The organism is Dongia sp., assembly GCF_041905885.1.
GTDB lineage: Bacteria > Pseudomonadota > Alphaproteobacteria > Dongiales > Dongiaceae > Dongia.
In genome coordinates, this window is sequence record NZ_JAYRKD010000030.1 from 1 (window position 1) to 55,874 (window position 55,874).

At 66.7% G+C, this 55,874-nt stretch carries 48 protein-coding genes, 1 tRNA gene and 1 pseudogene (1 of these 50 running past the window's edge); 25 read left to right on the forward strand and 25 right to left on the reverse strand.

The window, feature by feature from the left end:
- The 3 genes and pseudogenes from ACH2CY_RS23215 to acs all read right to left on the reverse strand — a co-directional run.
- Window positions 1-102, reverse strand: a pseudogene (locus ACH2CY_RS23215) (IS110 family transposase); the annotation flags it as partial.
- Between the two features lie 150 nt (window positions 103-252).
- On the reverse strand, window positions 253-1,383 hold the full coding sequence (locus ACH2CY_RS23220) for a cyclic nucleotide-gated ion channel (RefSeq protein ID WP_395022076.1): 1,131 nt from the start codon (window positions 1,381-1,383) through the stop codon (window positions 253-255).
- Window positions 1,384-1,411: 28 nt separating this feature from the next.
- Window positions 1,412-3,352 (reverse strand): acetate--CoA ligase, encoded by a 1,941-nt coding sequence (gene acs / locus ACH2CY_RS23225; RefSeq protein WP_395022077.1) that lies wholly within the window; start codon window positions 3,350-3,352, stop codon window positions 1,412-1,414.
- A 203-nt stretch (window positions 3,353-3,555) separates the two neighbouring features.
- Between acs and ACH2CY_RS23230 the strand changes: the two genes are divergently transcribed.
- Window positions 3,556-5,658 carry a methyl-accepting chemotaxis protein gene (locus tag ACH2CY_RS23230; RefSeq protein WP_395022079.1) on the forward strand — a complete coding sequence of 701 codons (2,103 nt, stop codon included), beginning with the start codon at window positions 3,556-3,558 and terminating at the stop codon, window positions 5,656-5,658.
- Between the two features lie 16 nt (window positions 5,659-5,674).
- Here the strand turns inward: ACH2CY_RS23230 and creD are convergent, their stop codons facing one another.
- Window positions 5,675-7,072: a cell envelope integrity protein CreD gene (creD, locus tag ACH2CY_RS23235; protein ID WP_395022080.1), complete on the reverse strand. Its 1,398-nt coding sequence runs from the start codon at window positions 7,070-7,072 to the stop codon at window positions 5,675-5,677.
- Window positions 7,073-7,197: 125 nt separating this feature from the next.
- Here creD and ACH2CY_RS23240 point away from each other — a divergent pair, with 125 nt between their 5' ends.
- Complete coding sequence (locus tag ACH2CY_RS23240) at window positions 7,198-8,010, forward strand: isocitrate lyase/phosphoenolpyruvate mutase family protein (RefSeq protein WP_395022081.1); 813 nt, start codon at window positions 7,198-7,200, stop codon at window positions 8,008-8,010.
- 75 nt (window positions 8,011-8,085) lie between these two features.
- Here ACH2CY_RS23240 and ACH2CY_RS23245 read toward each other — a convergent pair whose 3' ends face one another.
- From ACH2CY_RS23245 to tsaD, 3 genes are read right to left on the reverse strand one after another with little or no spacing between them, the layout of a single operon-like run.
- Complete coding sequence (locus ACH2CY_RS23245) at window positions 8,086-8,496, reverse strand: EVE domain-containing protein (RefSeq protein WP_395022083.1); 411 nt, start codon at window positions 8,494-8,496, stop codon at window positions 8,086-8,088.
- 11 nt (window positions 8,497-8,507) lie between these two features.
- Entirely contained in the window at window positions 8,508-8,783 is a 276-nt protein-coding gene (locus tag ACH2CY_RS23250; protein WP_395022084.1) for a YciI family protein, read from the reverse strand.
- Between the two features lie 17 nt (window positions 8,784-8,800).
- Window positions 8,801-9,841, reverse strand: a complete 1,041-nt coding sequence (tsaD, locus tag ACH2CY_RS23255; protein ID WP_395022085.1) for a tRNA (adenosine(37)-N6)-threonylcarbamoyltransferase complex transferase subunit TsaD — start codon at window positions 9,839-9,841, stop codon at window positions 8,801-8,803.
- 100 nt (window positions 9,842-9,941) lie between these two features.
- On the opposite strand from tsaD, the gene hemC reads away from it, so the two are divergent.
- The 4 genes from hemC (at window position 9,942) to ACH2CY_RS23275 (ending at window position 14,625) form a co-directional block, all read left to right on the forward strand.
- Window positions 9,942-10,877, forward strand: a complete 936-nt coding sequence (gene hemC / locus ACH2CY_RS23260) for a hydroxymethylbilane synthase (protein ID WP_395022086.1) — start codon at window positions 9,942-9,944, stop codon at window positions 10,875-10,877.
- A gap of 46 nt (window positions 10,878-10,923) precedes the next feature.
- The gene (locus ACH2CY_RS23265; protein WP_395022087.1) at window positions 10,924-12,930 is read left to right on the forward strand and encodes a uroporphyrinogen-III synthase; all 2,007 of its coding nucleotides are present in this window, start codon (window positions 10,924-10,926) and stop codon (window positions 12,928-12,930) included.
- A gap of 13 nt (window positions 12,931-12,943) precedes the next feature.
- Window positions 12,944-14,503 carry a heme biosynthesis protein HemY gene (locus tag ACH2CY_RS23270; protein WP_395022088.1) on the forward strand — a complete coding sequence of 520 codons (1,560 nt, stop codon included), beginning with the start codon at window positions 12,944-12,946 and terminating at the stop codon, window positions 14,501-14,503.
- 47 nt (window positions 14,504-14,550) lie between these two features.
- Window positions 14,551-14,625 (forward strand) — tRNA-Thr (locus ACH2CY_RS23275).
- 15 nt (window positions 14,626-14,640) lie between these two features.
- Here ACH2CY_RS23275 and ACH2CY_RS23280 read toward each other — a convergent pair.
- Complete coding sequence (locus ACH2CY_RS23280; protein WP_395022090.1) at window positions 14,641-15,441, reverse strand: hypothetical protein; 801 nt, start codon at window positions 15,439-15,441, stop codon at window positions 14,641-14,643.
- 82 nt (window positions 15,442-15,523) lie between these two features.
- Between ACH2CY_RS23280 and ACH2CY_RS23285 the strand changes: the two genes are divergently transcribed.
- The gene (locus tag ACH2CY_RS23285; protein WP_395022091.1) at window positions 15,524-16,096 is read left to right on the forward strand and encodes a hypothetical protein; all 573 of its coding nucleotides are present in this window, start codon (window positions 15,524-15,526) and stop codon (window positions 16,094-16,096) included.
- Here ACH2CY_RS23285 and ACH2CY_RS23290 read toward each other — a convergent pair.
- Window positions 16,044-17,315: a DUF763 domain-containing protein gene (locus tag ACH2CY_RS23290; RefSeq protein ID WP_395022092.1), complete on the reverse strand. Its 1,272-nt coding sequence runs from the start codon at window positions 17,313-17,315 to the stop codon at window positions 16,044-16,046. The two genes, ACH2CY_RS23285 and ACH2CY_RS23290, sit on opposite strands and share 53 nt — an antisense overlap.
- A 108-nt stretch (window positions 17,316-17,423) precedes the next feature.
- Between ACH2CY_RS23290 and ACH2CY_RS23295 the strand changes: the two genes are divergently transcribed.
- Window positions 17,424-18,443 (forward strand): aldose epimerase family protein, encoded by a 1,020-nt coding sequence (locus tag ACH2CY_RS23295; protein WP_395022094.1) that lies wholly within the window; start codon window positions 17,424-17,426, stop codon window positions 18,441-18,443.
- 10 nt (window positions 18,444-18,453) lie between these two features.
- Entirely contained in the window at window positions 18,454-19,743 is a 1,290-nt protein-coding gene (locus ACH2CY_RS23300; protein ID WP_395022095.1) for a sugar-transfer associated ATP-grasp domain-containing protein, read from the forward strand.
- On the opposite strand, the gene ACH2CY_RS23305 is transcribed toward ACH2CY_RS23300, so the two are convergent.
- Window positions 19,740-20,741, reverse strand: coding sequence for an FkbM family methyltransferase (locus ACH2CY_RS23305; RefSeq protein WP_395022096.1), 1,002 nt, complete (start codon window positions 20,739-20,741; stop codon window positions 19,740-19,742). The genes ACH2CY_RS23300 and ACH2CY_RS23305 overlap by 4 nt on opposite strands.
- A gap of 180 nt (window positions 20,742-20,921) precedes the next feature.
- Here ACH2CY_RS23305 and hisF point away from each other — a divergent pair, with 180 nt between their 5' ends.
- The 3 genes from hisF to ACH2CY_RS23320 are packed head-to-tail and all read left to right on the forward strand — an operon-like array spanning window position 20,922 to window position 23,679.
- Window positions 20,922-21,791, forward strand: a complete 870-nt coding sequence (gene hisF / locus ACH2CY_RS23310) for an imidazole glycerol phosphate synthase subunit HisF (RefSeq protein ID WP_395022097.1) — start codon at window positions 20,922-20,924, stop codon at window positions 21,789-21,791.
- Window positions 21,791-22,462, forward strand: a complete 672-nt coding sequence (hisH, locus tag ACH2CY_RS23315; protein ID WP_395022098.1) for an imidazole glycerol phosphate synthase subunit HisH — start codon at window positions 21,791-21,793, stop codon at window positions 22,460-22,462. The genes hisF and hisH overlap by 1 nt, the downstream gene beginning before the upstream one ends.
- Window positions 22,459-23,679 (forward strand): N-acetyl sugar amidotransferase, encoded by a 1,221-nt coding sequence (locus ACH2CY_RS23320; protein ID WP_395022099.1) that lies wholly within the window; start codon window positions 22,459-22,461, stop codon window positions 23,677-23,679. Before hisH ends, ACH2CY_RS23320 begins: the two co-directional genes overlap by 4 nt.
- 6 nt (window positions 23,680-23,685) lie before the next feature.
- Here the strand turns inward: ACH2CY_RS23320 and ACH2CY_RS23325 are convergent, their stop codons facing one another.
- Genes ACH2CY_RS23325 through neuB form a run of 4 tightly spaced genes read right to left on the reverse strand, consistent with a single transcriptional unit; the run spans window position 23,686 to window position 27,766 of the window.
- The gene (locus tag ACH2CY_RS23325) at window positions 23,686-25,020 is read right to left on the reverse strand and encodes a hypothetical protein (RefSeq protein WP_395022101.1); all 1,335 of its coding nucleotides are present in this window, start codon (window positions 25,018-25,020) and stop codon (window positions 23,686-23,688) included.
- Complete coding sequence (locus tag ACH2CY_RS23330; protein WP_395022102.1) at window positions 25,010-26,056, reverse strand: nucleotidyltransferase family protein; 1,047 nt, start codon at window positions 26,054-26,056, stop codon at window positions 25,010-25,012. The genes ACH2CY_RS23325 and ACH2CY_RS23330 overlap by 11 nt, the downstream gene beginning before the upstream one ends.
- A gap of 7 nt (window positions 26,057-26,063) precedes the next feature.
- Complete coding sequence (locus ACH2CY_RS23335) at window positions 26,064-26,690, reverse strand: acetyltransferase (RefSeq protein WP_395022105.1); 627 nt, start codon at window positions 26,688-26,690, stop codon at window positions 26,064-26,066.
- Window positions 26,687-27,766: an N-acetylneuraminate synthase gene (gene neuB, locus ACH2CY_RS23340; RefSeq protein WP_395022107.1), complete on the reverse strand. Its 1,080-nt coding sequence runs from the start codon at window positions 27,764-27,766 to the stop codon at window positions 26,687-26,689. Before neuB ends, ACH2CY_RS23335 begins: the two co-directional genes overlap by 4 nt.
- 124 nt (window positions 27,767-27,890) lie before the next feature.
- Between neuB and ACH2CY_RS23345 the strand changes: the two genes are divergently transcribed.
- The 3 genes from ACH2CY_RS23345 to neuC are packed head-to-tail and all read left to right on the forward strand — an operon-like array spanning window position 27,891 to window position 31,223.
- Window positions 27,891-28,895 (forward strand): NAD-dependent 4,6-dehydratase LegB, encoded by a 1,005-nt coding sequence (locus tag ACH2CY_RS23345; RefSeq protein WP_395022108.1) that lies wholly within the window; start codon window positions 27,891-27,893, stop codon window positions 28,893-28,895.
- Window positions 28,870-30,066, forward strand: a complete 1,197-nt coding sequence (locus tag ACH2CY_RS23350; protein WP_395022110.1) for a LegC family aminotransferase — start codon at window positions 28,870-28,872, stop codon at window positions 30,064-30,066. The genes ACH2CY_RS23345 and ACH2CY_RS23350 overlap by 26 nt, the downstream gene beginning before the upstream one ends.
- Complete coding sequence (neuC, locus tag ACH2CY_RS23355; protein WP_395022112.1) at window positions 30,063-31,223, forward strand: UDP-N-acetylglucosamine 2-epimerase; 1,161 nt, start codon at window positions 30,063-30,065, stop codon at window positions 31,221-31,223. Before ACH2CY_RS23350 ends, neuC begins: the two co-directional genes overlap by 4 nt.
- On the opposite strand, the gene ACH2CY_RS23360 is transcribed toward neuC, so the two are convergent.
- Window positions 31,220-33,145 carry a hypothetical protein gene (locus ACH2CY_RS23360; RefSeq protein WP_395022114.1) on the reverse strand — a complete coding sequence of 642 codons (1,926 nt, stop codon included), beginning with the start codon at window positions 33,143-33,145 and terminating at the stop codon, window positions 31,220-31,222. The genes neuC and ACH2CY_RS23360 overlap by 4 nt on opposite strands.
- A gap of 155 nt (window positions 33,146-33,300) precedes the next feature.
- Window positions 33,301-33,900 carry an LPS assembly lipoprotein LptE gene (lptE, locus tag ACH2CY_RS23365; protein ID WP_395022115.1) on the reverse strand — a complete coding sequence of 200 codons (600 nt, stop codon included), beginning with the start codon at window positions 33,898-33,900 and terminating at the stop codon, window positions 33,301-33,303.
- Window positions 33,901-34,004: 104 nt separating this feature from the next.
- Here lptE and ACH2CY_RS23370 point away from each other — a divergent pair, with 104 nt between their 5' ends.
- Complete coding sequence (locus ACH2CY_RS23370; RefSeq protein ID WP_395022117.1) at window positions 34,005-34,592, forward strand: hypothetical protein; 588 nt, start codon at window positions 34,005-34,007, stop codon at window positions 34,590-34,592.
- Here ACH2CY_RS23370 and ACH2CY_RS23375 read toward each other — a convergent pair.
- From ACH2CY_RS23375 to ACH2CY_RS23385, 3 genes are all read right to left on the reverse strand, one after another.
- Window positions 34,582-35,061 (reverse strand): PAS domain-containing protein, encoded by a 480-nt coding sequence (locus tag ACH2CY_RS23375; RefSeq protein WP_395022118.1) that lies wholly within the window; start codon window positions 35,059-35,061, stop codon window positions 34,582-34,584. The genes ACH2CY_RS23370 and ACH2CY_RS23375 overlap by 11 nt on opposite strands.
- Before the next feature lie 83 nt (window positions 35,062-35,144).
- Entirely contained in the window at window positions 35,145-36,608 is a 1,464-nt protein-coding gene (locus ACH2CY_RS23380) for a sensor histidine kinase (protein WP_395022120.1), read from the reverse strand.
- Between the two features lie 9 nt (window positions 36,609-36,617).
- Window positions 36,618-37,292 (reverse strand): response regulator, encoded by a 675-nt coding sequence (locus tag ACH2CY_RS23385; RefSeq protein WP_395022121.1) that lies wholly within the window; start codon window positions 37,290-37,292, stop codon window positions 36,618-36,620.
- A gap of 212 nt (window positions 37,293-37,504) precedes the next feature.
- On the opposite strand from ACH2CY_RS23385, the gene hrpB reads away from it, so the two are divergent.
- Window positions 37,505-40,000 (forward strand): ATP-dependent helicase HrpB, encoded by a 2,496-nt coding sequence (gene hrpB, locus ACH2CY_RS23390; protein WP_395022122.1) that lies wholly within the window; start codon window positions 37,505-37,507, stop codon window positions 39,998-40,000.
- 245 nt (window positions 40,001-40,245) lie between these two features.
- Here the strand turns inward: hrpB and ACH2CY_RS23395 are convergent, their stop codons facing one another.
- Together ACH2CY_RS23395 and ACH2CY_RS23400 are read right to left on the reverse strand one after the other, a co-directional pair.
- Entirely contained in the window at window positions 40,246-40,806 is a 561-nt protein-coding gene (locus ACH2CY_RS23395; RefSeq protein WP_395022123.1) for an NUDIX domain-containing protein, read from the reverse strand.
- Window positions 40,803-41,999, reverse strand: a complete 1,197-nt coding sequence (locus tag ACH2CY_RS23400; protein WP_395022125.1) for a phosphoglycerate kinase — start codon at window positions 41,997-41,999, stop codon at window positions 40,803-40,805. Before ACH2CY_RS23400 ends, ACH2CY_RS23395 begins: the two co-directional genes overlap by 4 nt.
- A 148-nt stretch (window positions 42,000-42,147) precedes the next feature.
- On the opposite strand from ACH2CY_RS23400, the gene ACH2CY_RS23405 reads away from it, so the two are divergent.
- The gene (locus ACH2CY_RS23405) at window positions 42,148-42,945 is read left to right on the forward strand and encodes an SDR family NAD(P)-dependent oxidoreductase (RefSeq protein WP_395022126.1); all 798 of its coding nucleotides are present in this window, start codon (window positions 42,148-42,150) and stop codon (window positions 42,943-42,945) included.
- Window positions 42,946-42,951: 6 nt separating this feature from the next.
- Here the strand turns inward: ACH2CY_RS23405 and ACH2CY_RS23410 are convergent, their stop codons facing one another.
- Genes ACH2CY_RS23410 through ACH2CY_RS23420 form a run of 3 tightly spaced genes read right to left on the reverse strand, consistent with a single transcriptional unit; the run spans window position 42,952 to window position 45,217 of the window.
- Entirely contained in the window at window positions 42,952-44,082 is a 1,131-nt protein-coding gene (locus tag ACH2CY_RS23410; RefSeq protein ID WP_395022127.1) for a rhomboid family intramembrane serine protease, read from the reverse strand.
- 59 nt (window positions 44,083-44,141) lie between these two features.
- Window positions 44,142-44,678, reverse strand: a complete 537-nt coding sequence (locus ACH2CY_RS23415; protein WP_395022128.1) for a PAS domain-containing protein — start codon at window positions 44,676-44,678, stop codon at window positions 44,142-44,144.
- Window positions 44,675-45,217, reverse strand: coding sequence for a PAS domain-containing protein (locus tag ACH2CY_RS23420; protein ID WP_395022129.1), 543 nt, complete (start codon window positions 45,215-45,217; stop codon window positions 44,675-44,677). The genes ACH2CY_RS23415 and ACH2CY_RS23420 overlap by 4 nt, the downstream gene beginning before the upstream one ends.
- A gap of 107 nt (window positions 45,218-45,324) precedes the next feature.
- Here ACH2CY_RS23420 and ACH2CY_RS23425 point away from each other — a divergent pair, with 107 nt between their 5' ends.
- From ACH2CY_RS23425 to ACH2CY_RS23455, 7 genes are all read left to right on the forward strand, one after another.
- Complete coding sequence (locus ACH2CY_RS23425) at window positions 45,325-45,822, forward strand: winged helix-turn-helix transcriptional regulator (protein WP_395022131.1); 498 nt, start codon at window positions 45,325-45,327, stop codon at window positions 45,820-45,822.
- On the forward strand, window positions 45,819-47,039 hold the full coding sequence (locus ACH2CY_RS23430; RefSeq protein ID WP_395022132.1) for an MFS transporter: 1,221 nt from the start codon (window positions 45,819-45,821) through the stop codon (window positions 47,037-47,039). The genes ACH2CY_RS23425 and ACH2CY_RS23430 overlap by 4 nt, the downstream gene beginning before the upstream one ends.
- Window positions 47,032-47,394 (forward strand): hypothetical protein, encoded by a 363-nt coding sequence (locus ACH2CY_RS23435; RefSeq protein WP_395022133.1) that lies wholly within the window; start codon window positions 47,032-47,034, stop codon window positions 47,392-47,394. Before ACH2CY_RS23430 ends, ACH2CY_RS23435 begins: the two co-directional genes overlap by 8 nt.
- Window positions 47,395-47,486: 92 nt before the next feature.
- Window positions 47,487-49,190 (forward strand): long-chain fatty acid--CoA ligase, encoded by a 1,704-nt coding sequence (locus ACH2CY_RS23440; RefSeq protein ID WP_395022134.1) that lies wholly within the window; start codon window positions 47,487-47,489, stop codon window positions 49,188-49,190.
- Window positions 49,187-50,323: a thiolase family protein gene (locus ACH2CY_RS23445; RefSeq protein WP_395022135.1), complete on the forward strand. Its 1,137-nt coding sequence runs from the start codon at window positions 49,187-49,189 to the stop codon at window positions 50,321-50,323. Before ACH2CY_RS23440 ends, ACH2CY_RS23445 begins: the two co-directional genes overlap by 4 nt.
- On the forward strand, window positions 50,323-52,647 hold the full coding sequence (locus ACH2CY_RS23450) for a 3-hydroxyacyl-CoA dehydrogenase NAD-binding domain-containing protein (RefSeq protein ID WP_395022137.1): 2,325 nt from the start codon (window positions 50,323-50,325) through the stop codon (window positions 52,645-52,647). Before ACH2CY_RS23445 ends, ACH2CY_RS23450 begins: the two co-directional genes overlap by 1 nt.
- A 163-nt stretch (window positions 52,648-52,810) precedes the next feature.
- Window positions 52,811-54,598, forward strand: coding sequence for an acyl-CoA dehydrogenase C-terminal domain-containing protein (locus ACH2CY_RS23455; protein ID WP_395022140.1), 1,788 nt, complete (start codon window positions 52,811-52,813; stop codon window positions 54,596-54,598).
- A gap of 96 nt (window positions 54,599-54,694) precedes the next feature.
- Here ACH2CY_RS23455 and ACH2CY_RS23460 read toward each other — a convergent pair whose 3' ends face one another.
- On the reverse strand, window positions 54,695-55,874 hold the 3' portion of the coding sequence (locus tag ACH2CY_RS23460; protein ID WP_395022141.1) for a class I SAM-dependent methyltransferase. 68 nt of this gene lie beyond the right edge of the window; only the last 1,180 of its 1,248 coding nucleotides appear in the window; its start codon lies off the right edge, out of view; its stop codon occupies window positions 54,695-54,697.

Sequence of the window (55,874 nt, forward strand, 5' to 3'; positions counted from 1 at the left end):
GCGCAGCCTCTTCTTCAGCACCGCCTGCTCACCGGCGTTAACCCCATGCAACTGAAAAACACGCTTGGACGTATCCATGCCAACACGGATAAGCTTTTCCACGGACGGCTCCCTTGTTTGAGATCGCACAACGACCTCATTCTGGCACATCGATGCCGTCGGGGGCCGTCCACCCCATCACGAGTTTGCTGCCGTCGCACTGAAGAGAACTCGTGGATGGTCCGCCTTCGCGGACCATGACGAGCTTGAGAGTTACCGCTTCCGTTCCGCCGCGATCGCTTCGATCCGGGCCTTGAGGTCCGGGTGCTGATGCATCAGGCGCTGGAAGTCGGCGCGGTCGAGGACCAGCAGGCGGGTTTCGGTGAGCGCGGCGACGGTCGCATTGCGGGTGGTGTCGAGCAGCAGGCCGACCTCGCCGAAGAACTGACCCTTGGCGAGCTTCACCGGCGGCTCGATTTCGACCTCGACCTCGCCTTCCATGATGAAGAACATCGCGTCGGCCGGCTCGCCGCGGCGCACCACGACCTGGCGCTCCGGCACGATCTGCGGCTTCAGGAGCCGGGCGATGGCGGCGATGCGCGTCGCGTCCAGACCGGTGAACAGGGGCACGCGCGCCACTGCGTTCCAGGTGACGACGAAATCGCGGCGCCGGATCTCGGTCGCGAAGCCGGTGGCCAGGATGCCGGCCGGCACCGCGAACATCGCGATGCCGAGCAACATCACCATGCCGCCGAACAGCCGGCCGAACGGCGTCACCGGCGTCATGTCGCCATAGCCCACCGTCGCCATGGTGACGATGCCCCACCAGAGCGAACGCGGGATCGAGCTGAAGACGGTCGGCTGGGCGCCGCGCTCCAGCAGGTACATGACACCCGAGGCGATCACCAGCAGCACCAGCATCACCAGCAGGGCGGCGGCCAGCGCCCGCCATTCGCTCTTCAGCACGGTCGCGACCAGCGACAAGGCCGGGGTCAGCCGCGAGAGCTTGAACAGCGAGAGCAGCTGGCCGAGCAGCAGGGTATCGGCAAGCTCCGGCATGACCAGGCCGAGCAAGGGCGCCGCCGAGAGCAGATCGACCAGGCCGATGAAGGAGAGCAGGTAGCGCCGCCGGGCATGCGGCAGGTCGGGATCGAGCAAGGGTGCCCGCCAGATCCGCCAGAGATACTCGGCGAGAAACATCACGCCGGCGACCGCCGTGGCGACCTGGCAATCGAACCGCTCGAATGCGGGAAGGTCGGGGAGCGTGACGATCGCGGCGCTGCCGACCGAAAGCAGGATGGCGATGACGAGGCCGACGCGGGCCGGCCAGTTGACCTGGCCGTCCCGCGCGCTGATGTCGAGCAGATGCAGCAGCCTGCCGCGTCCGTCTCCACCCATGGGCATTCTTGCATCCATGGGCCGTCGCTTCCGGCTAACCGCGATTGACGCGGTTGTCGATCAGATCCTTCACCACGTTCGGATCAGCGAGCGTGGAGATGTCGCCGAGGTTGCCATATTCGTTCTCGGCGATCTTGCGCAAGATGCGGCGCATGATCTTGCCGGAGCGGGTCTTTGGCAGGCCCGGCGCCCATTGGACGAGATCCGGCGAGGCGATCGGGCCGATCTCCTTGCGGACCCACTGCACCAGCTCCTTGCGCAGGGCCTCGGTCGGCTCCTCGCCGACCTTCAGGGTGACATAGGCGTAGATGCCCTGGCCCTTGATGTCGTGCGGATAGCCGACCACGGCGGCTTCGGCGACCTTCGGATGCGCGACCAGCGCGCTTTCGACTTCGGCGGTGCCCATGCGATGGCCGGAGACGTTGATCACGTCATCGACGCGGCCGGTGATCCAGTAGAAGCCGTCGGCATCGCGCCGGCAGCCGTCTCCGGTGAAATAGCGGCCCTTATAGGTGCTGAAATAGGTCTCGGCGAAACGCTTGTGGTCGCCATAGACCGTGCGCATCTGCCCCGGCCAGGAATCCGCGATGCAGAGATTGCCCTCGGTGGCGCCTTCCAGCACCTTGCCTTCGGCATCGACGATCAGCGGCTGGATGCCGAACAGCGGCCGCGTCGCCGAGCCGGGCTTCAGCTTGGTGGCGCCGGGCAGCGGCGAGATCAGGATGCCGCCGGTCTCGGTCTGCCACCAGGTATCGACGATCGGGCAGTGATGCCGGCCGACCACGCGGTGATACCAGAGCCAGGCTTCCGGGTTGATCGGCTCGCCGACCGAGCCCAGCAGGCGCAGGCTCTTCAGGCTGCATTTCTGCACCGGCGCCTCGCCCTCGCGCATCAGCGCGCGGATCGCGGTGGGTGCTGTATAGAAGATGTTGACCTGGTGCTTGTCGCAGACCTGCCAGAAGCGCGAGGCGTCGGGATAATTCGGCACGCCCTCGAACATCAGGGTGGTGGCGCCGTTCGCCAGCGGCCCGTAGACGATGTAGCTGTGGCCGGTGACCCAGCCCACATCCGCCGTGCACCAGTAGATATCGCCGTCGTGATAGTCGAAGACCAGCTGGTGGGTGAGCGCGGCATAGACCAGGTAGCCGCCGGTGGTGTGCAGCACGCCCTTGGGCTTGCCGGTGGAGCCCGAGGTATAGAGGATGAACAGCGGATCCTCGGCGTTCATCGGCTCCGGCGCACAGTCGTTGGAGACCTTCGCCGTCTCCTCGTGGTACCAGAAATCGCGGCCGCCCTGCATGGCGACATTGCCGCCGGTGCGCTTCACCACGATCGTGGCCTTGACCGTCGGGCAGGTTTGCAGCGCCTGGTCGACATTGGCTTTGAGCGGCACCTTCTTGCCGCCGCGCAGGCCTTCATCCGCGGTGATGACGAAGTTGGATTCGCAATCCTGGATGCGGCCGGCCAGGCTGTCGGGCGAGAAGCCGCCGAACACCACCGAATGGATCGCGCCGATCCGCGCGCAGGCCAGCAGCGCATAGGCGGCCTCGGGGATCATCGGCAGGTAGACGGTGACGCGATCGCCCTTCTTCACGCCGTGCGCCTTCATCGCATTGGCGAGGCGGCAGACCTGCTCGTGCAGTTCCGCGTAGGTGATCTTCTTGTCGTCCTTGGGATCGTCGCCTTCCCAGATGATCGCGGTCTGGTTGGCGCGCTTGGCCAGGTGCCGGTCGATGCAGTTCGCCGAGACGTTCAGGACACCGTCGTAATACCAGCGGATGCGGATCTCGCCGGTGTAGTCCACGTCCTTCACCTTGGTATAGGGCTTGATCCAGTCGAGGCGCTTGCCCTGCTCGGCCCAGAAGGCTTCCGGGTCGCTGACCGAGAGCTTGTAGGCGTCCTCGTATTGCCGGGCGTTCACCCAGGCCCGCTTCGCCCAATCCTCCGGCACCGGAAATTCAGTCTGGTCGCTCATGCCAATTGCTCCCCATCTCAGGCGCATGAAAGTTCGGCCTTTTGCGGCCGGTTTGATCGATTATCGACGGAATAACCCTGGAAATACAAGCGGTGGGTGCCCCTGGCCTTAACGATTGCTCAACCACAAGCGTGCAGCATGGCTGCGGGAATATACGTAGCGACAATCCGTCGCCGCGGAGACGAGAGACTCAAAGGTCCGACATGAAGGTTCTTTCTATGGGTATCCGCGGCAAGATCGTGCTTGCCGGGATCATCGTCACGTTGCTCGGCATCGGCGGCGCCGGCGGGCTGGCGCTCTGGGGCGCGTTCGACGCGTCGCGCAACGAGGCAAACCGCAGCCTCCTGGCGATCTCCGAAGGCACCGCGCGCCAGGTCGGCGGCTTCATCCAGCCGGCGATCGACATCGCGCAGACCGTCGCCCGGACCGTCGAAGGCGGTCGCGCCAACGGCCTGCCCCGCACCGCAATCCGCGGCCTGGTCACCTCGGTGATCGGCGCCAACAAGCGCTTCGTCGGCGTGACCGTCGCCTTCGAGCCCGACGGCTATGACGGCAAGGATGCTGAGTTCAAAGGCGTGGCGCCGGAGCAGGACGAGACCGGGCGCTATGTCCCCTACTTCTTCAACATGAAGGACGGAACGGTCGGGGTCGAGAAGCTGATCATGACCGTCGAGGCCGGCATCGAAGGCTGGTATCTGACGCCGCTGAAGAATGCCCGCCCGACCCTGACGCCGCCTTACATCTATCCGGTCGAAGGCGTCGATGTGCTGATGGCCACCATCAGCGTGCCGATGCAGGCGGATGGCAAGGGCTTCGGCATCGCCACCGTCGACCTGCCGCTGACCAAGATGTCGGAGACCATCGCCGCCCTGAAGCCGTTCGGCACCGGGCAGGTGATGCTGATCGCCGACAACGGCACCTGGGCCATCAACCCAGATGCGGCGCGGATCGGCAAGACGGTCGGCAAAGACGGCGACGCCGACTTTGCCGGCGATGCCGCGGTCGCCAAGGCCTATAAGAGCTTCATGGACGCCAAGGCGGACCAGCCCACCGTGACGCTAGACGAGACTTCGGGCACATACTTCGTGCTGAGCCCCGTCAGCTTCGACGGACCGGCCGAGAAATGGACCATTGTCGTCTCGGTGCCCGAAGCCACCGTCCTGGCCGACGCCCGTGAGCTCGCCTGGACCATTTTGGCGGTGCTGGTCGCCGCGGCGGTGATCGCGGCGCTGGTCTTCGTGGTGATCGGCTCCCGGATCGCCAAGCCCATCGTCTCGCTCTCCAAGAACACGGCCGCGGTCGCCGCCGGCGACCTGCAGACCGTCGTCACCGGCGCCGACCGCCGCGACGAGATCGGCACCATGGCGCGCACGCTGGAGACCTTCAAGCAGAGCCTTGCCGAGAACCAGCGGCTGCAGAGCGAGCAGCAGGAGATGCTGAAGCGCGGCTCCGAGGAACGGAAGAAGGCGCGCGACGACCTCGCCGCCAGCTTCGAGGCGGAAGTCTCGAAGTCGATCGGCGAGATGGCGACGACCACCCAGCAGATGGCCAAGTCGGCGGAGGCGATGTCCGGCACGGCGCAGGACAACGTCCAGCGCAGCGGCGCCGTCGAGCACACCGCCGGCCAGGTCTCCGACAACGTGCAGTCGGTGGCGGCGGCGGTCGAGGAGCTTGCGGCCTCGATCCGCGAGATCAGCCAGCAGGTCAACAGCTCGAGCTCGGTGGCGAATTCCGCCGCCGACCGGGCGCGCGGCGCGGTCGAGCGGGTCAACGCCCTGGTCTCGACGGCCGAGCAGATCGGCTCGGTGATCACCCTCATCAACGACATTGCCAGCCAGACCAACTTGCTCGCCTTGAATGCGACCATCGAGGCGGCGCGGGCCGGTGAAGCCGGCAAGGGCTTCGCGGTGGTGGCCAGCGAAGTGAAGAACCTCGCCATGCAGACCGCCAAGGCGACCGACGAGATCTCGACCCAGGTGCAGGCGATCCAAGCCTCGACCGGCACCGCGGCGGCGGAGATCTCCGAGATCGCCAAGACCATCGAGCAGATCAACCAGATCGGCGGCACGGTGGCCGCCGCGGTGACCGAGCAGGAAGCCGCGACCGGCGAGATCAGCCGCGCGGTCACCCAGGCCGCGACCGGCACCTCCGAGCTCCGCGGCAACATCCAGAGCGTCGCCGAGACCGCGCGACGCAGCGGCCAGACCGCTTCCGACATGCAGAATGCCGTGTCGCTGGTTGGCCAGCGCTGCGACGAGCTGCAGCTGCGGGTGGATGAATTCCTGAAGCGGGTGCGCGCCGGGTAAGAAGAGTGCGGGCGGCTTAAGCCGCCCGCTCCTTCCCGATCCGATACCAGTCGATGTTGCGGGTCACGATCATCGCCGCCAGTAGGGCGACGAAGAGCGCGACGGTGCCGGCGAGCAAGGCGTAGTCGTCCATCTGCAGCAGGTCATAGATATAGGCCTGCACCGCGGTGAGGATCACCGCGACCGCGTAGCCCAGTTTCCGACTCATGGTGCGCCAGGCGTACCAGGCGATCATCCCGATATCCGCCGCGCTGGCGATGACATAGGCGTGGAGGAAGGCGATATGCTCCGAGAGCGAGAGCAGCAGCAGATAGAAGAGGCAGAGCGCCGCCCCCACCATGAGATACTGGATCGGGTGCACCTTCTTTCCTCCAAACAGGCCGCTGATGAAGATGGTCGCAAAGGTGAGCGCGATCACCAGCACGCCGTATTTCAGGATCCGGTCGGTCTGCTGATGCACGTCGCCGGGCTCGACGAAGGTGACGCCGACGGTGGTGTTCCAGAGCGTCTCCGGATTGGCCTCGCCCAGGCGCCAGGTCGCGGGGAAGCCGCGGGTGAGCGCGCCCAGCGACCAGGTCGCGTCGAAGCCTTGCGCGCCGATGTTCCGCTCATCCGGCAGGCTGCGGCCGGAAAAGTCCGGGTGCGGCCAGTCCGACTTCAGACTGACGCGCGTCACGTCGGCGATCGGCGCGAAGCGCAAAGCCGAGCTGCCGCGGAAGTCGATCGCGATCGAAAAGCCGACCGGCTTGGCCAGGTCGAGGGTGCTGAGTGACGCCGCCAAGGCGAGGCTGCTCGAAAGCCCGGCATCGCGCTGCAAGGCATCTTCCGCGACCGGCGCCTGGTCGGCGACGGCGATGGTCATGCTGCGGATGGCGGACGGATCGGCGATGCCGATCAGGAGCCTGGCGGCGCTCCAGTCGATCATCTCCGGCGCCACGTCGGCGCGCGGCTTCGAAAGACCGGCGAAGTCGCCGGTGAGGTGCGCGGTGCCGCCATAGACCAGCACCTCGTAGATGCTTTTCGCGCGGCGCTCCGCCTTCACGTCGGTCGCGATCTCCAGATGCTTCGGCAGGAAATAGAGCTGGCTGGTGCCGAGACGCGGCGTGCCCGACGCGGCATCACCGGCCTCGCTGACATAGCGGTAGGGCACGACCAGGATCGGCCCCAGGATGGTCTGCGGCCCGCCCCATTGGCTGGTGATCTCGGAATCGACCTCGAGCTTGCGGTTATCGCGCTCATAGACCAGGCCCTCGATCATGTTCAGCGGGATGAGCAGCACCAGCATCAGCAGGCCGAGGAAGACGGCGCGCTTGGTTGCTTCGAATCCGGCGGTGCCGAGGCCGAAGCTGCGGTGCCACGGTTGGCGCGGCTTTGCATTCTCCTGACGCGGAATGTCAGGGTGTTGGTCGCTCATCGTCTTTCCCCTCTTGCTCGGGTCTGTCCCCAGGAGGCAGGTTGCGGGTCCAAGTCGTTCCGCGCGCGGCGGAACTAAGGCGAAACCGGGGAAAACCGGGTGCCGCATCATGACGGAGATCTGAAATGGCCAGCCAAGCCGAGAAAGCCGAGACCTTCCGCAAGCTGCATGCGAGCGGCACTTTCGTCATTCCCAATCCCTGGGACATCGGCTCGGCGAAGCTGCTGGAAGCCTGGGGCGCCAAGGCACTGGCTACCTCCAGCGCGGCCTTCGCCTTCACCCTTGGCAAGGCCGACGGCGACAACGTCGTCAGCCGCGAAGCGACCCTGGCGAATTACGGCGCCATCGCCGCGGCGACCGACCTGCCGGTCAGCGCCGACCTGCAGGGCTGCTTCGGCCGCGATCCCAAGGTGGTTGCCGAGACCATCCGCCTCGCCGGTGAGGCGGGCCTCTGCGGCGGCTCGGTCGAGGATGCGGTCGGCGAGATCCTCGATCTCGGGCTGGCGCGGGAGCGCGTCGCGGCGGCAGTCGAAGCCGCGCGGGCGATGAAGTTCCCCTTCACCTTGACCGCGCGGGCGGAGAATTTCCTCTGGGGCAAGAAGGATCTCGCCGACACGATTCTGCGGCTGCAGGCCTTCCAGGAAGCGGGCGCCGACGTGCTCTACGCACCGGGCCTCGCCACCGAGGCCGAGATCACGAGCGTGCTGAAGTCGGTCGATCGCCCGATCAATGTGCTGGTCGGGATGGGCGCCCAGCCGCTGACCGTCGCCGACTTCACCCGTCTCGGCGCGCGACGCCTGAGCGTCGGGAGCAGCCTCTACACCGCCGCCATGGGCGCGTTCCAGCACGCTGCCAGAACGCTGCTGGAGAAAGGCATCGTCGATTACGGCAAACCGATGCCGTTCGGCGATCTGCAGAAGGCGTTCGCGGCGAAGTGACGACCTGCTCTTAACTCCCGCCCCCAAGATGGGGGCGGGGAATCTTGTGAAGTGGACTGCGGCTGCAGACGGCCCTTACTTCACCCCGCCCATCTTGCAGACCTGCTTCCACTCGGCGGCGGTCACCGGCTGCACCGAGAGGCGGGAGTTCTTCACCAGCACCATGTCCTTCAGGGCCGGCGTCGCCTTGATTTCCTTCATCGAGACCGGGGTCGGCACCGCGGCCACGGGCTTCACCTCGACCATCCCGAACTTCTCGGTCTTGTCGGTCGGGTCGAGGTGGTACTCCTTGGCGATCTCCATGATGCCGACGATCTCGAGGCCCTCGTTGGAGTGATAGAAGAAGGCGCGGTCGCCCTTCTTCATCTTCTTCATGTTGGCCGAGGCCTGGAAGTTGCGCACGCCGGTCCAGCCGGTCTTGCCGTCCTTGTTGAGCTGTTGCCAGGAATAGGCGGTAGGCTCGGACTTCATCAGCCAGTATTGCATCGCGGCTTCTCCTACTTCGGGAAGGCTTTCTTGACGCCATGGACGGAGACCGACTGGAACAGGCCGGCCTTGGCGTAGGGGTCGTTGGCCAGGAACTTGTCCATCTCGGCGCGGTCGGCGACCTCGAGCACCAGCAGGCTGCCGATCATCGCTTCGCCGTCTAGCAGCGGACCGGCGAAGAGCAGCTTGTCGTTATACGAGGTCAGATACTCGACATGCTTCGGCCGGTTGGCCATGCGCACGTCGATGGCGCCGGGCTTGTCGAGGCAGTAGGCCATGAATTGCATCTGGGTGATCTCCTTCGTTAAGCCTTCACGCCCGCGCCGCGCAGCGCAGGGGCGTCGTTGTCCAGGGGCCAGCGCGGGCGCGGGGCGAAATCCAGCGCGCTCGTCTCGCCGCGCTTCAGATGCTCGATTCCGGTCCAGGCGATCATCGCGGCGTTGTCGGTGCAGAGCGCGATCGGCGGCGCGACCAGCGGGAGATTTCCTTTCGCCGCGGTTTCGGCGAGACGCTTGCGCAGGCGCGCATTCGCCGCGACGCCGCCCGCCACCACCAGCGCGGTCATGCCCGGCGCGGCCGCGATGGCGCGCTTCACCCGGTCGGCGACCGATTCCGTCACCGCGATCTCGAAGCCGGCGGCGAGATTGGCGACGGTCTCGGGCGAAAGCGGCCGCAGCGCCTCGACGCGCTGGCGCAGAGCGGTCTTCAGGCCACTGAAGGAGAAATTGCAGTCGGGCCGGCCCAGCATCGGCCGCGGCAAATCAAGCACCGGATCTTTGGCAGCTTCGGCGGCGCGCTGGATCGCCGGGCCGCCGGGATAGCCGAGACCGAGCAGCTTCGCCGCCTTGTCGAATGCCTCGCCGGCGGCGTCGTCGATGGTGGCGCCGAGCCGGCGATAGCTTCCGATGTCTTCCACCACCAGCAGCTGGCAATGGCCGCCGGAGACCAACAGGAGCAGATAGGGGAAGGCGACGTCGTCGGACAGTCGCGCGCTCAAGGCATGGCCTTCGAGATGGTTGACCGCATAGAACGGCTTCTTGTGCACGGCCGCGATCGCCTTGGCCATTGTGACGCCGACGATGACCCCGCCGATCAGGCCCGGCCCGGCGGTCGCGGCGATGCCGTCCAGATCGGCGAAGCCCAGCCCGGCCTTCTTCATGGTGGCTTCGATCAGGGGACCGAGATGCTCCAGATGGGCGCGGGCGGCAACTTCGGGCACCACGCCGCCATAGGGCTTATGTTCGTCGAGCTGGGAGAAGAGTTCCTCGGCCAAAATGCGACGCCGGTCGTCCACCAAAGCGGCGGCCGTTTCATCGCAGCTCGATTCAATGCCCAGAACGATCATAAAGGCTTGATTCCAGAGGTTCCGACGGAGGTTGCAATACGGCATCCCGCCCGGCTAGAAAGGCGCCATTCTTCGCGATGAAGCGGGCGCGGCGCAAGTTATGGCGGTTTCCGGATTGGTGATCAACATCGGCACCCGCGGCAGCCCGCTGGCTTTGGCCCAGGCGGAGCTGACCAAGGCCGGCCTGCTGGCGGCTCATGCCGAACTCCGGCCCGAAAACGTCACCATCGTCCCGATCAAGACTACCGGCGACCAGGTCCAGGACCGGACCTTGAGCGAGATCGGCGGCAAGGGCCTGTTCACCAAGGAGATCGAGGAGGCCCTCATCGACGGCCGGATCGATCTCGCGGTCCATTCCATGAAGGACATGCCGACCTTCCTGCCGGCCGGCCTCGTGATTGCCGCGATGCTGGAGCGCGAGGACCCGCGCGACGTGCTGATCTCGCCGGTCGCCGACAGCATCGCGAACCTGCCGCAAGGCGCCGTCGTCGGCACCGCCTCCCTGCGGCGGCAGGCCCAGTTGCTGGCGCTGCGGCCTGATCTCAAGGTGCAGCCCCTGCGCGGCAATGTCGGCACCCGGCTCGACAAGCTCGCCCGCGGCGAGGCGGCAGCTACCTTGCTGGCGCTGGCCGGCCTGAAGCGACTCGGGCGGGCCGATGCGGCGACCGCGATTCTGTCCACCGACGATTTCCTGCCCGCCGTCGCCCAGGGCGCGATCGGTCTCGAGATCCGCGCGAACGATCCGCGCGTCGCCGCCCTGGTGGCGCCGCTCGATCACCCGCTGACCACGATCGCCGTCACCGCCGAGCGCGCCATGCTGGCGGTGCTGGACGGTTCCTGCCGCACGCCGATCGCGGCGCATGCGGAGGTCTTCGGAACCCAGCTCCGACTCCGGGGCTTGGTGGCACTTCCGGACGGCACCGAGTCGCATTTCGCCGAAGACAGCGGCAATGCCACGCTGGAAGGCGCTGCGGCGCTTGGCCGCGCGCTGGGCGAAAAGCTCAAGGCGCTGGCGGGGCCGAACTTCCTGGCTTAGGCTTCCGGCTGAAATACTCCGACCCGTCGGGGACAGAGGGATTACCATGCATGCATTGATCACCCGGCCGTTGGAAGATGCGAAGCCGCTGGCGGAGCTTCTGGCCGGCCGTGGCGTCGAATGCACGGTGGAGCCGCTGCTGGAGATCGCGCCGCTCGCCGATGCGGCGATCGATCTCGACGGCGTGCAGGCCCTGCTCTTCACCAGCGCCAATGGGGTGCGCGCCTTCGCCGCCAAGAGCTCGCGCCGCGACCTGAAGGTGCTGACCGTCGGTGACGGTTCCGCGACAACCGCCCGCGAGGTCGGTTTCAGCGATGTGACCGCGGCCGGCGGCGATGTCGAAGCCTTGGCCGCCCTGGTCATCGCCAAGCTCGATCCCAAGGCCGGGCCGCTGTTCCATGGCGCCGCCTCGGTGCTGGCCGGCGACCTCCAGGGCAAGCTCGAGGCCGCCGGATTCACCTTGCGCCGGGTCGTGCTCTATGAGGCCAAGACCGCGACCACGCTGACGCATGAAACGCGGATGAACCTGGCGCTGGGCGGCGTCGATATGCTGCTGCTGTTCTCGCCGCGCACCGCCCGCACCTTCGCCGAACTCTGGCGCAAGGCCGATGCGCCAAGCCTCGGCAAGACCACCGCATTGTGCCTCAGCGCCGCGGTCGCCCGCGAGATCGCCGATCTCGGCTGGCTGCGGATCGAGACCGCGGCGAGTCCGGACCAGTCGGCGATGCTGGCGCTGGTCGAGGCCGAGATCGAGCGCCGCAGCCCGGCGGTCGAAGTGCTGCCGCCGAAAGCCGAAGCCGCGAAGGAAGCGCCGCGCGTCGAGGAAAGCATGCAACAGAATTTCACGCCGCCGCCGCTCTACAACCCGCCGCCGCCGAAGGAAAAGTCCGGCGGGGTCTTCGCCGGCATCGTGGCCGGGTTGATAGCCGGCGCGGCGGCGGCCGTTGCAGCCGTCTATACGCAGCCCTACTGGCATCCACAGGAACAGGCGGCGCCCGCGCCAGATCAAAGCGCGGAACTCGCCGCGCTGCAGTCGAAGATCGATGCCTTGGCGCAGAGCAGCGCCGGTGGCGGTGTCAGCGCCGAGGCGGTCAATGCCGCGGTGAATGACGTCAAGGCGGCAATCGCGCTGGAGATCGCCGCCGCCACCGACCGGATCGGCAAGCTGGAGCAGAGCGTCAACACCCTGGCGCAGGCGCCGGCGACCGCGGCGCCGACGATCGATCTGCAGCCGCTGCAGGACCGGATCGCGCAATTGGAATCCAAGATCGCCGACGCGCAGCAGGCGCAGGCGGCGCCGAGCGCGCCGGCCGGTTCGGATCTATCCGGCGATGTCGCAGCGCTGAAGTCGGCCAATGACGCGCTGACCCAGCAATTGAACGCCGCGCGCGACGAGATCAAGGCGCTGCAGGCACAGCAGAGCGAACTCTCCGGCACTCTCGGCAAGATCGCGGCGCAGCCGGCCGGCGTCACGCCCGCCGAGCAGCGGCGTACGGCGGCGGTGGTCGCCCTGAGCGCGCTGCGCGGCGCCCTGCCGCTCGACAAGCCCTATGACGTGAGCCTGAAGGCGATCGACGATCTGGCGGCGGCCGACGCCGATCTCAAAGGCAAGCTCGCGCCGGCGCTCGATCCATTGCGGCCGCTGGCGGCCGACGGCGCGCCGACCCTGGCGCAATTGCAGGCCAGCCTGCCGACCAAGGCCATCGCGGATGCCGCCAATGCCGAGACGACCGCCGACGCGGTCGGCGCCGAGCCGGGCTGGTCGGAGCGGTTGATCAATCGTCTGTCGGAAGCGGTGACGGTGCGGCCGGTCGGCGAGAATGCCGAGGGTGACGGGCCGCTGGCGCATCTCGCGCGGGGCGAGGCCAAGCTCAAGGCCGGCGATCTCGCCGCTGCCGCTGCCGAGATCGGCGCGCTGCAGGGCAAGGCGGCGGATGCCGCCGCCGCCTGGCTGAACGGCGCCAAGGCCCGGCTGGCGCAGGATCAGGCGAGCAACGCGCTCGACCAGACCGCGACGGCTTTGCTGGCACCTGCATCCGGACCGGAACAGTGAGCGCGCCCTCAGCATGACCCTCGGCCGCACTGTCTGGTTCTTCGTCAAGATCGCCATCGTCGTGGCCGCCGCCGTCTGGCTGGCGGACCGGCCGGGCCATGTCTCGATCGAATGGCTCGGCTACAACATCGACCTCGCGGTCGGCACCGCGCTGGCGCTGCTGGTCGTCTTCATCCTGGTTCTTTATCTGCTCTGGCGGCTCTGGCATATCGTCACCCATGCGCCGACCGGCTTCGCGCTGTTCCGCCGCAACCGGCGCCAGGCCAAGGGCTTCAAGGCGCTGACCCGCGGCCTGGTCGCGGTCGCGGCCGGCGACGCCGCGGAGGCGAAGCGGCTGTCGCGGACCGCGCATGGCCTACTGGATCATTCGCCGCTGACCCTGCTTCTGGCAGCGCAGGCCGCACAGATGGAAGGCGACGAGCATGCCGCCGCGCGCTATTTCGAGGCGCTGTCGAAGAATCCCGAGGCGGCGCTGCTGGGCCTGCGCGGGCTGACCACGGCGGCCTTGAAGCGCGGTGACGAGACCGCGGCGCTGACCCATGCGGAAGCCGCGCTGCAATCGCATCCCCATGCCGACTGGGCGGCGGAGACGGCGCATCGCCTGCAGGTCAAGCACGGCAAACCGGCGGAAGAGAGCCTGAAGGCGCTGGTGCGCGCCGGCGTCATGACCGCGAAGGAAGGCCAGCATCGCCGCGCCGTGCTGCTGGCCGAGCGCGCACGGCTGCATCTACTGCCGGAGACGACCGATGCCGATCACGACGCCGGGCTGCGCTCGGCCCGGGAAGCGCTCAAGCTCGACAGCGCGCTGGTTCCGGCGCGGCTGATCCTGGCCAACCTGCTGCTGCGCATGAGCAAGAAGCGCGAGGCGCTGAAGCTGATCGAGCAGGACTGGGATTCCAACCCGCATCCGCTGCTGGCCCGCGCCTATATCGAGGCCGAGCCCGGCGAGCGTCCCGCCGAGCGCATGAAGCGGCTGGAACGACTGCAGCGACAGAACCCGAATCATGTCGAGACCCATCGCGCGCTCGGCATGGCGGCGCTGGCCGCCGGGCTCTGGGGCGATGCGCGGCGGCACCTGGAGAAGCTGGTGGCGGCCGAGCGTGCCGGCGATGGACTGAGCTACGGCACCTGCCGTGCCATGGCGGCGCTGGAAGAAGGCGAGCGGCCGGATCCCCGCAACACCCAGGCGGCGGTCCGGCAATGGCTGGATGCGGCGGCCGAGGCGCAGCCGGACCCCGCCTGGATCTGCTCGGTCTGCGGGCATCCCGGCGAGGCCGGTCCCGCTTCCGGCCATTGGCAGGCGGTCTGCCCGCATTGCTCCGGCATCGACAGCTTCCGCTGGCAGCGCCCGGTCCTGCCCAGCGCCAATATCCTGCTGGTCCCGGCCCCGGCTGCGGCGCCGGCCGAGCCCGCCCCGGAACCGACGCTGCCCGAAGTCGCGGCGCCGCTGCCGGCCCCGGAAGCCTCGATTCCGGCACAGAAATCCGCACCGGAAACCGCCCCGGCCGGGCTCGAAAAACGGCTGGAAACCCAACTGGCTCCGTCGGTTGACGCCGCCCGGTTGATCAACTAGCTTCCGGCCGCGCCGCCGGGAATTGCCCGGGTGGCCGCTCCTGGAGTGCCGTAGTAGCTCAGTGGTAGAGCATCCGCTTCGTAAGCGGGCGGTCGGGGGTTCAAATCCCTCCTACGGCACCACTTCCCATCCGCCGGCTAATACATCGCCTTGATGGCGGCGAGCTCGGTTTCGAGCTGCCGGACGTCATCCCGTTGCAGGGCGCGCTCGAGCGCCGGCAGGTTCGCGGCAATCAGGGCGCCGGTGATTGCAAAGAATCGATCCGCGTCGGTCTCGGGCGTCGGCTTGCCCGTGGCCCCGAGCAGCGCCGCGGCGCAGGCGATGGCGAGGATGGCGACATTCGGATCCCTGGTGGCGCTCAACACGGATTTCGGGTCGATCGCACCGGCTTCGGCAATCGGCGCGGCGCGGACCAGGGCGATCAGCGCGCCGGTCATCAAAGCGGCGTCCGCTTGCTCCGCGGCGCCGAGCATACGGCGCGCGGCATCGATCCGGTTTTCCAGCACCAGGAAGGGCGGCTTGCTGTAACGCTGCAGCAGCTGAAGCGCCGCCCGGCGGAAATAGGCATTGAACACCGCATTGGCGGTGAAGCTGTGGCCCGAAGTCGCGGCGGCGAGATCGCGCATCAGGCTGCGGTCGAAGGGCGACGGGTGGATGTCCCGCGGCAGGAGCACCGTCGCCGCGTCGCGCGACGTGGCCATCACCTTCTCGGCGAGCCGCGCGTTCTGGGCGATGAAGCCGGTGATCAGCGCGGTCGGCGCGTCGGTCGGCAACAGCCAGGCGGCGCGCTTGGCGACTTCGCCGGGCGCGGCGGGATCGTCGGCGGAAGCGAGCTCCTGCACCAGATAATGCGCTGTCCTCAAACCGTCACGCGCGCTGGCCGCGACACTGACCGCATGGGCGCCGAGGGAGAGGGGAATCCGTGGCAAAAAGGTCATGGCCCCGATTCATCCCGGGCCGGCGCGCATTGTCAAGACGCGGCAGGCCGCTAAGATGGCGGAAGAACACGTGGGAGGAACCATGCTGACTCCAGTGCAGCCGGAGATGGGCAAAGCGGCCGGTCTCGCCGAACGCGCCCTGCGCTTCCGCACCATCGCCGCCGCCTTCCACCGCAATGCCGCGCTGCTCTTCGGCGGCAGTGCGTTCCGCTTCGAGATCGACGACGAGGCCCTGGCGCGGGCGTTCAGCGCATGGCGGCGCAGCTTCGACGCGGTCAAGGACCAGGTCGAGACCGACCGGCGCGATCTGCTGATCTTCTCCGGCGGGCTGCTGCTGAAGGAGCTGTTCCGGCATTCTCCGATCGCGATCCGGCATCGCGGCGTCGCGGTCCTGAAGAGTTTCCCGCAAGCGATGACCGCCTGGCCGGAGGGCTATGTCTATGCAAGCACCTGCCTCGCGATGACCGCGGCGGTGATCGAGCAGGAAGGGCTGGCACCACTCGCGCCCGACACCGAAGAGGATCGGTTCTGGACCTCCTTCCGCGAGAACGTGAAGGAAGATGCGACCACGGCGATCGGCTTCTTCGATCTGCTGTGCGGCGTCACGCCGAACTGGGAGCTGCCTTTGCAGCGGCGCGTTCCGGTTCCAGGCTGACCAGATCCCTCTCCCAGCCGAACACGCTGCGGCCGCCGAGCATCGGCGACCGCGCGCGCTCGTTCGCGATGAAGGAATCGACGCTCGGGCCTGAGACCAATCCCTCAAGTTTGCGCGCTTGATCGTCGAGCCGCTGCAGGGCGCCGAGTTCTTCGTCGCGGCCGAGCTTGGCCCGCTGCACCGCGTTCTTCAGGATCCGCAGAGTCTCGTCATAGACCTTGAGCGGCACCGGATAGGGATGTCGGTCCTTGCCGCCATGGGCGAGGCTGAAACGCGCCGGATCGGCGAAACGGCAGGGCGCGCCATGCACCACTTCGGCGACCATGGCCAATGCCTGCACCGTCCGTGCGCCGACGCCGGGCGTGAGCAGCAATTGCGGGAAATCCGTCGGGCCGCGATCCGCCGCGGCAGCCAAGGTCGCGTGCAGGCGGCGGCCGATGATGTCTTCGGCGCGCACGTCGTGATGCGCGGGCATGACCAGGTAGGGCAGCTGGCCCTGCGCCGGCGTCCGGCCTTCGAGCTTGGCGATCTCGAGGGCGATCTTGTCGGGGCCGAGATCGGCCAGCATGTCGACCTGAGCCGTGCGCGAAGCGGCGGCGCGGTGGTCGGCAAGGTTCACGATAGCGCCCTGGCTGCGGCCCTCGATCGCCGCATGCGGGTCATCGACGAAGCTGGTCAGCCCCTCCGAGAGCCAGTGGTAGCGCCGCGCGAGGTGCGTGCCGCCGTTCATGCCCTGCTGCACCACGGTCCATTGTCCGTCGGCCGCCAGCACGAAGCCGTGCAGATAGAGGTCGAAGCCGTCCTGAAGCGCCGCGCTGTCGATCTTGGCGACCAGACGGCTGGTGCGGGCGAGCGCGGCACCATCGACGCCGATCCGCATGCCGATCGCGGTCAGCTCCTGGGGCGTGCTGCGGGAATGGCTGCCGCGGCCGCCGCAGACATAGAGGCCAAGCTCGTTCTGCCGCGGAGCGAGGCCGCGTTTCAGCGCGCCGATGACGCTGGTGGTAATGCCGGAGGAATGCCAGTCCATCCCCATGACTGTGCCGAAGGACTGGAACCAGAAGGGATTGGCCAGCCGCCGCAGGAACTCGGTCCGGCCGTAATGCAGGATGATCGCCTCGGCGATGACGGTGCCGAGCTTGGCCATCCGCGCCGCCAGCCAGGGCGGAACGCGGCCATTGTGCAACGGGAGATCGGCGATGCCGGCGCGTCGGGCCATGGTCCGATCCTAGGCCAGGAACATAAATAGAACAAGCAAAAGCCTTCCGGCCTTGCCGAGGATTGAGCGACACTCGCGCCCGATCAGCGATTCGGTGGGAGAAGAAGCGTGAGCATTGCACCCTTCGGCGAGGCCGACGGCAAACAAGTCCAGGAAATCCGGTTGAAGTCCGCCGCCGGTGCGGAAGCTTCGATCATCAGCTTCGGCGCGAGTTTGCGCGACTTCGTGGTGCCGCTGGCCAATGGGCAGAAGCGGCGCGTGGTGCTGGGCTACGAGACGCTGGACGGTTACCGGACCGGCCATGCCTCGATCGGCGCGACCTGCGGCCGGGTCGGCAACCGCATCGCCAACGGGCACTTCACCCTGGCCGGCAAGTCTCACCAGCTCGCCAAGAACGAGAACGGCAAGACGCATCTCCATGGCGGCAATGTCGGCTATGCGAAGAGGGTCTGGGACGTCGCCGATCACAACGAGAGCAGCGTCACCTTCCGCCTGCATTCGCCGGCGGGCGAGGAGAACTATCCCGGCAACCTGGAGGTCTTCTGCATCTATCGCCTGCTGGAGCCGGCAACCATCCGGGTCGAGATGACCGCGACCACCGACGCGCCGACCCTGGTCAACATGGTGAACCACTCCTACTTCACCCTGGCGGAGAATGCGGAGATCTGGGACCACAAGATGCAGGTCGCCTCGGGGTTCATCACCGCGCTCGACCCCGATCTCATCCCGACCGGGGAGATCGTGAGCGTCACCGATACGCCCTACGACTTCCGCAAGCTGCGGCCGATCCGGCATGGGCAGGGCAAGCCCTTCGATTACGATATCAACTTCGTGCTCGACACCTTGCCGCCGGTCGGTGAGAGCGGCGATGTCGCGGTCAAGGTGGTGTCGCCGACCGGCGACCTGACCCTGGAATGCGCGACCAACGAGCCGGGTATGCAGCTCTATACCGGGGCGGTGGTGCGGCATACCGCGCCGGGCGTTGCCGGGCAGAAGCATTTCCCGCATGCCGGCTTCTGCCTGGAGGCGCAGCGCTTCCCCGACGCGATCCACAACCGGCATTTCGCGCAGGCCACCTTGCTGCCCGGCGAGGTCTATCGCCAGGTGACGGAATACCGCTTCAGGTAGCTCGCCTTCGATGCTGATCACCTGGTATCCACCGCCGCTGCCGGGCCTCGGTCGCGACGCGCCCGGCAGCGCCAATGGCTATCTCCGGCGGCAATGGCTCCGCGGCGCCTGGCGGCGCGGCACTTGGGTAGACCGGCTGAGCTTCGTCGCCGCGATCATTCTCTGGTGGCCGAGCACGATCCTGCATGCGGCCTATCTGGCGCTCCGATTGGGAACCAGCCGTGCCAAGACCAGCGGCAAGTCACCGTTCCGGCAGTTCCTGGAGCAGATCGCGGTGGCGGCGCAATGGATGGTGCCGCCGCTCTGGTACTACACCTTCGAGTTCCACGACGATGAACGCCGGGCCCATGCCGGGGATTACTTGCAGCGGGTCCAGGTGAAGCCCTTCATCTATCGCTGGCTGGTCGACCGCAAGCAGCGCCGGGACAAGAACGTGCCCTTCGCCAGCAAGGTCCATTTCTCCAAGCTCTGCCGCGAGCGCGGCTTGCGCGCCGGCACTGTGATCGCGATCGTGGGGCCGAAACATATCGACTTCACCGACCCGGCGATGACCGCTTTTCCGCCGCGCGATCTCTTCGTGAAGATCAAGCTCGGCCGCGGCGGCCGCGGCGCGGAAAGATGGAACTATGCCGCCGGCACCTACCGCGACGGCGAAGGCCGCAGCCTCAGCGCCGCCGAGCTTGGCGAGCATCTGAAGCGGCGCGCCAAGCTGGAAAAGCGGGTGGTCGAATATTGCCTCACCAATCACAGCGACCTCGCCGATCTGACGACCGGAGCGCTGGCGACCGCGCGGATCCTGACGCTGCGTAACGAGAACGGCGGCATCGAGGCGACCCATGCGGTCTTCCGCATGCCGCAGCGACCGGGCGCGCTGGTGGACAATATCCACGCCGGCGGCATCGCCGCGGCGGTCGAGCTCGCGACGGGAAAGCTCGGCCGCGCCACCGATCTCGGAGTCAGCACCGATTCCGCCTGGCACGCGCGGCATCCGGCCACGGGTGCGGCGATCGAGGGCCGCGTCCTGCCGCACTGGCCCGAGGCGCTGGACCTGGTGAAACGGGCCCATGATCTGATCGGCGACCGGGTGGTGGTCGGCTGGGACGTCGCGATCCTGGAGGACGGGCCCTGCCTGATCGAGGGCAACGGCAAGCCGGATGTAGACCTGATGCAGCGCCCGCACCGTGCCGGGCTCGGCAATTCACGCTTCGGCGCGCTGCTCCGCCATCACCTTGAGAAGGCGCTGGCCGGCGACGCCAGCAACGGGCGCCGGCCCGATCAGTTCGGGACCTTCAATCGTTAGAAGTCCCAGCTGCGGTCGAGCCAGTAGTCGATCTTCCGCCCGCGGCCGATGTTGAATATCTTCGCGAGCTTGCGGGTCAACCGGCCGAGCCAGTCGTTGCGCTGCATCAGGGTCGGCGTCGGCTTCTTGCTGACGACCAGGGCGATCAGCTCATCGCGCTCGGCGGTGTTCAGCAAGTTCCGCTCCTGCATGGTCTCGATGAACCAGAGCGCCTCGTCGAGGCAGCGGTGCAGGATCAGGATCAGCAGGTATTTAAGGCACCAGGCGCGGTCGCCGCGGGCCAGCACCTCTTCCGCCGGGCGGAAGTAGAGCGCGTCGCCGGCAACCAGGCGGCAGGAGATGTCGCGGCGGTTGCGCGAGATGTTGAGATACTTCCGCAGATACCCATTCTCGAGCTCGTCCCGGATCCGGTAGCGCCGGTCGGGCAGCAGGTCGAACAGCTCGAAGCCGCGACCCTTCATGAAGGCGTCGATCTCGCCGAACAGCGGCTGGCCGATATAGTATTCGATGAACTCGACCTCAACCTGCAGCGCCAGCAGGTCCGACCAATGCTTCTCGGACATCGACTTCAGCACGTCGAGCTCGGCGCCCTGGATGTCGAGCTTGATCAGGTTCGGGTTTGGCCGCTGGTGCTGGTCGAGGCATTCGCTGATCGCCATGACCTCGATATCGACCGTCTTCACCAGCTTGCCGTATTGGTGCTGCGCGTAGCGCGCCATGATCTCGGGATTGGGGGGATAGAGCGAAGAGCTGGACGGCTTCTTCAGCACGTAGAGCTTGGCCGGGCCGGTCTTGGCGCCCAGCCCGACCGCATACCAATGCTCGCCCGGGCGGTTGGCGGCCTTTTCCTTCTCACAGGCCACCGGATCGGGCTCGAAACACTCGGTCTCCATCAGGGACTTGTAGACCAGCCAGCCCCGCTGCACGCCGCCGCGGGCCCCGACGTCGATGCATTTCAGCGTATCCGCCGCGAGGGTGCGAGAGAGGAGATCGGTCATATCCAGGCTTTCCCGTGGAAAGCCCAGGGAGTTAATTGAGTGGGGCCGGTTCGTCAATAAGCCGGTCTTGAATGAGACATACTGGCGCAAATGGGCGGTTTCCTTGACAATTCCGCCCCTCGGCCCTATCCAGGCCGGCATTCCGGCCTTGCCCGGCAGCGACTGGATTTTTCAGCCTTCATGCCTTTCCGACTGATCGCTCGCCTCGACATCAAGGGTCCCAATCTCGTCAAGGGCATCCATCTCGAAGGACTGCGCGTCCTCGGCCGTCCGGCCGCCTTCGCGCGCAAGTATTACGAGGACGGGGTCGACGAGCTCTTCTACCAGGATGCGGTCGCCAGCCTTTATGGCCGCAACAGCCTGCTGGAGATCGTCAAGGAGACGGCGCGGGAGATCTTCATCCCGCTCTGCGTCGGCGGCGGGATCCGCACCCGACAGGACGTCTACAACGTGCTGCGCGCGGGGGCCGACAAGGTCGCGATCAACACCGCGGCGATCGAGCGGCCGGAGTTCATCAAGGAAGTCGCCGAGGAGTTTGGCTCCTCGACCATCGTCGCCGTGGTCGAGGCGATCCGCCAGCCCGACGGCGGCTATCTCTGCTTCACCAATTGCGGCCGCGAATATACCGGCGTGGAATCGATCGCCTGGGCCAAGCGCCTGGGCGAGCTCGGCGCCGGCGAGATCGTGGTCACCTCGGTCGATCGCGAAGGCACCGGGCGCGGCTTTGACGTCGAGCTGACGCGGCGCATTTCCGAGGTGGTGCCGATCCCGGTCATCGCCCATGGCGGCTGCGGCTCGGTGAAGCATGCGCTGGACGTGGTGCAGACCGGCCGCGCGGACGCGATCGCCCTCGCCTCGATGCTGCATTACGACGCGGTGAAGAAGATCCCGGTCGATCTCAGGGAATTCGAGGACGAAGGCAATACCGAGTTCCTGCGCCATCATCGCCAGGACGGGTTCAAGCTGGTCGCCAGCACGACCATGCAGGACCTGAAGGCAAAGCTCGCGGCCGGCGGCGTCCAGCCGCGGGTGACGGAAGCGGCCGCCTGATGTCGAAGAGCCCGAAAGTCGCCATCATCGATTTCGATCTCGGCAACCTGTTCAGCGTGGCGCAAGCCTGCCTGAAGGCCGGGATCGACGCCGCGATCACCACCGACCCGAAGGCCGTCGCCGCGGCCGATGCGCTGATTCTGCCCGGTGTCGGCGGTTTCCCGAAGGCGATGGAATCTTTGAACCGCCGCGGCCTAGTCGCGCCGATCAAGGACGCGGCCGCCACGGGCAAGCCGATCGTCGGCATCTGCCTGGGGATGCAGCTCCTGATGGAGAGCAGCACCGAGTTCGGCAGCACGCCGGGCCTGGGGCTGATCGAAGGCAGCGTCGTGAAGCTGCCGGAGATCGCCGGCCCGAATGACCGCAACCTGCCGATCCCCAATGTCGGCTGGAGTCCGGTGGCGCCGGTCCGCAACGGCCTGCCCTGGAAGGGTACGCCGCTCGGCGAGACCGCGCCCGGCGCGATGTTCTATTTCGTGCATTCATTCTTCGTGAAGCCGAAGCGGGTGCAGGACGAGCTCGCCCAGACCGCCTTCGGCACCACGACGATCTGCGCCGCGGTCGGCCGCGACAACATCTTCGGCATGCAGTTCCACCCCGAACGCAGCGGCACAACCGGCCTCAACGTCTACAAGACCATCGACCGCATCACTCGAGGACAGCCGGCGTGAGCGCACCACTCGAAGCCTATTACGGCCTGCCCAGCGAGGTCGTGTTCTGCAAGCGCTGCCTGATGTCCAATCAGCGGCCCTCCTCCTATCCGGAATTCAAGCACACCAAGAACCGGATCACGCCGACCCTGAAGATCGACGCCGAAGGTGTCTGCGACGCCTGCCGCTGGAACGAGTGGAAGCGCACCCAGGTGATCGACTGGGAGGCGCGCGAGAAGGAGCTGCTGAAGCTCCTCGACAAGCATCGCCGCAGCGACGGCGGCTATGACTGCGTCTGCCCGGGGTCCGGGGGCAAGGACAGCGTCTATGCGGCGCATATCCTGCGCTACAAATACGGCATGAATCCGCTGACCGTGACCTGGCCGCCGATTCTCTACACCGACATCGGCTTGAAGAACTTCCGCAACTGGCTGGATGTCGGCGGCTTCGACAATATCAGCTTCAAGCCGAATGGCCGCGTCCACCGCATCCTCACGCGTCTGGCGATTGAGAACCTGCTGCACCCGTTCCAGAGCTTCATCATCGGGCAGAAGAACCTGGCGCCGAAGCTGGCCGCCAAGTTCGACATCCCGCTGATCTTCTACGGCGAGAACGAGGCGGAATACGGCAACCCGATCGGCGACAACATGAGCTCGCTCCGGGACAAGTCCTATTTCACCTACCAGCATCTTGACGAGATGTTCCTGGGCGGCGTCGCGGTCAAGGAGCTGCTCGAGCGCAACGACATGACGCTCACCGACATCAAGACCTACCTGCCGATCTCGGCCGACGAGCTCGAGAACAAGCAGCTCGAGGTGCACTACCTCGGCTACTACCTGCCCTGGACCCCGCAGGAGACCTATTACTATGCGGTCGAGAATTGCGGCTTCCAGGCCAACCCGTCGCGCACCGAAGGCACCTATTCGAAGTACAACAGCCTCGACGACAAGATCGACGGCTTCCACTACTACACGACCTACATCAAGTTCGGCCTCGGCCGCGCCACCTATGACGCCTCACAGGAGATCCGCAACCGGCACCTGACCCGCGAGGACGGCATCGCGCTGGTCAAGCGCTTCGATGGCGAGTTCCCGCACCGCTACTTCGCCGAGGTGATGGAGCATATCGAGATGGAGCCCGAGCACTTCATCGAACTCTGCGACCGGGCCCGCTCGCCGCATCTCTGGAAGAAAGAGGGCGGCGACTGGAAGCTCCGCCACGTGCCCTGGGAACAGTAAGCCGGCCTACTTCTTGGTGAAATGCCGGATGAAGGCTTCGACCTTCGAAGCCGCACTTTTGTCCGGGGTGAAGGCGATGTGCTCGTTGAAGCGGGCCAGGCGCTCTTCCGGCGTGCCCAGCGGCGGCAGGTTGCCGGCGATGGCGCGCTCCATCAGCCCGCGGAATTCCTCGACGGAGCGCGGGAAGTAGATGCACTTCACGTGCTCGGGCACGTCATAGTGATAGAGGCAGACGCCCGGGTTGTTGAGCGCGTCCTTCCAGGCCGGCACGATCACCGCGGCGTTGGAGAGCAGCGCCTCCGCCACAGCCAAGGAGTTGCAGCCGACGATCACCCGCGACTTCGGATAGAGGTCGACCAGCGACCAGTCGGCGGTGAACTCGACCTTGGAATCCTTCAGCTCCGGATAGAGGGCGTAGGCGTCCACATCCTCGTTTGCTTTTTTCAGCTTCAGCACGAAGCGGAGCTTGGGCTCGCGCGCGGCGAGCTCGGTGAAAACCTCGGCCACGTCGCGGAAATTCTCCATCGCCTCGTAGATCCGGTAGGCATAGGAGATGAGCGTGACGCAGTTCCGCTCCTCGAGCGGGAGAGTCTTCAGGCCGAGCCACTGATCGAAGCGCGGCGCGCCGGTGACATGGATCGAGCCGGGCGCATAGGCGCCCATGCGCTCCATGGTCGCCTTGGAGATCTCCGAATAGACCGCGACCCCCGTGCCCTTGAAGCGGAAGTTCGCCTTGGTGTAGTGGGCGAGCACGTTGGCGCGGTCCTGGGGGATCGTGTAGTTCTCGCGGCAGAGCACCAGGAAAGGAATGCCGAGCGCCTCGCAGCCCAGGCGCATCGCCTCGTCCTGCCAGTAGTCGGTATTGCCGGCCATCACCGCATCGACCGGATGCACCTTCTGCGCTTCCTTGAGCACGGTTTCGGCGAAACGCTGCAGATAGGGGCGGAAGGCGACCAGGTCACGGTCCAGGAGATCGGTGAAATAGGACTGGATCCGCCATTCCTTCGGGATCCACTTCTCTTGCACCTTCTTGATCCGGGTCGCGGGGATGGAGACGAGGTTGATCTCGGTGCTGGCGCGCGCCACCTGCACGTCCTTGATGAAGGTCGCGCGCTTCAGGCAGAGAACGGTCGGGCGACCGGGCTTCCAGGGGCTCCAGTCGATTCCGGCAGCGATCCTCCGGCCGCGCCATTCAATCATGCCCAGGAGCGATTCGGCCGCGACGCGGGTGAGATAGGCCTGTTTCCGAAAACGCGTGCGCAAGGTCGGCGACGGCACCTTCAGGGTGCCGTAGATGTTCATCGGAATCGGCAGGCGTTCGAAAGCGCTGTTAGCCGACAAGATCGATCTCCTGGCGGGCGCGTTCGAGGTCCTCGATGCGACCGATGTCGATCCAGTATTCGGTGACCGGGAAAGCGGTCACCCGGCGCTTCTCGGCGATGAGCTCGCGCATGAGATCCGGCATGTCGACCCGGCGCTGCGGCTGCAGGCGGTCGAAGACCGCGGGGCTCAGCACATAGATGCCGCCGCTGATGAAGCATTCGTGGTTCGGCTTCTCGACGATCGACATCACCTCGCCGCCCTGGATCTCGGCGACACCATAGGGGATCTGGTGGCTGTAACGGCGCACGCAGAGTGTCAGGTCCGCCTCGTGCTGCTGGTGGAAATCGACCAGGGATTCGAAGTTGATCGTGGTCAGCAGATCGCCGTTCATCACCACGAAGGGCAAGCTCGGCCGTTCCGGCAGCAGGCCGACGGCACCGCCGGTGCCGAGCGGCTGGTCCTCGCGCAGGTAACGGATCTCGGCGCCGAATTTGGCGCCGTCGCCGAAATGTGCCTCGACTAGGTCGGCGCGGTAGTTGACCGAGATGAAGAACTTGCGGAAGCCCTGGGCGGTGAAGCGGTTGATGATGATCTCGAGCAACGGCCGGTCGCCTACCGGCAGCAGCGGCTTCGGCATGTCCTCGGTCAAGGGCCGCAGGCGCTGGCCGAGCCCGCCCGCCATCAGCACCACCCAGTTGTCCTTCTCCGCGCCCTCATAGAGTTCGACATCGCTTTCCAGCCCGACCAACCGGCCGGTCTCGTCGACCAGCGGCAGGTGGTGGAGTTCATAGCGGCGCAGCAGCTCGATGAACTCGGCGCGGCTCATGCCCTGGCGCGCGACCTTGGGCTTCACGTTCATCACCTGCGCCGCGGGCGAGTCGAGATCCAGGCCGCGCAGCAGGCCGCGGCGGATGTCGCCGTCGGTCACCGTGCCGAGCAGATGGTCGTTGCCGTCCACCACCAGGGCGATCTGCAGCGACGACTGGTCGATCGCCTGCATCGCCTGCCGGATCGTGGGATTGTTGGTGAGGATCGCGGAACGCCAGTTCTTCATTGGGATGCTATCTCTGTGGTCCCGGTGCGACGCGGGCCTGGGCCGGCACGTCGCGGGTGACGACGGCGCCGGCGGCGATCATCGCCTCGGCACCGATCTTGATGTTCTGGATGACGATGGCGCCGGTGCCGAGATGGGCGCCGTCGCCGACCTCGACCGTGCCGGAGAGGACGACGCCGGGTGCCAGATGCACATGGTCACCGATGCGGCAGTCATGGTCGAGCTTGGCGCCGGTGTTGACGATGCAGTTCACACCGGTGCGCAGGCCGGGCTGCAGAATGGCGCCGGCCATGATCTGCGCGCCTTCGCCCAGCGACACGTCGCCGGCCACGATCGCGCTGGGGTGCCTGAAGGAGAGGATCTGGAAGCCGCCTGCCTTCGCCTCCTGGAACAGCCGCGGCCGCGGGTTCTTAGCGCCGACATCCAGCGAGCCGACGCCAATCGCGAGCTGCACCTCGCCCGGCTTCGCCTGGGAGAGATCCTTGCCGAGCCAGGCGACGCCTTGCGGCAGCGTCTGCGCGACCTCGGGCTTCGGGTCGATCACGCCGGCGATCACGTGACCGGCGCAGCGGAGTGCATCGATTACCACGCGGGCATGACCGCCACCGCCCAGGATAACCACGGGTTTGGTCATGCCTCGATCGCTTCGTCGGCGGCGTAGGCGCGGCTGGCCTTGCGGCCGACCACTTCCCAGAGCCGGATCGGCGCCAGCCCCTCGCCGGCGCGCTTCACGGTCAAGTTCTCGAGCGAGAAAGCCTCGCCGCTGGAGATCGGCCGCGCCGCCACGATCGCCTTGCGCGCGACCTTGCGGGTCGAGAGCTCGGCGTTGGTCGGCGCCTTGGCGGCTTCACCCAAGGAGCGGCTGACGGCGCGGATCGCGTCCACCATCTGCTTGAACTCAGGTGTCTCGATCGAGGCCTTGTGGTCGGGGCCGGGCAGCGCGCGGTCGAGCGTGAAATGCTTCTCGATCACCCGGGCGCCGCGCGCGGCCGCCGCGATCGAGACCGCAATGCCGACGCTGTGGTCGGAATAGCCGGTCGGAATGCCGAAACGCTCGGCCAAGGTGTCCATGGCGCGGAGGTTGATGTCGTCCAGCTTGGCCGGATAATCGCTGGTGCAATGCAGAAGCGTGATCTTCTGCGCCAGGATCGCGCGGGCCGCCGGATTGGCGAAAGCGCGCTTGAAGGCATCGGCACCGGGCTCGCCCTGCTCGGTGTAGCCGAAGGCGAGCACGCCCAGCGCATCCTCGACCTCGTCCAGGGTCGCCATGCCGGTCGAAACGATGAGATCGGCGCCGCTGCGCGCGAGCTGCAGCAGCAAGGGCGCGTTGGTGAGATCGCCGGAGGAGACCTTGACCAGCTTCAAGCCGAGCGTCCTGGTCAGGAGATCGACGCTGTCGGGGTCGAAGGGGGTCGAGAGGAAGCCGATGCCCTTTTCCTTGCAGCGGGCGATCAGCGCCTCATGGGCTGCGCGGTCGAGTTCCAGCGCTTTCAGCATCTCGAACTGCGACTTCGATTCCGGGGCGTTGCGGTTCTGGTAGTCGGCCTTGGGCGCACTCATCGTGACCAGGGCCTCGGCCTTGAAGGTCTGGAACTTGACCAGGTCGGCCCCGGTCTCCGCCGCGGCATCGACCAGGCGCAGGGCCATCTCCGGAGAACCGTTGTGGTTCACACCGGCTTCCGCGATGACTATGACCCGATCGCTCGCCAAATCTCCCTCCGACGCCCCCAAAACCGGCCCAAAACCGGGCTCCGTTAACTTGTCGGCGCGCTCGGCCCATGCTTATACTCCGGCGCATTTTATGTCACTACCGACTTGATTCTCGCGGAAAACCATGGCGGACGACCGGATTCTGGTAACCGGAGCCGACGGCTTCATCGGCTCGCATCTGACGGAAACCCTGGTGCGCCAGGGGGCGCGCGTCCGCGCCTTCTGCCTTTACAACAGCTTCGGCAGCCGGGGGCATCTCGACCGGCTGGATGAGGACGTGAAGGCGAAGATCGACTTCTTCACCGGCGACATCCGCGATTCGGGCAGCGCCCGGGCGGCGGTCCAGGGCTGCGACCTTGTGCTCCACCTGGCGGCGCTGATCGCCATCCCCTACTCCTATGCCGCCCCGCAGAGCTATGTGGACACCAACGTCAACGGCACGCTGAACCTGCTGAGCGCCGCCAAGGAACTCGGGGTCAAGAAGTTCGTCCATACTTCGACTTCCGAGGTCTACGGCACCGCGCAATATGTGCCGATCGACGAGAAGCATCCCTTGAACGCGCAATCGCCCTACGCCGCCACCAAGGTCGGCGCCGACCAGATGGCGATCGCCTTCCAGCGCAGCTTCAATCTGCCGGTCGCGGTGATCCGGCCGTTCAATACCTTCGGGCCGCGGCAGTCCGCCCGCGCCGTGCTGCCGACCATCATCACCCAGATCGCCAGCGGCAAGAACGAGATCCGCCTCGGCAATCTCACCGCCACGCGTGACTTCTGCTATGTGAAGGACACGGTGGCCGGCTTCATCGCGGTGATGCGTTCGGAAAAGGCGGTCGGCGAAGTCATCAATATCGGCAGCGACTTCGAGGTCTCGATCGGCGACGCCGCCGACATCATCGCGGAACTGATGGGCCGCAAGATCACCATCAGCGTCGATCAGCAGCGCCTGCGTCCCGATGCCAGCGAGGTCGAGCGGCTCTGGGCCGCGACCGAGAAGGCCAAGGCGCTGACCGACTGGAAGCCGCAGTATTCGGGCCGCGAGGGCTTCCAGCGCGGCCTCACCGAGACCATCGCCTGGTTCAAGGACCCACGGAATCTCGCTGCATATGACCCAAGCCGCTATCAAGTCTGAGCGTCCGGCGACGCCGGCGGAGATCGTCGCCGCGATCCGTTCGGTCGTCGGTCCGAGCGAGAAGCCGGTGCAGCTGCATGAGCCGAAATTCACCGGCCATGAATGGGATTATGTGAAGGACTGCCTGGATACCGGCTGGGTCTCCTATAATGGCGCCTATGTCGCGAAATTCGAGCAGATGCTCTGCGACCTGACCGGCGCCGCATCTTGCGCCGCGGTCGCCAACGGCACAGTGGCGATCGAGATCGCGCTGCGCGTGGCCGGCGTGAAGGCTGACGAGGAGGTGCTCTCGCCGAGCCTTACCTTCGTCGCGACCAACAATGCGATCGCGCATGTCGGCGCGATCCCGCATTTCGTCGAAAGCGATGAACGCACCTTGGGCATGGATCCCGCAGCACTCGGCGACTATCTGAAGGACATCGCCGAGCTGACCGATGCCGGCGCGCGCCATCGCCGCAGCGGCCGGCGCCTGGCCGCGATCCTGCCGATGCATGTGTTCGGTCACCCGGTCGATATGGACGCGCTGAACGAGGTCGCGGCGCGTTGGAAGATTCCGGTGATCGAAGATGCGGCTGAGGCGATCGGCAGCACCTACAAGGGCCGCAATTGCGGCAACCTCGCGCCGATCGCGGCGATGAGCTTCAACGGCAACAAGATCGTCACCACCGGCGGCGGCGGCGCGATCCTGAGCCAGAATCCCGAGGTCGGCAAGCGCATCCGCTATCTGACGACGACGGCGAAGCAGCCGCATCCCTGGGAGTTCATCCACGACGAGGTGGCCTGGAACTTCCGCCTGCCCAACATCAACGCCGCCATGGGCTGCGCCGGGCTGGAACAGCTGCCGGAGCTGCTGGCCTCGAAGCGGCGGGTGCAGGAACGCTACGAGCAGATCTTTGCCGGGATGCCGGGCGTCTCGGTGTTCCGCGAGCCTGAGGAGAGCCGCGGCAACTACTGGCTTTCGGCCTTGCTCATGGATACGCCGGATCTCGCGCGGCGCGACGAGATCCTGCAGGCCTGCCACGACGCCGGGTTGATGACCCGCGCCTGCTGGCGCCTCTCCCATCACCTGCCAATGTACAAGGACTGTCCGCGCATGCCGCTCGATGTCGCGGAGAGGCTGCAGCCGCGGATCATCAACCTGCCGAGTTCGCCCTTCCTCGGGCGCGTATGATCAAGGGCATCCGCCAGATCGCGGTGGTGACCGGCAGCCGGGCGGATTACGGGCTGCTGCTCTGGCCGATCCGGCGGATCCAGGAAGAGCGATCCTTCCGGCTGACCGTCGTCGCGACCGGCATGCACCTCGCCCCGGCGTTCGGCATGACGGTCGACCAGATCGCGGCCGACGGCATCCCGGTGACGAAGCGCGTGCCGATCCTGGGCGAGGGCGACGACGCCAATGCCATGGCCGCGGCGATCGGCAAGGGTGTCGCCGGATTCGCGGCCGCCTTCGAGGAGCTGCGTCCGGATCTCGTGCTGCTGCTCGGCGACCGCTACGAGATCTTCGCCGCGGCGCAGGCCGCCTACGTCAAGAAGATCCCGATCGCCCATCTCTGCGGCGGCGATGTGACCGACGGCGCGCTGGACGATGCCTTCCGGCATTCGATCAGCAAGATGGCGAGCCTGCATTTCCCGACCAACGCGGATGCCGCCCGCCGCCTGCGGCAGTTGGGCGAGGCCGAGGATCGGATTCATGCGGTCGGCAGCAGTGGGATCGACGCGATCCTGCGGGCGCCGCAGATGAGCCCCGGCGATCTCGAGAAGTCGCTAGGTCATAAGCTGAGTGGCCGCACTCTACTGACGACCTTCCATCCGGTGACGCTCGACGCGCTGCCCTCGCTGGACCAGTTGAACGAATTGCTAGCGGCGCTCGAGGCGGTCGATCCGGCAATCACCGTCGTGTTCACCCTGGCCAATGCCGATGCCGATGGGCGCGCGCTCAACGCCGCGATCGAAGCCTTTGCCCAGCGGCGGCCGAACAGCTTCGCCCATGCTTCGTTGGGGCCGGAGCGCTATCTCAACCTGATGCGGCGCGCCGCGGCGGTGGTCGGCAATTCGTCCAGCGGGCTCTATGAGGCGCCGAGCTTCGACGTGCCTACGGTGAATATCGGCCGGCGCCAGGACGGCCGCCTGCGCGCGAAATCGGTGATCGACTGCCCGCCGGAGCGCAAGGCGATCGGTGCGGCGATTCAGAAAGCGCTGGCGTCGCAGCCCAAGGGCACGGTCAACCCCTATGGCGACGGCGAAGCCTCGGCGCGGATCGTCGCGGTGCTGAAATCGATCCCGGACTGGCCGAGCCTGGTCTACAAGCGCTTCCAGGACCTTCCCTAGTAGCCCCACATATGCTGCAGCGAGACCGCGCCGGCATCGGAGACGGTCACGATCTGGCAGTTGAGATCGGCATTCTTCGAGCCGACCAGCAGGGCGCCGTTGCCGGCCTGGCCGAGATGGCCGGCGAGATCGGGAATGACCTCGTCGATCCAGGCGAGACGCCAGCCGAAGGGCGGCAAGGAAAAGCTCGCGTTACGCCCCTGCCCGCGGGTGTTGAAGACGGTGACTTCGGCGGTCCCCTCACGCTTGTAGTCGAGGCTGCCGCTGCCGTTCACCACCAGCAGGCCGGTGCGATAGCCGCCGCCATGGCGCGCCCGGGCGAAGAGATTGGTGCGGCCGAAGACCGCGGCGCCGGGACCGGCGAAGCTCGCCATGCCGGGCACCATCACGCCGCAATTGCGCCAGCAGTTCTGAAACTCGGTGACATCGCGGTCGCCGGTGCGGCGGTTCTCGACGATGAACTGGCTCAAGAGCTTGAAACCGGCGCGGCGGGTCTTGATCGCCTGCCAGTCGGGCGTGACGATCGCGAGCTTGGCGCCCTGCACGCCTTGGCGTTTCAGGATCTCCGCGGGCGCGAACAGGCCGAGGCCGGGCTGCTCGTAGGCATGATCGCCGAGGAAGCGGCCGTCGCCGCCGAAGGCGAAGATGCGGAAATGCCGCAGGCCGGGATTGGAGACATCGAAGTCGATAGCGTAATGCAGCGGGTCGCCTTCCTCGGCGATCGGCACCGGGAAAGGCTCAACCATGAAGCCGGCCTCGCGCAGGCGCGCCAGTTCGGCCAGTTCCTCGGCGCCGGCGGCCCAGTCGGTGCGCTCGGCGATCGGTACGGAGACGTGGTGGTTGGCGGAGAGCGAGCCGCGATGGCCATCGCCCAACGCCTGCTGGCCTTCGAAGCTGTACCAGAAGGAGCCGCCGTAGCCGCGGTACTTCCAGCCGAAGAACGGCTCGGCGCCGCCGTTGCGGGTGAGCTTCACCTCCTCGACATAGACTTCCGACCGGCGGGTCAGGCCGGCGCCGCCATTGGCGCCGGTCACCTCGACGCTGCGCTCCTCGCCGAGATCCTTCGCATAATTCGGGATGGTGAGGACGATATCGCCGGCGCGGACACTGTCCTTGGCGGCGCGGAACTCGAACTTGTGACTCGGGCTGCGCTTGAACTCATGGGCGCTGTGCAGCGTGGTGAAGGAATCGCGCCAGAAGATGTCGGCGCAGACCCTGAGGCGATAGTGGCGGCCGCGGGTCAGGATCGGGTGCGCGACGAAGACGGCGATGCAGGCGGCCTCGCTGCGCTTGGGGAAGAAATCCGAGAGCCGGATCACCAGCGATTCGTTGGGCTGCAGAATCCGGGTGAAATGCTTGCGCTCGGCCCCGTGATAGACCTCGACGCGGTAGAGCAAAGGGTCCTTGATGCCGAAGTAATGCTGGAAGTGATTGAACAGCAGCGCCTCGGCGTCCTCGGCCTCGCTCGGGACCGGCAAGGTCCCGCCGCAGAATTCCCAGTCCGCGCCAACCCAATGCACCGGCTTCGTGGGATCGACCTCGGCCATGCGGGCGACCGCGTGGCGGAAGGAGAGCCCCGCTTGGCTGCCGCCGCAGACCACCGCGTCGAAGCCGGCGAAATCGATCTGATCGGGATTGGCCGCGCCCTGCCCCAGCTCTTCGACCAGGCAAGAGGTCCAGGTGGTGCCAAGACCCGCCGCTTTCGCCGTCACCGCATCGAAGAAGGCGCGGTCGCCGGAGACCAGGATGCGCTTGGCCTGGTCGAGGGTCAGCCAGCCCAGCACCTGATCGAAGGTCTGGCTGATCTTGGTGTCGCTGCCGGCGGGCACGCCGCTCTTGGCCTTTTTCGGCTTGGCGAGGCCGATGCCGACCGCCAGACGCTTCAAAAGCCCGGTATGACCCCCGGTTGCTGCCCCGCTCATTTCTCCACTCCCAGCCTGTCCGCTATGGGCCTGTCCGCTATGGGCCTGTCCGCTATGGGCCTGTCCGCTATGGCGGCGTTGTTGGCGGTATTGAAGCAGATTGACCAGGCTATTCCCAGCCTCTGCGACACTTGGCGGCAGGTTGGACTCGGGCGCTATTTCCGCAGGAAGACCGCGAGTCGGGTCTGGATCGCCTCGGCGATCTGCGCGGCGGCGCGCTGCTGCGCATCGCGGCGCGAGGAGATGTCCATGTAGGGCTCGCGCAGGATGTCGTAGCTGGTGACGATGTTGGCGACGTCCTTCAGGACCGTCTGTCCCTTGGCGTCGTTCAGCTCATATTCCGCGATCATGATCAGGTCTTCGCGCGTGGCCTGGCCGTTGCCGAGCGAGGCCGCCGCGCGGGTCTGCTGCTGCAGCTGGATCGCCAGATGATAGGCCGCCGCACTCGGCGGGCCATACGGATTGAGCGCGTCCTTGAGGTAGTTCTGCAGCAATTGTGCTGCCCGCGAATCGTAGAGCGCGTCGGTCGAGCCGTGCAGTGGATCGATGCTGGAATCCGGCACCACCGGGTCGATCTTGATCTGGGCGAGCTCGGTGCTGACACCGCCGGAATTGGTGGCGGGTCCCGGCCGTTCATAGAGCGGCCGCCAACCGCAGCCGCCGAGCAGCAGCGTGGCGCCGAGCGCCAGCATCAGGCGACGCCGTCCCAGGCGTCCGCCAGCCGCGGAACTCTCGATATCCCCCAATCGGTTCATGCCCGTCCCTGCCCGCATGTCGGGTCCTTCTATCACAGCGGACAGCCGCTTGTCATATCGGCGGCAGAAGATGCGGCTCCAGGAACCAGGAGATCGGAAATCGCATGCAATTCCGCAGGAATTATCGCCGCTTCGCCCTGTTGGCACTGGCGGCGAGCGCCGCCGCCACCGCCCCCTACCTCGTGGGCGAGGTCAAGGAGGCGCTGATCGAGCAGGCCATGACCAAGGGCGGCTATGTGATCTACCTGCGCCATGCCAGCCGGCTCTCCGGGCCGCGCGAGCTGCTCGGCGCCGACTCGCCGATCGCCGCCTTCGCGGATTGCGGCAAACAGCGCAACCTCACCACGGCGGGACGCGGCGAAGCGGTGCATATCGGGCAGGCCTTCCAGTCCTTCGGCGTGCCGATCGGCAACGTCTATGCATTGCCGCTCTGCCGCACCCGGCAAACCGCGGAGCTCGCCTTCGGCCATGCCTTGCTGGAGACCCAGCTCTACGACATCGCTTTCGTCAGCCACATGCTGGCGGCGCCGCCCGCCGCCGGCTCCAACACGGTGCTGGTGGACACCGAAGACCAGGTGCGCCGGGTGGCCGGAATCGAGCTCGCGCCCGGCGAGGCGGCGATTTTCCAGCCCGACGGCAACGGCGGATTCCGCTACGACGGCAAGCTAGATCAGGCGGATCTCATTCGCTAGGCCCCGAGGCCTGACGCGGCCGGAGCGCGCGGACGAAGTCTGCGAACACCATCAGCTTGTCGACTCGCGCCTCGCTGCCGCAGGGCAGGATCACCGCCTCGATGAACAGGAAGTCCTTGTGCGGGCCGACGTAGGGCGGGCGCAGGAAGCGCGGCGCGGCATGCTCGACCACCCAGGCCTGATGCGCCCAGATCACGCTGTCCGCGCGCTGGTATGCGACGCTCGACATCCGCACGCCGGTGAGGTCCTGCATCAGGTGCGTGCGGATGTTGGAGCCGATCAGGCGGTAGACGAAGTCGAGCGGCTCGCGCAGCACGTCGAAGATGATGATGTTCGGGATCAGCCGCGGGATCTCCAGCGGCGGGTCGAAATCTTCCCGCGAAGGCAAGGCGCCCTCGCGCTTGCGGGCCAGCCAATAGGCGTGCCCCGTGCGCACGATCTCCGACTGGACGTCTTCGACCTTGTCCACGGCATTTCCTGGCGTCCCCGCAGCGACTATGCCGGAGAAAAGTGGCTTTGTCAGCCGAGGCTCAGCCCACGCCTCGCCAACCCCTAGCCAACCCTGGGCACGCGCAAGGTGAATCGCGCGCCCCCGCCCGGATTGTCATCGACCAGCAGCTGGCCGTTATGGGCGGCGGCGATGCGGTGGGTGATGGCGAGGCCCAAGCCGGCGCCGCCGGATTGCCGGCGGTCGGCGCGCCAGAAGCGCTGGAACAGCAGCAGGCGCTGCTCCTCGGGGATACCGGGGCCGCGATCCGAGACCGAGACGCCGCCGCTCGGATCGAGCTCGATCTCGACCTCGGTGCCGGGCGGCGTGTATTTCAGCGCGTTCTCGACCAAGTTGCGCAAAGCCTGATAGAGCGCATCGCGGTTGCCGCGCACCGGCACCGGCTGCTCGGCGTTGAGCACGGCGACGTTGCGCCCGGCCTTCACGGCGAGCGGGGCCATCAGGATCGCGACTTCGGCGGCGATCTCCGAAAGATCCGCCTGCTCGTCCGGGCGGATGGTCAGGGCTTCCAGCTGCGCGACCACCAGCAGCTGGCCGACCAGCTTGGTCATCCGCTCGACATCGGCACGCAACGCGGCGGTGCCCGCCGGGTCCTGCATGCTGTCGAGATGCGCGGCGAGGATCGCCAGCGGTGTCCGGAGTTCATGCGCGGCGTCGGCCAAGAAGTCACGCTGGGCCTGGAAGCCGCGGTCGAGGCGCTCCAGCGCGCCATTCACCGCCTCCACCGCGCCCAGCAGCTCCTTCGGCAGATCGTCGGTCGGCAGGCGCACGCCGGTCTGGGCCGGGTTGATCGCGCGCGCGTAGCGCATCAGCCGCTCCAGGGGCTTCATCGCGCCGCGCAAGGTGAAGATCAGCGCGGTGAGCAGCACCAGCAGCATCGGCAGGGTGACCGGGAGATATTCGCCCAGCCACTCGTAGAACAAGGCGTCGAGCGCGGTCGAGGTCGGCGAGATCCGCCGCGTCACCTGCATGACCAGGGTATCGCCATTGATCTCCAGCAGCTCGGAGAGGCTGCATTGGCGGTTGCGCGGACGGGCGCGCTGCGGCCGCTCCTTGCCGGCCAGGCGGCAGCTTTCGGTGACCTCGTCGATGGCCGGAGTCTCGATCGCCTGGAGCTCGTCGGCATGGCGGCCGCCCGAGAGCTTCACCTGCCCGTCCAGCGAGCGCACCATGTAGCCGATGGTCGGCGAGAGCTTGGTCTCGTCCACCGTCACCCGGCCGCCGTTCTCCACGGTGACGGCAAGCTTCAGGGCATGCAGGTCGTCCACCAGCACGTCGAACGGAATCTCTTCCGAATCGGTTTGATAGATCAGGAAGACCACCATGCCCGCGACCACGAAGAAGGCCACGAACACGGCGCAAAGCCGGAGGATGAGGCGTGCTTGCAGCGAGGCGCGGTTGGAACCCATGGCGCCCAATGTAGCGCCAGGGCCGAGCGACGGCGACCGGTTCAAGGGGCTTTCGGCGCGCGGGGGCGCCCCCGGCACGCCGATCCCGTCAGCAATCATCGGGCACGATCAGCCGCGATCCATCGCCATGTAGCCGACGCCGCGCACGGTGTGGAGCTGGATGTCGGCGCCGACCGAGATCAGCTTCTTCCTGAGCCGCGAAACCAGCACTTCCAGCGCGTTGGAGCCGACGTCGTCGTTGAAGCCGTAGAGCCCGTCCTCGATCGCGTTACGGCTGACCACCTTGCCGGGCCGGCGCAGCAGGATTTCGAGCAGAGTCACCTCGCGCCGGGTGAGCGAGACCGGCTTGCCGGCGACGGTGAGGTTGGGGCCGGTGGTGTCGAGCGTGACATTGCCGAGCGTGAGCTCGACGCCGAGCGCGGCGCCCGGGCGGCGCAGCAGCGCCTTCACCCGCGCGATCAGTTCTTCCATGGCGAAGGGCTTCACCATGTAGTCGTCGGCGCCGCCGTTGAGGCCGCCGACCCGGTCGTTGAGCGCATCGCGCGCGGTCAGGATCAGCACCGGGGTCTGGTCGCCGCGGGTACGCATGGACTTCACCAGCCCGAGGCCGTCGCCGTCGGGCAGGCCGAGATCCATGATGGTGGCGTCGAATTTCACGCCGGCCAGGGCCGCGTCGGCATCCTGCGCGCTGGCGCAGCGATCGACGGTAAAGCCGCTGTCGTGCAGAGCCTTTTCCAGGAACTCCGAGAGGCGATCGTTGTCTTCAACCAGCAGGAGCCGCATGTTTTTCCTAACTCCGATATAACTGCCCCGCCGGTGCGCCCCGCACCGTCTCCCGGCCGCCTCCCACTGGGGTCCGCGACCGGCCGTTCGAACCCGTGAACTGGCTGTAAGCTAACCGTCGTGCCTGACAGAATCCTTACGCGCTTTTCACATAGCCAGCAGGACCCGGCTGCACTCGCCGCCACCCCCGGCGGATCTATAAGTAATTGATTATGCAGACTCTTCCGATCGACCCCATCCTTCCGCAGATCCGCGAGGCCTTGGCCCGGCAGGTCAATCTTGTCCTGTCAGCCCCGCCCGGCGCCGGTAAGACCACCCGGGTGCCGCCCGCCTTGCTGTCAGCAGGTTGGGCGGATCCAGGCGGCCGGATCATCCTGCTCCAGCCCCGGCGGCTCGCGGCGCGGGCGGCGGCCCAGCGCATGGCGGAGCTGATGGGGGAAGCGGTCGGCGAGACCGTCGGCTACCGGGTCCGGCTGGACCGGCGGATCGGGCCGCAGACCCGGATCGAAAGCGTCACCACCGGACTCTTCCTGCGCCAGCTGCAGGGCGATCCTGAGCTCAAGGGCGTCGCCGCGGTCCTATTCGACGAGTTTCATGAACGCACGCTCGACGGCGATCTCGCGCTGGCGCTGGCGCTCGAGTCCCAGGCGAGCCTGCGGCCCGATCTCCGGCTGGTGGTGATGTCGGCGACGCTCGACACCGCGGCGGTCGCCGCCCTGCTCCCGGATGCCGCGACCCTGGCCAGCGAGGGCCGCAGCTTTCCGGTCGAGACCCGGCATCTCGGCGATGGGTCGGGACGCGGCATCGAGCGGATCGAGGACCGCGTCACCAAAGCGGTGCTGCAGGCAACCCAGGAAGAGACCGGCGACGCGCTGGTCTTCCTGCCCGGTCTCGCCGAGATCCGGCGTGTGCAAACCGCCTTGAACGATCGACTCGCACAAGCTGACTTTGCGATCCTGCCGTTGCACGGCGACCTGCCGCTGGCCGAGCAGGATCTGGCGCTGAAGCCCGACCCCAAGGGCCGGCGCAAGATCGTGCTGGCGACCTCGATCGCCGAGACCTCGCTCACCATCGACGGCATCCGGCTGGTGATCGACAGCGGGCAGAAGCGGCTGCCGCAATTCGATCCCACGACGGGCATGACGCGCCTCGGCACGGTGCGGGTTTCGCTGGCCGCGGCCCAGCAGCGGCGGGGTCGCGCCGGACGCACCGCGCCCGGAATCTGCTACCGGCTGTGGAGCGAGGCCAGCGAACGCGCCTTCGCGCCCTATGATCCGCCGGAGATGCTCTCCGCCGATCTAGCGCCCTTCGCGCTAGAGCTCGGCGCCTGGGGCACCACAGACCCTGCGCAGCTGGCCCTGCTCAATCCGCCGCCGGAAGCGCCGCTCGCCCAGGCGCGCGATCTGCTGCGCCGGCTGGGTGCGCTGGATGGACAACACCACGCCACGCGGCATGGCAAGGCGATGGGCGAGCTCGGCACCCATCCGCGGCTCGCGCATATGATGCTGAAGGCGAAGGAACAAGGCCTGGGCTCGCTGGCCTGCGACCTCGCCGCCCTGCTCTCGGAGCGCGACCTGGTGAAGGGCCGCAACGAGGATGCCGATCTGCGGCACCGGCTCGACCTGCTGCACGGCGAGGGTCCGGCGGAGCGCGGCGCGCGGGATCGCGTACGCCGCTCCGCGGAAGCTTGGCGCAAGCAGCTTGGCGTTGCGCTGGATCGCAATCCCATGCGCGCCGCGGTCGGCGCGGTGGTCGCGCTGGCCTATCCCGATCGCCTGGCGCAACGGCGCGGCGGGCCGGGCCAGTATCGTCTCTCCAACGGCAAGGGCGCGCGGCTCAACGAGACCGACCCGCTGGCGCGCGAGGCGTTCCTGGCGATCGCGGCCCTCGACGGCGACCGGCGCGAGGCGCGCGTGTTTCTCGCCGCGCCGCTGACCCTGGCCGAGATCGAGAGCGATTTCGCCGAGGCGATCGAGACAGTCGAAGCCATCGCCTGGAACTCCCGGGCCGAAACCGTGGAGGCGAAAGCCGAGCGGCGGCTCTGGTCGCTGGTGCTGGAAGAGCGGGCCCTGACAACGCCATCGGGCGAGGCCGTCGTCGCCGCGATGATCGCCGGCATCCGCGAGATGGGCCTCGCCGCCCTGCCCTGGACGCCGGAGATCGAGGCATGGCGCCAGCGCATCGCCTTCCTGCGCGCGGCCGAAGGCGAAGCCGGCGAATGGCCGGATCTCGGCGATGCGGCCCTGCTGGCCGGCCTCGAGGACTGGCTGGCGCCGTTCCTCGCCGGGATCACGCGTCGCAGCCATCTCGCGCGGGTCGATCTCAGGGCGGCGCTGGAAGCCCGGCTCGACTGGAAGCTGAAGAAGAAGCTCGACGAAGCGGCGCCGACCCATGTCGCCGTGCCTTCCGGTTCGCGGATCGCGATCGATTACAGCGACCCCCAAGCGCCGGTGCTGGCGGTGCGGCTGCAGGAGATGTTCGGTGCGGTCGACACGCCGCGGCTCGCCGGTGGACGCGTACCGCTGTTGCTGCACCTGCTGTCGCCGGCCCGGCGGCCGGTGCAGGTGACCCGCGATCTCGCCAGCTTCTGGAAGAACGGCTATGCCGCCGTCCGTGCCGACCTCCGCGGCCAGTATCCGAAACACTCCTGGCCCGACAATCCTTTGCTGGCGGAACCGACCGCGCGGGCGAAGCCGCGGCCGCGGTGACGTGATTCTGTCCGGGTCAGGTCCGCTATGCAGTGCAGCAACTACAGCGCCAGCAATTTTAATTCTGTCTGCGTCCGGTCTGCGATGCGGTGCAACATGCACAGCGCAGGCAAATTTTATTCTGTCTGTGCTGGGTCTGCGATGCAGTGCAGCAAGCATCTTGCATGTCTGGGACGCGGCGCTGGATGCAAATTTACGATCTCAAACAGCGCACCGATCTTACCATATTGGGCGCCTTGAGTCCTTCAGAGACCCTCCGGCTTCAGGTCGCCGAGTTCACCCGGAGGATTAGCGAAAGGTGGGAAGTGTGCCTGGTCTGCCACCGCGCGGAAATGCCCGAGCGCCCAATGCACGGAGGGGAAGGCGAGCTCCTTGCGGGCGATCTCATCAAAGCTGAAGAAGCCGACCTCTTCGCTCTCCGGACCCGGCGCGATGCCGGGTGTCGCGAGATGCGCGCGGTAGATCAGCTGCACCTGGCTCAAGCGCGGGATGGAATAGACGGCGAGCAAAGCCTCAATCTCGATCTTCGCCGTCGCTTCTTCTAAGGCCTCGCGCATCGCGCCTTCCGTCGTGGTCTCGTGCTGCTCCATGAAGCCGGCGGGCAGGGTCCAGAAGCCCTTGCGCGGGTTGATCGCGCGGCGGCAGAGCAGGATCTTGCCGCCCTCGTGGACGACCGAGCCGACCACGATCTTCGGATTTTCGTAGTTGATGAAGCCGCAATCGACGCAGACCAGGCGTTCGAGGCTGTCGCCCTCGGGAATGAAGCGCTTGAAGTTGCCCTTCGCCTGGGAAGCGTCGTCGCTCATTGTCTCTTCAGGGCGGCGACGCCGGGCAGGTCCTTGCCTTCCAGCCATTCCAGGAAGGCGCCGCCCGCGGTCGAGACATAGGAGAACTGGTCGACCACGCCGGCATGGGCGAGCGCCGCGACGGTGTCGCCGCCGCCCGCGACCGAGAGCAAGGCCTTCGACGTGGTGAGCGCGGCGGCGGCCTTGGCGGCCGCGGTGGTGCCCTGGTCGAAGGGCGACGTCTCGAAGGCGCCGACCGGGCCGTTCCAGACCAGGGTCTTGCAGGTCTTCAGGAGATCGCCGATCTCCTTCGCCGATTTCGGCCCGATGTCGAGGATCATCTGGTCGGCCGGAACCGCATCGATATCGACGGTCTTGGTGGCGACGCCGGCCTTGAACTCGGCGGCCGTGACCGCGTCCACCGGCAGCACGATGCGGCAATTCTTCCGCTTAGCCTCGGCGACGATCTTGCGCGCGGTCTCCGCCATGTCGCGCTCGGCCAGCGACTTGCCGACTTCCTTGCCCTCGGCGAAGAGGAAGGTGTTGGCCATGCCGCCGCCGATCACCAGGAGATCGACCTTGCCGACCAGATTGCCGAGCAGGTCGAGCTTGGTCGAGACCTTGGCGCCGCCGACGATCGCCATCACCGGACGCTTCGGGTTACCGAGCGCCGCACTGAGATGATCGAGCTCGGTCTGCATGAGTCTTCCGGCGACAGCCGGCAAGACCTTTGCAATGCCTTCGGTCGAGGCATGGGCGCGATGCGCACACGAAAATGCGTCGTTCACGTAAACATCCGCCAGCGCGGCCAGCGCCTTGGCGAAGCCGGCGTCATTCGCCTCCTCCGCATCGTGGAAGCGGAGATTCTCCAGCAGCAGGACGTCGCCGTCCTTCAGCTTAGCAACCGCCGCTTCCGCCGGCGCACCGATGCAGTCCTCGGCGAAGGCGACCGGACGGCCGAGCGCCTTCGCCAGCGGCGCGACCAGCGGCTGCAGCGAGAATTCCGGCGCGCGCTTGCCCTTGGGTCGCCCGAAATGCGCCATCACGATCACCTTGGCGCCCTTGCCGACCAGTTCCTTCAACGTGGCCGCGGATCGGTCGATGCGCGTTGAATCGGTCACCTTGCCGTCCTTCATCGGGACGTTGAGGTCGAGGCGCACGATTGCGCGCTTGCCACGAAAGTCGAGGTCGTCGAGGGTGCGGAATTCGCTCATGGTCGCTCGGGTCCTGGGTCGCTCGGGGGGTGGATATCCATCTGTCCGGAAGGGACAAGCATCGCCCTGGGCCAAGTGCCATAGACGGCGGTGGATTGCAACCGCGCCACTCTGAAAGCTAAGATTCGCCCGTCATGGGGAGTATTTGATGGCGTTTCGCTCCGCGTTGATCACCGGCGCCTCCAGTGGAATCGGCGAGGCCTTCGCCCGCGGCCTGCCGCGCTCGACGGCCTTGCTGCTGGCCGGGCGCGACCGCGATCGGCTGAGCAAGCTCGCCCAGGAGCTGACCTCGCCCGGCCGCGTGGTCCGGATCGTCACCGCCGATCTTTCGGATGACCAGGAGCGCGGCGCCGCGATCGCGGCCGCCGAGAGCGCCGCGGTCGACCTCGTGATCAACAATGCCGGCGTCGGCCGGCTCGGCCGGGTGATCGAGAACGCGCCGGAGCGGGAATCGGAGATCGTGAAGGTCAACGCCCTGACCCCGGTCGAGATTTGCCGCGCCCTCATCCCCGGCATGCTGCGTCGGGCCGAGGCCAGGCAGAACCAGCCGGAAGGCGAACCAGGCGGCCGGGCCGGGATCATCAATGTCTCCAGCGCCGCGGCTTTCGGGCCGATGCCGTTCTTCGCCACCTATGCCGCCAGCAAGGCCTTCCTGCTGCACTACACCGAGGCGCTGGCGGAAGAGCTCTCCGACCGGCCGATCGACATCCTGGCGCTCTGCCCCGGCGCCACCAAGACGCGCTTCTTCGAACGCGCCGGCATCGAGCATCTCGGCTTCTCCATGCACGAGCCGGATCGGGTCGTACGCGAAGGCCTGCAGGCGCTCGGCCATCGCACGGTCCATATCGTCGGCCCCGGCAACTATCTCGCCACCGCCGCGATGCGCTTTCTGCCCCGACGCATCGTCACCGCCGCGGTCGAAAGCGTCACGAAGAAGTGGAGCTGAGTGCCGTCAGTTCGCGGGCGGGCAGAGTTCATGGTAAATGTGCATCATGAAATCGTCCAAGGTGCTGCAGAACGGCTTGGCCAGTTCCACGGCCTGGGCCGAGCGCCCGGTTTCCATAAGCAGCTCTGCCAAGTCGAACTCCATCTTGCGCCGCAGGTCCGGCAGGAACCGGGTTCGCAGAAGCGGATCGGCCAGCGCCAGCCGCAATTCACGTTCCGCATTGCCGAGATCGTGCACATCGGTGAGTTGATAGACCTGGCCTTGCAGCCAGTGTGAACGCGGATCATTCGGGTATTGTTGGATGAGTGCCGGACCCAGGCGCAGGGTGGCATCATTCCCGACCGGCACTTCGGAACTTGGAATCATTCCCGCCGTCAGCGCGTATTGATGATGCAGCGTCCCGGCGCGCGCGATCGCGATCACAAAGAGCACCCCGCCAAGGCCCGCGAGCAAGCGTGCCGGATATCGCCACCTTGGGGCCGGCCCTTCGCCCTCCCAGTTGAGCCACAACAGACCGCCGAGGGCGAAACCGGTGACCGCGCCGCCGAGATGCGCCGCACCGTCAATCCCGGTATGGCTCCCGATGAAGATCAGCGGCACGAGCGAAAGGCCCACCGCGCGCAGCATCTCCCATTGCAGGTCCCATCGGCGCGCCTCGCGCGAATGAAACATGACGACGAAAGCCGCGGCAATCAGGCACATGATGGCGCCCGAAGCGCCGACCGAGACGATGTCCGAAGGGTTCAGCAAGAAGGACCCGAGAGCGCCGCCGATGGCGCCCAGGAAGAACAGGACGAACAGCCAGGTTCGGCCGACCCTCCGCTCGAGATCGGGGCCAATCGACCACAGCGCGAGGCCGTTCATCAGGATATGCAGGAGGCTGCCGTGCAGCAGCGGCGCGGTCAGGAGGCGATACCATTCGCCGCGCTCGGCGACGAGATCCGGGACCAGCGCGCCGTAGGCGACCAGGGTTTCGATGCTCGGCGTGAACTTCACGCCGCCACCGACCGGGCGCATCACCTCGATGGCGTAGATCGCGCAGATAGACACCAGCAGTGTCGCGGTAAGCCACGGCCTTACGGCCGGCGCGGCCTGAATTTCATCCTGGGCGGGCAGCGGGCTCGCGGCGAGGCTCATGCCGCGATCCTACAAGGCGACCCCGCGACCGTCAAAGTGGCGACGCTGCAGTGCTGTCGCTACCCCCGGTTCTCCAGCGGAAAGAACACGATCTGCTCGGGGTTGAGGCCGGTCGGCTGCTCCGGTGGCTTGCCGTCGAATTCCAGCGGGCGATAGACGCTGGCGCCGATGATGCCGTCGCCGAGCGCGCCGTCTTCCGCCAGCGGCATCATGATCCGCTCGCCGGAGAAGTTGCGGTTGACCCGGCTGTAGATGAGACCGGTGCCGCGCAGGAGAGCGGGCTCGGTGACGATGCGCCGGTGCCAGGGGAAGAAGACCTGATAGACCTCGGGCGTGAAGAACTCGGTCATCTTGAGGCCGCGCGGCGACTTGCCGAAGGCACGCACGATCTCCTCGCCGGCAAGCCGGCCGGTGAATGTGTCGCTGTCGCGGTCGTATTTCCACGACCAGACGTAACGAAGATTGCGGCCGATCGCGACCGGGTCGATGCCGCCCCAGGCCGGCATGCGGCGCGTGCCGCGCGCCTGGTCCCAGTGCGCGGCGATGGCGCGCAGCTCCGGCCCGGTGATGCTGTCGAAGAATTCCTGGAAGCTCATGGCGCGCCGTCCGGGTCAAGCGGGTAGAAGGCGACCTGCTCCGGCGTGAAGTCCGGACCGAGCGGGCGATGCTCATCGCCGGGGGGCAGCGAGGTGTAGAAGGTGCCGCCGATAATGCCGTCGCCGACCACGCCATCCTCCGCCAGCGGCAGGCTGATCCGCTCGCCGGTCATGCTGGAGCCCATGCGCGAGAACACCATGCCGGTGCCGTGGAAGAAGCTGGGCTCGGTGACGACCCGGCGATGCCGCGGGAACACCACTTCATACACATTTGGCGCGTAGAACGCGTCCATCTGCATGCCGCGCAGCGACTTGCCGAAAGCACGGTCGATCTCCTCGCCTGCCAGCCGGCCGAGGAAGGAGTCCGCAGCCTGGTCGTATTTCCAGGCCCAGACATAGCGCAGATGCCGTCCGATCCCAACCGGGTCGATGTCGCGGAAGGCCGGCATGCGCCGGCCGCCCCGCGCCGCCGCCCATTGGCCGGCGAGAACGCGCAAGGGCTCGGACTGGATCGCCTGGAAAAAGGCTTCGAAGCTCATTGCCGGAGATATGGCATGACCGACATCAAATTGCACCCTGGGCGGGACGGCGGGACGGAGCCAAATCGGTTAGTGACTTCTGTTTCAGAAGTTACTACGATCGGCCGATGCGCTGGAACGAGATCGACGACTCGCTTTGTGGACTGGCCCGCACGCTCGGCGTGATCGGCGACCGCTGGACCATGCTGGTCTTGCGCGAATGCTTTCTCGGCACGCGGCGCTATGACGAGTTCCAGCTGAACCTGGGCGCGGCGCCGCATCTCGTCGCCGCGCGGCTGAAGAAGCTGGTCGAGCATAAGGTGCTGGAGAAACGGCGCTACCAGGACCATCCGCCGCGCTATGAATACCGGCTGAGCGAGCGCGGCCATGAGCTCTATCCCGCCTTCATCGCCCTCATTGGCTGGGGCGAGAAATGGCTGAAGTCGCCGCAGGGGCCGGCGACGATCCGCACCCACAAGGGCTGCAACCACCGGCTCCATATCGTGCCGACCTGCGCGGCCTGCGGGGAAGCGGTGACCGCGCGCGACGTCAAGGCGACGATGACACCGCGCTTTGCCGCCGAACGCGCCAAGCGCCTGGCAGCAGCGAGGAAAGCAACCGCATGATGTCTCGATTCATCACGCCCCGCCTGATCACGCCGGGCCGCATCGTCGCGGCCGGTGCCATCGTCTCGCTGATCGGCTACGGCGTGCGCGCCGATTTCGGCCTGTTCCAGGAACCGATGCTGGAGACACGCGGCTGGAGCCGCGAGACCTTTGCCCTGGCGCTGGCGATCCAGAACCTGATGTGGGGCCTGGGCCAGCCTTTCGCCGGCGCCATCGCCGACCGCTATGGCGGCGGCCGGGTGCTGGCCGGCGGCGCCTTGCTCTATGCCGCGGGCATCGCGCTCGGCGCCGTGGTCGAGGGCTCCTTCGCCCTGCACCTGACGCTGGGCGTGATGACCGGGCTCGGGCTTTCGGGGGCCTCAATGTTCATCGTGCTCGGCGCCTTCGGCCGGCTGTTGCCGCCGGAGCGGCGCGCCTGGGCGTCGGGCGTCGCCACCGCGGCGGGCTCGCTCGGCCAGTTCCTGTTCGCACCGATCGGCCAGGGCTTCATCGCCGCCTGGGGCTGGCCGGTCGCGCTGATGCTGCTCGCGGCCGCCGCCTTGCCGATCATCCCGGTCGCCTTCGCCCTGCGCAGCCACCGCGAGCCGGCCGCAACGCCGCAGGCACCGCAGAGCCTCGGCGCCGCATTGCGCGAAGCTTCGACGCACAAGAGCTATTGGCTGCTGATCGCCGGCTTCTTCGTCTGCGGCTTTCACCTCGCCTTCATTCAGGTGCATATGCCGGCCTATATCGCCGGATATGGATTGAGCCCCGCGGTCGGCGCCTGGGCGATCGGCTTCGTCGGGCTTTTCAACACCATCGGCGCTTATGCCGCTGGCGTGCTCGCCGGACGCCGCAGCAAGAAGAACCTGCTCTCGGCGATCTATCTCGGCCGCGCGGCGGTCATTGCGATCTTCGTGCTGACCCCCGTCTCGGTGCCCAGCGTGCTCGCCTTCTCCGCCGCCATGGGCCTGCTCTGGCTCTCGACCGTGCCGCCGACCTCCGGCCTGGTCGCGTTGATGTTCGGGCCGCGCTACATGTCGATGCTGTTCGGCCTGGTCTTCTTCAGCCACCAGATCGGCGCCTTCATCGGGGTCTGGCTGGGCGGCTGGGCCTATGACGCCTATGGCTCCTACAGCCTGGTCTGGTGGATCAGCGTCGGGCTCGGTATCGCCTCCGCCGCCTTGCATTGGCCGATCGCCGAACGGCCGGCGCGGGCGGCGCTGCAAGTTGCGTGAGGCGGCGGCGGATCACCGCTTTGCCCTGAAGCTGCTGGCATGGATCACCGGGATCTGGCTGGCGGCAATGGCACTGCTCATCGCAGCCGCCGCCTTGCCGCCGCAGGCGAGCGGGACCGTGATCGTGCTCTATCCGATCGGGACCGATGCCGCCCAATCCGTCACGGCGAGCGCTGCTGCAGGTGCGAAGTTGGTCTCAGCGTCCTGGTTCGACAACCTGCTGGTGGTCGCCGACGACGCGCCGGGACTGGCCGGTCGTCTGCAACAACAGGGCGCGCTCGCAGTCTTTGAGAACATGTCCTTCGCCGGTTTCAGCTTCGCCGGCTGCATCGGCGCGACGGCGCGCGGAAATTAACCATTAATTTGCCTTCAGTTGGCGAGGATGGGAGACTTGGCCTTCCGCCATCGCTCCCGGGGGAGAGTTGCACGGCGGAACACGGAGACTGCATGGATTCCGCTGCGCCGTCCTATCCCTGGCTGAAGCATTATCCGTCCGAGGTCGACTGGGCGGCGCCGCTGCATGCCAAGCCGGTCTTCGCGCTGCTCGAGGAATCCGCGGCGCTGTTTCCCGAGAACGACTGCATCGAGTTCCAGGACCGGTGCTTCACCTATGCCGAGGTGAAGGAGCTTTCCGATCGCGCGGCCAAGGGGCTGATCGAAGCCGGCTTCAAGCCGGGCATGAAGCTCGGCCTGTTCCTGCCGAACTGCCCCTGGTTCGTGGTCTTCTATTACGCGGGCCTCAAGGCCGGCGGCGTGATCGTCAACTTCAACCCGCTCTATGTCGAGCCGGAGATCGCGCGCCAGATCGAGGATTCCGAGACTGACTTCATGGTGACACTCGATCTCGCGATCCTGCTGCCGAAGATCACCCACCAGATCGGCACCACGCGGCTGAAGCATGTCGTGGTCTGCCCGATGGCCGAGCAGTTGCCCTTCCCGCAGAATTTCCTGTTCCCGATCGTGATGCGGAAATCGATCGCGCATATGCCCGAGGACAAGGGCTGCATCGCGATGAAGGACCTGATCGACAACGACGGCAAGATCGAGCTGCCGCTGATCGATCCCAAGACCACGCTCGCCGTGCTGCAATATACCGGCGGCACCACCGGCGTGCCCAAGGGCGCCGCGCTCAGCCACGCCAACATCTACATCAACGCCCGGCAGATTCAGCTCTGGTTCCACGCCTTGGACAAGCCGGAGACCAAGATCGTCGGCGTGCTGCCGCTGTTCCATGCCTTCGCCATGACCTGCGTGATGAACCTGGCCCTGGCCTTCGGCGCCTGCATGCTGCTGGAGCCGCGCTTCGAGGCGCTGAAGCTGCTGCGGCTGATCGCCCGCAAGCACCCGAACGCGATGGCCGGCGTGCCGACGCTCTACAACGCGCTGCTGAACACGCCGGGGGCGGAGAATTTCGATCTCTCCTCGCTGGAGATCTGCATTTCCGGCGGCGCTCCCCTGCCGCGCGAGGTCGCCAAGGCCTTCAAGGTCAAGACCGGGGCCGCGCTGCTGGAAGGCTACGGCTTGAGCGAGACCTCGCCGGTCACCTGCATCAACCCGCCGGCGCTGGGCTCCAAGCCGGGCTCGATCGGCCTGCCGGTGCCGGGCACGATCTGCGAGATCGTCTCGCTCGATGACCGCAAGACGCTGCTGCCGACCGGCGAGACCGGCGAGATCTGCTTCCGCGGCCCGCAGGTGATGATGGGCTATTGGAACAAGCCCGAAGCCACGGCAGAAGTCATCATGGACGGCCGGCTGCACACCGGCGATGTCGGGCACATCGATGAAGAGGGTTACGTCTTCATCACCGACCGGTTGAAGGAGATGATCAACTGCTCCGGCTTCAAGGTTTATCCGCGCCTGGTCGAGGAGGCGATCTACCAGCATCCGGCGGTGCGCGAATGCGCCGTCATCGGCGTGCCCGATGCCTATCGCGGCCAGACCGTGAAGGCGGTGGTCGCGCTGAAGGCCGATGCCGCCTTGAGCGAGGAGCAGCTGGCGCATTTCCTGGAAGACAAACTCTCGAAGATCGAGAAGCCAACCCAATATGAGTTCCGTGCAGATCTGCCGAAGACGGCCGTCGGCAAGATCCAGAAGAAGATCCTGATCGATGAAGCCGCGGCCGCCCATGCGGCTCTGAAGGAGAAGTCATGAAAGAGGCCGTCATTGCCGGCTATGTCCGGTCGCCCTTCCACTTCGCCCACAAAGGTGATCTGACGAGGGTCCGACCGGATGACCTGACCGCCGCCGTGGTCAAGGCGCTGATCGCCAAGACCGGCATCGACACCAAGGAGATCGAGGACCTGCTCTTGGGCTGCGCCTTCCCCGAGGGCGAGCAGGGCTTGAACGTGGCGCGGCTGATCGCGCTGATCGCCGACCTGCCGCAATCGGTGGCGGGCGCCACCATCAATCGCTTCTGCGGCTCCTCGATGCAGGCGATCCATTCCGCGGCGGGCGCCATTGCTTTGGGGGCCGGCGACGTCTTCATCTGCGCCGGGGTCGAGAGCATGACGCGGGTCCCGATGATGGGCTTCAACCCGATGCCCAACCCGGCGCTCAACGACCGCCTGCCCGCCGCCTATATCTCCATGGGCACGACGGCGGAGAACGTGGCGAAGAAATACGGCATCACCCGCGCCGAGCAGGAGGCCTTCGCGGTCGAGAGCCAGGCCAAGGCCTCGACCGCCCGCCAGGCCGGCAAGCTCACCGACGAGATCACGCCGATCCAGAACGGCAAGGACCAGGTGGTGAGCGACGGCTGCATCCGCGAGGGCACCACGCTCCAAACCCTGGCCGGGTTGAAGCCGGCCTTCGACGAGAAGGGCGTGGTGACCGCCGGCACTTCCTCGCCGCTGACCGACGGTGCCGCCGCCTGTCTGGTGACCTCGGCGGAGTTTGCCAAGGCGCATGGGCTCAAGCCGCTGGCCAAGGTGAAGAGCATCGCGGTCGCCGGCTGCGCGCCGGAGATCATGGGCATCGGCCCGGTCGCCGCGACGCAGAAGGCACTGAAGCGCGCCGGGCTCACCATCAACGACGTGGACGTGATCGAGCTCAATGAGGCCTTCGCCGCACAGGCGTTGGCCTGCATGCGCGACCTCAAGATCGACCCGGCGAAGGTCAATCTCGACGGCGGCGCGATCGCGCTGGGGCACCCGCTCGGCGCGACGGGTGCGCGCATCACCGGCAAGGCCGCGGCCTTGCTGAAGCGCGAGGGCAAGCAGTTCGCGCTCTCGACCCAATGCATCGGCGGCGGCCAGGGTATCGCCACCATCCTGGAGGCGGTGTGATGGCCATCGATCGCGCCGCCGTCATCGGCGCCGGGCTGATGGGCAGCGGCATTGCCGCGCAGATCGCCAATGCCGGCGTGCCGGTGCTGCTGCTGGACATCGTGCGCGATCCGAACGATCGCAGCGGCGTCGCCAAGGGCGCCATCGACAAGCTGCTGAAGGCGGATCCGGCGCCCTTGATGTCAAAGGCGGCGGCCAAGCTGATCACGCCGGGCAATATCGAGGACGATCTCGCGCAGCTGAAGGACGTCGACTGGATCGTCGAGGCGGTGATCGAGAAGCTGGACGTCAAGCAGGACCTCTATCGCAAGATTGAGCCCTTTCGGAAGAAGGGCTCGGTGGTCTCCTCCAACACCTCGACCATTCCGCTGCAGACCCTGGTCAAGGACGAGCCCGAGAGCCTGCAGCGCGACTTCGTGATCACCCATTTCTTCAACCCGCCGCGCTACATGCGCCTGCTGGAGGTGCTGGGCGGCGCCAAGACCCGGCCGGAGGCCGTGGCGGCGGTCAGCGATTTCGGCGACCGGCGCTTGGGCAAGGCGATCATCGCCGCCAAGGATACGCCGGGATTCGTCGCCAACCGGATCGGCGTGTTCTGGATGCAGGCCGCGGTCAACGCCGCGCTCGACCTCGGCCTCACGGTTGAGGAGGCGGATGCGATCATGGGCCGGCCGATCGGCGCGCCGAAGACCGGCATCTTCGGCCTGCTCGACCTGGTCGGCCTCGACCTGCAGCCGCATGTCGACAAGTCGATGCGACAGGCGCTGAAGCCGGACGATGCCTACCAGAGCGTCCGCCGCGACTTCCCGCTGATGCAGAAGATGATCGACGACGGCTATACCGGCCGCAAGGGTAAGGGCGGCTTCTATCGCCTGCAAAGGAACGGCGCGGAGAAGGTCAAGGAATCGATCGACCTCAAGACCGGCGAATACCATGTCTCCGAGCGCGCGCGGCTGGAATCGGCAGACGCGGCCAAGGGCGGACTCAGGGTCCTGGTCACGCACAAGGACAAGGGCGGGCAGTATGCCTGGGCGGTGCTCTCGAAGCTCCTGAGCTATGCCGCCTCGCTGGTGCCGGAGATTTCCGACGACGTCGCCAATGTCGATCTCGCGATGCGCACCGGCTTCAACTGGAAGCGCGGGCCGTTCGAGATGATCGACCAGCTCGGCGCCACCTGGTTCGCCGAGAAGATCGCCGCCGAGAAGATGGCGGTGCCGCCACTGCTGAAGCTGGCGGCGGAGAAAGGCGGCTTCTACCGGGTCGAGAGCGGCAGGCTGCAATTCCTCGGCACCGACGGCGCCTATCACGACGTGAAGCGCGCGGAGGGCGTGCTGCTGCTCGGCGACATCAAGCGCGCGGGGAAGCCGATCCTGAAAAACGGATCGGCCAGCTTGTGGGATATCGGCGACGGCGTCGCCTGTCTCGAGTTCCACAGCAAGATGAACTCGATCGACCCCGATACGCTCGACATGGTGAAGAAGTCGGTCACCCATGTCGGGAAGGGCATGAAGGCGCTGGTGATCCACAACGAGGCCGACAACTTCTCGGTGGGCGCCAATATCGGCTTGGCACTCTTCGCCGCCAATATCGCCATGTGGCCGATGATCGAAGACCTGATCGGCCAGGGCCAGGCCGCCTACAAGGCGGTGAAGTTCGCGCCCTTCCCGGTGATCGGCGCACCGAGCGGCATGGCCTTAGGGGGAGGCTGCGAGATCCTGCTGCATTGCGCGGCGGTGGTCGCCCATGCCGAGACCTATATGGGCCTGGTCGAGGTCGGTGTCGGCCTGATCCCCGGCTGGGGCGGCTGCAAGGAGCTGCTGCTCCGCAATCAGCCCGGCCCGAAGGATCCCAAAGGCCCGATGCCGCCGGTCGCCGCGGCCTTCGAGACCATCTCGCTGGCCAAGGTGGCGAAGTCCGCCGCCGAGGCGAAAGAGCTGAAACTGCTGCGGCCGAGCGACGGCATCACCATGAACCGCGACCGCCTGCTGTTCGACGCCAAGGCCCGCGCCCTGGAACTGCTGGCGGCCGGATACAAGGCACCGGAGCCGCAGGAGATGCGCCTGCCCGGGCCGACCGCGAAGACCGCATTGCAGCTCGCGGTCGACGGCTTCCGCCTGCAAGGCAAGGCCTTGCCGCATGACGTGACGGTCTCGAACGCGCTGGCCGATGTGCTCTCCGGCGGGGCCACGGATTTCACCGCCACCGTCACCGAGGACCAGATCCAGAAGCTGGAGAAGAAGGCGTTCATGGCGCTGCTGCGCACCGGCCCGACCCTCGCGCGGATGGAGCACATGCTCACGACGAACAAGCCGCTCAGGAACTAGCGATGTCGGCAAGAGCCTTCAGTCGCACCCCCACCCCACCCTCCCCCGAAGACGGGGGAGGGAGTGTCATCGCGCCCTCGCCCTATCCAGTCCCCTCCCCCGACTTCGGGGGAGGGTTAGCGTCGGGGTACCCCAGACTCGATCCGCGACGGAGACAATAGAAATGCCCGCCTATAAAGCGCCGCTCCGCGAGATCAAGTTCGTCCTCTACGAGCTGCTGAAAGCAGACTCACTCTCGAACACCGTGCCGGCCTATGCCGAGGCGACGCCGGAGACGATCGACGCCATCCTCGAAGCGGCGGGACAGTTCTGCGAGGAAGAGCTGCAGCCCTTGAACCATCCGGGCGACGAGGAAGGCTGCCATTTCGACAACGGCGTGGTGACGACGCCGAAGGGCTTCAAGGAAGCCTATGCCAAGTTCGTCGAATCCGGCTGGCCCGGACTGCCTTGCGATCCCGATTACGGCGGCCAAGGGCTGCCGAAGCTGATCAACTTCGCGGTCGAGGAGATGATCTGCTCGGCCAATCTCTCCTTCGGCATGTATCCAGGCCTCTCCAACGGCAATTACAACGCCATCCACGCGCATGGCAGCGACGAACAGAAGGCGCTCTACCTGCCGAAGCTGGTGACCGGCGAATGGTCCGGCACGATGTGCCTGACCGAGCCGCATTGCGGCACCGATCTGGGCTTGTGCAAGACCCGGGCGGAGGCCAATGCCGACGGGTCCTATAACCTCTTCGGCACCAAGATCTTCATCTCGGCCGGCGAGCATGACTTGACCGACAACATCATCCATCTGGTGCTGGCGCGCCTGCCCGATGCGCCGGCGGGGATCCGCGGCATCTCGCTGTTCGTCTGTCCGAAGTTTCTGCCGACCGCGGATGGCGGTGTGGGTGCGCGCAATAAGGTCGCCTGCGGCTCGATCGAGAAGAAGATGGGGATCAAGGCCTCCTCGACCTGCGTCATCAATTTCGACGGCGCGCAAGCCTGGCTGGTCGGCAAGCCGAACAAGGGCATGTCGGCGATGTTCACCATGATGAACACCGCGCGCCTCGCCGTCGGCATGCAGGGATTGGGCATCGCCGAGGCCGCCTATCAGGGTGCCGTCACCTATGCCCGCGACCGGCTGCAGATGCGTTCGCTCGCCGGCGCCAAGTTCCCGGAGAAGCCTGCCGACCCGATCATCGTCCATCCCGACGTGCGCCGCATGCTGCTGAAGATGCGGGCGCTGACCGAGGCCTCGCGCGCGCTATCCTATTGGATGGGCCTGGAGCTCGACATCGCGTCGCACCATCCCGATCCGGAACGCCGCGCCGAAGCCGACGATCTGGTCGCCCTGCTGACACCGATCGTGAAGGCCTTCCTCACCGACCACGGTTTCGACGCCGCCAATCTCGGGGTCCAGGTGTTCGGCGGCCATGGCTATATCCGCGAATGGGGCATGGAGCAGCTGGTCCGCGACGCCCGCATCACGCAGATCTACGAAGGCACCAACGGCATCCAGGCGCTGGATCTCGTAGGGCGCAAGCTCGGCACCGGGGTGGGGCGCATGGCGCGCCGCTTCTTCCACCCCGTCTCGGAATATATCGAAGCGGCGTCGGAGAAGCCGGCGCTGCAGGAGTTCGTCCTGCCGACCGCGAAAGCCTTCGCCAAGCTGCAGCAGGCCACCGCCTGGCTGGCGCAGGCCGGCATGGCCGATCCTGAGGAAGCCGGCGCAGCCGCGACCGACTATCTCCGCCTCTTCGCGCTGACGGCGCTGGCTTACATGTGGTGCCGCATGGCCGAGATCGCGCTGGAGAAGAAGGACGGCGAGGAAGCCGCCTTCTACGACGCCAAGCTTGCCGCCGCCCGTTTCTTCATGGCCCGCCTGCTGCCGGAGACCAACAGCCTCTTCACCATGCTGACCGCCGGCAAGTCGACGCTGATGGCCCTGCCGGCTGAGGCGTTCTGATAAATCGTCATCCGCGGGCTTGACCCGCGGATCTCCGGAACAGTGAAACTCGGATAAAGATGCCCGGGTCGAGCCCGGGCATGACGGTGTTTGGGATTACTCCGCCGCGCGGCCTTCTTTCCACGGCATCTGCGGGAACTCGCGCGCGGCTTCCTTGCGCTCCCAGTCGAACATGTAGTCGCGGGTGATCGGCACGGTGTTGATGCCGCGCGCCATCTGGATCTGGAACACCATGTTGTAGTCGTAGCGGAAGGAGAGCTCGCTGCCGATCAGGTAGAACTCCCACATCCGGCAGAAGCGCTCGTCATAGAGCTTCCGGATCTCCTCGCGGTGCTTCTCGAAATTCGCGCGCCAGGCCTTGATCGTCTCGGCGTAGTGCAGCCGCAGGATTTCGATGTCCGTCACCCAAAGCCCGGTCTTCTCGATCCAGGGCGTCACTTCCGACAAGGCCGGGCTGTAACCGCCGGGGAAGATGTATTTGCGCAGCCAGGGGTTGGTGTAGCCGGGCCCATCGCGGCGGCCGATGGCGTGCAGAAGAGCCGCGCCGGCGGGCTTCAGCAGCTTTTCGACCTGCCGGAAGAATTCCGGATAGTGCTTGATGCCGACATGTTCGAACATGCCGACCGAGACGATGCGGTCGAAGCGCTCCGGCACCAGGCGGTAGTCCTGCAGACGGAACTCGACCTGGCCCTCGAGCCCGGCATCCTTGGCGCGCTGCTGCGCGACCTCGAGCTGCTCCTTGGAGAGCGTGACACCGATGACCTTCACGCCGGCGGTCTTGGCGAGATAGATGCCGAGCGCGCCCCAGCCGCAGCCGATGTCGAGCACCAGTTGGCCGGGCTCGAGCAGGAGCTTCGAGGCGATGTGGCGCATCTTGGCCTGCTGTGCCTCGCCGAGGCTGATGTTCAATTTCGGCCAATAGGCGCAGGAATACTGCATGCTCTCGTCGAGGAAGAGCGAGAACAGCTCCCGGCTGAGGTCATAGTGGTGCGCGACGTTCTCGCGCGCGCGGCCGACCGGGTTGGTCTGGTGCCACCAGCGCAGGATCCGGTTCGCCGCCCCGCTCAGCTTCTGGGTCCAGGCGCCGCTGAGCTCGTTGGTGTTGGCGAGCCCGATATCCATGAGGTCGTAGATCGAGCCCTGCTCGATGGTGATCCGGCCGTCCATATAGGCCTCGCCCACCTTGAGGAAGGGGTTGAGCCCGATCTCCCAGCCGATGCGCGCGTCATTCAGGCGTAACGTCACCTCCGGCGTGCCGGACCCGTAGGTGGCCTTG

Excerpts from the sequence above, each read along its gene's own strand:
- ACH2CY_RS23220 (WP_395022076.1), bottom strand. The coding sequence starts at position 1,383 with ATGCCCATGGGTGGAGACGGACGCGGCAGGCTGCTGCATCTGCTCGAC.
- acs (WP_395022077.1), bottom strand. The coding sequence starts at position 3,352 with ATGAGCGACCAGACTGAATTTCCGGTGCCGGAGGATTGGGCGAAGCGG.
- ACH2CY_RS23230 (WP_395022079.1), top strand. The coding sequence starts at position 3,556 with ATGAAGGTTCTTTCTATGGGTATCCGCGGCAAGATCGTGCTTGCCGGG.
- creD (WP_395022080.1), bottom strand. The coding sequence starts at position 7,072 with ATGAGCGACCAACACCCTGACATTCCGCGTCAGGAGAATGCAAAGCCG.
- ACH2CY_RS23240 (WP_395022081.1), top strand. The coding sequence starts at position 7,198 with ATGGCCAGCCAAGCCGAGAAAGCCGAGACCTTCCGCAAGCTGCATGCG.
- ACH2CY_RS23245 (WP_395022083.1), bottom strand. The coding sequence starts at position 8,496 with ATGCAATACTGGCTGATGAAGTCCGAGCCTACCGCCTATTCCTGGCAA.
- ACH2CY_RS23250 (WP_395022084.1), bottom strand. The coding sequence starts at position 8,783 with ATGCAATTCATGGCCTACTGCCTCGACAAGCCCGGCGCCATCGACGTG.
- tsaD (WP_395022085.1), bottom strand. The coding sequence starts at position 9,841 with ATGATCGTTCTGGGCATTGAATCGAGCTGCGATGAAACGGCCGCCGCT.
- hemC (WP_395022086.1), top strand. The coding sequence starts at position 9,942 with ATGGCGGTTTCCGGATTGGTGATCAACATCGGCACCCGCGGCAGCCCG.
- ACH2CY_RS23265 (WP_395022087.1), top strand. The coding sequence starts at position 10,924 with ATGCATGCATTGATCACCCGGCCGTTGGAAGATGCGAAGCCGCTGGCG.
- ACH2CY_RS23270 (WP_395022088.1), top strand. The coding sequence starts at position 12,944 with ATGACCCTCGGCCGCACTGTCTGGTTCTTCGTCAAGATCGCCATCGTC.
- ACH2CY_RS23280 (WP_395022090.1), bottom strand. The coding sequence starts at position 15,441 with ATGACCTTTTTGCCACGGATTCCCCTCTCCCTCGGCGCCCATGCGGTC.
- ACH2CY_RS23285 (WP_395022091.1), top strand. The coding sequence starts at position 15,524 with ATGCTGACTCCAGTGCAGCCGGAGATGGGCAAAGCGGCCGGTCTCGCC.
- ACH2CY_RS23290 (WP_395022092.1), bottom strand. The coding sequence starts at position 17,315 with ATGGCCCGACGCGCCGGCATCGCCGATCTCCCGTTGCACAATGGCCGC.
- ACH2CY_RS23300 (WP_395022095.1), top strand. The coding sequence starts at position 18,454 with ATGCTGATCACCTGGTATCCACCGCCGCTGCCGGGCCTCGGTCGCGAC.
- ACH2CY_RS23305 (WP_395022096.1), bottom strand. The coding sequence starts at position 20,741 with ATGACCGATCTCCTCTCTCGCACCCTCGCGGCGGATACGCTGAAATGC.
- hisF (WP_395022097.1), top strand. The coding sequence starts at position 20,922 with ATGCCTTTCCGACTGATCGCTCGCCTCGACATCAAGGGTCCCAATCTC.
- hisH (WP_395022098.1), top strand. The coding sequence starts at position 21,791 with ATGTCGAAGAGCCCGAAAGTCGCCATCATCGATTTCGATCTCGGCAAC.
- ACH2CY_RS23330 (WP_395022102.1), bottom strand. The coding sequence starts at position 26,056 with ATGAAGAACTGGCGTTCCGCGATCCTCACCAACAATCCCACGATCCGG.
- ACH2CY_RS23335 (WP_395022105.1), bottom strand. The coding sequence starts at position 26,690 with ATGACCAAACCCGTGGTTATCCTGGGCGGTGGCGGTCATGCCCGCGTG.
- ACH2CY_RS23345 (WP_395022108.1), top strand. The coding sequence starts at position 27,891 with ATGGCGGACGACCGGATTCTGGTAACCGGAGCCGACGGCTTCATCGGC.
- ACH2CY_RS23350 (WP_395022110.1), top strand. The coding sequence starts at position 28,870 with ATGACCCAAGCCGCTATCAAGTCTGAGCGTCCGGCGACGCCGGCGGAG.
- neuC (WP_395022112.1), top strand. The coding sequence starts at position 30,063 with ATGATCAAGGGCATCCGCCAGATCGCGGTGGTGACCGGCAGCCGGGCG.
- ACH2CY_RS23360 (WP_395022114.1), bottom strand. The coding sequence starts at position 33,145 with ATGAGCGGGGCAGCAACCGGGGGTCATACCGGGCTTTTGAAGCGTCTG.
- lptE (WP_395022115.1), bottom strand. The coding sequence starts at position 33,900 with ATGAACCGATTGGGGGATATCGAGAGTTCCGCGGCTGGCGGACGCCTG.
- ACH2CY_RS23370 (WP_395022117.1), top strand. The coding sequence starts at position 34,005 with ATGCAATTCCGCAGGAATTATCGCCGCTTCGCCCTGTTGGCACTGGCG.
- ACH2CY_RS23380 (WP_395022120.1), bottom strand. The coding sequence starts at position 36,608 with ATGATTGCTGACGGGATCGGCGTGCCGGGGGCGCCCCCGCGCGCCGAA.
- ACH2CY_RS23385 (WP_395022121.1), bottom strand. The coding sequence starts at position 37,292 with ATGCGGCTCCTGCTGGTTGAAGACAACGATCGCCTCTCGGAGTTCCTG.
- hrpB (WP_395022122.1), top strand. The coding sequence starts at position 37,505 with ATGCAGACTCTTCCGATCGACCCCATCCTTCCGCAGATCCGCGAGGCC.
- ACH2CY_RS23395 (WP_395022123.1), bottom strand. The coding sequence starts at position 40,806 with ATGAGCGACGACGCTTCCCAGGCGAAGGGCAACTTCAAGCGCTTCATT.
- ACH2CY_RS23400 (WP_395022125.1), bottom strand. The coding sequence starts at position 41,999 with ATGAGCGAATTCCGCACCCTCGACGACCTCGACTTTCGTGGCAAGCGC.
- ACH2CY_RS23405 (WP_395022126.1), top strand. The coding sequence starts at position 42,148 with ATGGCGTTTCGCTCCGCGTTGATCACCGGCGCCTCCAGTGGAATCGGC.
- ACH2CY_RS23410 (WP_395022127.1), bottom strand. The coding sequence starts at position 44,082 with ATGAGCCTCGCCGCGAGCCCGCTGCCCGCCCAGGATGAAATTCAGGCC.
- ACH2CY_RS23415 (WP_395022128.1), bottom strand. The coding sequence starts at position 44,678 with ATGAGCTTCCAGGAATTCTTCGACAGCATCACCGGGCCGGAGCTGCGC.
- ACH2CY_RS23420 (WP_395022129.1), bottom strand. The coding sequence starts at position 45,217 with ATGAGCTTCGAAGCCTTTTTCCAGGCGATCCAGTCCGAGCCCTTGCGC.
- ACH2CY_RS23425 (WP_395022131.1), top strand. The coding sequence starts at position 45,325 with ATGCGCTGGAACGAGATCGACGACTCGCTTTGTGGACTGGCCCGCACG.
- ACH2CY_RS23430 (WP_395022132.1), top strand. The coding sequence starts at position 45,819 with ATGATGTCTCGATTCATCACGCCCCGCCTGATCACGCCGGGCCGCATC.
- ACH2CY_RS23440 (WP_395022134.1), top strand. The coding sequence starts at position 47,487 with ATGGATTCCGCTGCGCCGTCCTATCCCTGGCTGAAGCATTATCCGTCC.
- ACH2CY_RS23445 (WP_395022135.1), top strand. The coding sequence starts at position 49,187 with ATGAAAGAGGCCGTCATTGCCGGCTATGTCCGGTCGCCCTTCCACTTC.
- ACH2CY_RS23450 (WP_395022137.1), top strand. The coding sequence starts at position 50,323 with ATGGCCATCGATCGCGCCGCCGTCATCGGCGCCGGGCTGATGGGCAGC.
- ACH2CY_RS23455 (WP_395022140.1), top strand. The coding sequence starts at position 52,811 with ATGCCCGCCTATAAAGCGCCGCTCCGCGAGATCAAGTTCGTCCTCTAC.